This is a genomic window from Pseudomonas sp. NPDC096925 (assembly GCF_044762545.1).
Taxonomy (GTDB): domain Bacteria; phylum Pseudomonadota; class Gammaproteobacteria; order Pseudomonadales; family Pseudomonadaceae; genus Aquipseudomonas.
On record NZ_JBIWEM010000003.1, the window covers coordinates 370,448 to 428,118 of the forward strand.

At 63.5% G+C, this 57,671-nt stretch carries 46 protein-coding genes and 1 pseudogene (1 of these 47 cut by a window edge); 27 read left to right on the forward strand and 20 right to left on the reverse strand.

The genetic code is table 11. From position 1 onward, the window contains the following. Positions 1-145: 145 nt before the first annotated feature. Together ACIQYU_RS12185 and ACIQYU_RS12190 are read right to left on the reverse strand one after the other, a co-directional pair. On the reverse strand, positions 146-802 hold the full coding sequence (locus tag ACIQYU_RS12185; RefSeq protein WP_025339254.1) for a CoA transferase subunit B: 657 nt from the start codon (positions 800-802) through the stop codon (positions 146-148). 35 nt (positions 803-837) lie between these two features. Then, positions 838-1,536 carry a CoA transferase subunit A gene (locus tag ACIQYU_RS12190; RefSeq protein WP_233688375.1) on the reverse strand — a complete coding sequence of 233 codons (699 nt, stop codon included), beginning with the start codon at positions 1,534-1,536 and terminating at the stop codon, positions 838-840. Between the two features lie 140 nt (positions 1,537-1,676). Between ACIQYU_RS12190 and ACIQYU_RS12195 the strand changes: the two genes are divergently transcribed. Both ACIQYU_RS12195 and ACIQYU_RS12200 read left to right on the forward strand, forming a co-directional pair. Further along, positions 1,677-2,582, forward strand: coding sequence for a LysR family transcriptional regulator (locus ACIQYU_RS12195; protein WP_063914154.1), 906 nt, complete (start codon positions 1,677-1,679; stop codon positions 2,580-2,582). After that, a complete protein-coding gene (locus tag ACIQYU_RS12200; protein ID WP_233688374.1) occupies positions 2,570-3,391 on the forward strand; it encodes an aldo/keto reductase in 822 nt (273 codons plus the stop codon). Before ACIQYU_RS12195 ends, ACIQYU_RS12200 begins: the two co-directional genes overlap by 13 nt. Positions 3,392-3,520: 129 nt before the next feature. Here the strand turns inward: ACIQYU_RS12200 and ACIQYU_RS12205 are convergent, their stop codons facing one another. Genes ACIQYU_RS12205 through lexA form a run of 4 tightly spaced genes read right to left on the reverse strand, consistent with a single transcriptional unit; the run spans position 3,521 to position 9,260 of the window. After that, complete coding sequence (locus tag ACIQYU_RS12205) at positions 3,521-6,601, reverse strand: error-prone DNA polymerase (RefSeq protein ID WP_402800046.1); 3,081 nt, start codon at positions 6,599-6,601, stop codon at positions 3,521-3,523. Next, positions 6,598-8,016, reverse strand: a complete 1,419-nt coding sequence (locus tag ACIQYU_RS12210) for a DNA polymerase Y family protein (RefSeq protein WP_207832693.1) — start codon at positions 8,014-8,016, stop codon at positions 6,598-6,600. The genes ACIQYU_RS12205 and ACIQYU_RS12210 overlap by 4 nt, the downstream gene beginning before the upstream one ends. 6 nt (positions 8,017-8,022) lie before the next feature. Then, positions 8,023-8,643, reverse strand: a complete 621-nt coding sequence (gene imuA / locus ACIQYU_RS12215) for a translesion DNA synthesis-associated protein ImuA (protein WP_063914158.1) — start codon at positions 8,641-8,643, stop codon at positions 8,023-8,025. Continuing rightward, on the reverse strand, positions 8,643-9,260 hold the full coding sequence (lexA, locus tag ACIQYU_RS12220) for a transcriptional repressor LexA (RefSeq protein WP_025339260.1): 618 nt from the start codon (positions 9,258-9,260) through the stop codon (positions 8,643-8,645). Before lexA ends, imuA begins: the two co-directional genes overlap by 1 nt. 187 nt (positions 9,261-9,447) lie before the next feature. On the opposite strand from lexA, the gene ACIQYU_RS12225 reads away from it, so the two are divergent. The 3 genes from ACIQYU_RS12225 (at position 9,448) to ACIQYU_RS12235 (ending at position 11,623) form a co-directional block, all read left to right on the forward strand. Then, on the forward strand, positions 9,448-9,693 hold the full coding sequence (locus ACIQYU_RS12225) for a DUF2790 domain-containing protein (RefSeq protein WP_207832691.1): 246 nt from the start codon (positions 9,448-9,450) through the stop codon (positions 9,691-9,693). A gap of 225 nt (positions 9,694-9,918) precedes the next feature. Next, complete coding sequence (locus tag ACIQYU_RS12230; RefSeq protein ID WP_233688372.1) at positions 9,919-10,575, forward strand: HAD family phosphatase; 657 nt, start codon at positions 9,919-9,921, stop codon at positions 10,573-10,575. A gap of 136 nt (positions 10,576-10,711) precedes the next feature. After that, positions 10,712-11,623: a LysR family transcriptional regulator gene (locus tag ACIQYU_RS12235; protein ID WP_207832687.1), complete on the forward strand. Its 912-nt coding sequence runs from the start codon at positions 10,712-10,714 to the stop codon at positions 11,621-11,623. Positions 11,624-11,770: 147 nt separating this feature from the next. Here ACIQYU_RS12235 and ACIQYU_RS12240 read toward each other — a convergent pair whose 3' ends face one another. The 11 genes and pseudogenes from ACIQYU_RS12240 to tssI form a co-directional block, all read right to left on the reverse strand. Beyond that, a complete protein-coding gene (locus tag ACIQYU_RS12240) occupies positions 11,771-12,544 on the reverse strand; it encodes an IclR family transcriptional regulator (RefSeq protein WP_207832685.1) in 774 nt (257 codons plus the stop codon). Positions 12,545-12,609: 65 nt separating this feature from the next. Next, complete coding sequence (locus tag ACIQYU_RS12245; protein ID WP_207832683.1) at positions 12,610-14,064, reverse strand: amidase; 1,455 nt, start codon at positions 14,062-14,064, stop codon at positions 12,610-12,612. Further along, positions 14,064-15,374 carry a citrate-proton symporter gene (locus ACIQYU_RS12250; protein WP_207832681.1) on the reverse strand — a complete coding sequence of 437 codons (1,311 nt, stop codon included), beginning with the start codon at positions 15,372-15,374 and terminating at the stop codon, positions 14,064-14,066. Before ACIQYU_RS12250 ends, ACIQYU_RS12245 begins: the two co-directional genes overlap by 1 nt. 82 nt (positions 15,375-15,456) lie before the next feature. Further along, positions 15,457-16,632, reverse strand: coding sequence for a M20 aminoacylase family protein (locus ACIQYU_RS12255; protein ID WP_207832679.1), 1,176 nt, complete (start codon positions 16,630-16,632; stop codon positions 15,457-15,459). A gap of 477 nt (positions 16,633-17,109) precedes the next feature. Further along, positions 17,110-17,928, reverse strand: a complete 819-nt coding sequence (locus tag ACIQYU_RS12260; protein WP_207832677.1) for an RHS repeat-associated core domain-containing protein — start codon at positions 17,926-17,928, stop codon at positions 17,110-17,112. Between the two features lie 103 nt (positions 17,929-18,031). Next, positions 18,032-19,552 (reverse strand): annotated as a pseudogene (locus tag ACIQYU_RS12265) (type IV secretion protein Rhs); the annotation flags it as partial. Between the two features lie 221 nt (positions 19,553-19,773). Next, positions 19,774-20,184, reverse strand: a complete 411-nt coding sequence (locus ACIQYU_RS12270; protein WP_402800060.1) for an immunity 22 family protein — start codon at positions 20,182-20,184, stop codon at positions 19,774-19,776. Then, positions 20,185-24,402, reverse strand: a complete 4,218-nt coding sequence (locus ACIQYU_RS12275) for an RHS repeat-associated core domain-containing protein (protein WP_402800063.1) — start codon at positions 24,400-24,402, stop codon at positions 20,185-20,187. 6 nt (positions 24,403-24,408) lie between these two features. After that, on the reverse strand, positions 24,409-24,876 hold the full coding sequence (locus ACIQYU_RS12280) for a DcrB-related protein (protein ID WP_207832675.1): 468 nt from the start codon (positions 24,874-24,876) through the stop codon (positions 24,409-24,411). Between the two features lie 35 nt (positions 24,877-24,911). Next, a complete protein-coding gene (locus tag ACIQYU_RS12285) occupies positions 24,912-25,496 on the reverse strand; it encodes a hypothetical protein (protein ID WP_207832673.1) in 585 nt (194 codons plus the stop codon). 10 nt (positions 25,497-25,506) lie between these two features. Beyond that, positions 25,507-27,360, reverse strand: a complete 1,854-nt coding sequence (gene tssI, locus ACIQYU_RS12290) for a type VI secretion system tip protein TssI/VgrG (protein ID WP_207832671.1) — start codon at positions 27,358-27,360, stop codon at positions 25,507-25,509. A 270-nt stretch (positions 27,361-27,630) separates the two neighbouring features. Here tssI and ACIQYU_RS12295 point away from each other — a divergent pair, with 270 nt between their 5' ends. The 4 genes from ACIQYU_RS12295 to ACIQYU_RS12310 all read left to right on the forward strand — a co-directional run bounded on the left by ACIQYU_RS12295 (position 27,631) and on the right by ACIQYU_RS12310 (position 29,981). Beyond that, positions 27,631-28,647 carry a hypothetical protein gene (locus ACIQYU_RS12295; protein WP_087501629.1) on the forward strand — a complete coding sequence of 339 codons (1,017 nt, stop codon included), beginning with the start codon at positions 27,631-27,633 and terminating at the stop codon, positions 28,645-28,647. Between the two features lie 2 nt (positions 28,648-28,649). Beyond that, complete coding sequence (locus tag ACIQYU_RS12300; RefSeq protein ID WP_087501630.1) at positions 28,650-29,207, forward strand: hypothetical protein; 558 nt, start codon at positions 28,650-28,652, stop codon at positions 29,205-29,207. A 97-nt stretch (positions 29,208-29,304) separates the two neighbouring features. Beyond that, the gene (locus ACIQYU_RS12305) at positions 29,305-29,727 is read left to right on the forward strand and encodes a hypothetical protein (protein ID WP_233694840.1); all 423 of its coding nucleotides are present in this window, start codon (positions 29,305-29,307) and stop codon (positions 29,725-29,727) included. After that, complete coding sequence (locus ACIQYU_RS12310) at positions 29,724-29,981, forward strand: hypothetical protein (protein WP_061552521.1); 258 nt, start codon at positions 29,724-29,726, stop codon at positions 29,979-29,981. Before ACIQYU_RS12305 ends, ACIQYU_RS12310 begins: the two co-directional genes overlap by 4 nt. Here ACIQYU_RS12310 and ACIQYU_RS12315 read toward each other — a convergent pair. Beyond that, on the reverse strand, positions 29,975-30,283 hold the full coding sequence (locus tag ACIQYU_RS12315; RefSeq protein ID WP_177342437.1) for a hypothetical protein: 309 nt from the start codon (positions 30,281-30,283) through the stop codon (positions 29,975-29,977). The two genes, ACIQYU_RS12310 and ACIQYU_RS12315, sit on opposite strands and share 7 nt — an antisense overlap. Before the next feature lie 284 nt (positions 30,284-30,567). Between ACIQYU_RS12315 and ACIQYU_RS12320 the strand changes: the two genes are divergently transcribed. The 17 genes from ACIQYU_RS12320 (at position 30,568) to ACIQYU_RS12400 (ending at position 54,753) form a co-directional block, all read left to right on the forward strand. Next, complete coding sequence (locus ACIQYU_RS12320; protein WP_024087178.1) at positions 30,568-31,317, forward strand: hypothetical protein; 750 nt, start codon at positions 30,568-30,570, stop codon at positions 31,315-31,317. Positions 31,318-31,381: 64 nt separating this feature from the next. Beyond that, positions 31,382-31,921, forward strand: coding sequence for a type VI secretion system contractile sheath small subunit (gene tssB, locus ACIQYU_RS12325; RefSeq protein ID WP_207832667.1), 540 nt, complete (start codon positions 31,382-31,384; stop codon positions 31,919-31,921). A 14-nt stretch (positions 31,922-31,935) separates the two neighbouring features. Beyond that, positions 31,936-33,438, forward strand: coding sequence for a type VI secretion system contractile sheath large subunit (tssC, locus tag ACIQYU_RS12330; protein ID WP_207832665.1), 1,503 nt, complete (start codon positions 31,936-31,938; stop codon positions 33,436-33,438). A gap of 26 nt (positions 33,439-33,464) precedes the next feature. Next, positions 33,465-33,947 (forward strand): type VI secretion system baseplate subunit TssE, encoded by a 483-nt coding sequence (tssE, locus tag ACIQYU_RS12335; RefSeq protein WP_087501634.1) that lies wholly within the window; start codon positions 33,465-33,467, stop codon positions 33,945-33,947. After that, positions 33,947-35,767 carry a type VI secretion system baseplate subunit TssF gene (tssF, locus tag ACIQYU_RS12340; RefSeq protein ID WP_207832663.1) on the forward strand — a complete coding sequence of 607 codons (1,821 nt, stop codon included), beginning with the start codon at positions 33,947-33,949 and terminating at the stop codon, positions 35,765-35,767. Before tssE ends, tssF begins: the two co-directional genes overlap by 1 nt. Next, positions 35,731-36,801 carry a type VI secretion system baseplate subunit TssG gene (gene tssG / locus ACIQYU_RS12345; protein ID WP_207832661.1) on the forward strand — a complete coding sequence of 357 codons (1,071 nt, stop codon included), beginning with the start codon at positions 35,731-35,733 and terminating at the stop codon, positions 36,799-36,801. The genes tssF and tssG overlap by 37 nt, the downstream gene beginning before the upstream one ends. Beyond that, entirely contained in the window at positions 36,798-39,395 is a 2,598-nt protein-coding gene (gene tssH, locus ACIQYU_RS12350) for a type VI secretion system ATPase TssH (RefSeq protein ID WP_207832658.1), read from the forward strand. The genes tssG and tssH overlap by 4 nt, the downstream gene beginning before the upstream one ends. A 24-nt stretch (positions 39,396-39,419) precedes the next feature. Continuing rightward, positions 39,420-40,142: a type VI secretion system lipoprotein TssJ gene (gene tssJ, locus ACIQYU_RS12355; protein WP_207832656.1), complete on the forward strand. Its 723-nt coding sequence runs from the start codon at positions 39,420-39,422 to the stop codon at positions 40,140-40,142. After that, positions 40,139-41,482, forward strand: coding sequence for a type VI secretion system baseplate subunit TssK (gene tssK / locus ACIQYU_RS12360; protein WP_207832654.1), 1,344 nt, complete (start codon positions 40,139-40,141; stop codon positions 41,480-41,482). Before tssJ ends, tssK begins: the two co-directional genes overlap by 4 nt. Beyond that, entirely contained in the window at positions 41,479-42,195 is a 717-nt protein-coding gene (icmH, locus tag ACIQYU_RS12365; protein WP_207832653.1) for a type IVB secretion system protein IcmH/DotU, read from the forward strand. The genes tssK and icmH overlap by 4 nt, the downstream gene beginning before the upstream one ends. A gap of 30 nt (positions 42,196-42,225) precedes the next feature. After that, positions 42,226-46,029 carry a type VI secretion protein IcmF/TssM N-terminal domain-containing protein gene (locus ACIQYU_RS12370; RefSeq protein ID WP_207832651.1) on the forward strand — a complete coding sequence of 1,268 codons (3,804 nt, stop codon included), beginning with the start codon at positions 42,226-42,228 and terminating at the stop codon, positions 46,027-46,029. After that, positions 46,026-46,934, forward strand: a complete 909-nt coding sequence (gene tagF / locus ACIQYU_RS12375) for a type VI secretion system-associated protein TagF (RefSeq protein WP_207832648.1) — start codon at positions 46,026-46,028, stop codon at positions 46,932-46,934. Before ACIQYU_RS12370 ends, tagF begins: the two co-directional genes overlap by 4 nt. Beyond that, the gene (tssM, locus tag ACIQYU_RS12380; protein WP_207832647.1) at positions 46,931-49,426 is read left to right on the forward strand and encodes a type VI secretion system membrane subunit TssM; all 2,496 of its coding nucleotides are present in this window, start codon (positions 46,931-46,933) and stop codon (positions 49,424-49,426) included. The genes tagF and tssM overlap by 4 nt, the downstream gene beginning before the upstream one ends. A gap of 143 nt (positions 49,427-49,569) precedes the next feature. After that, positions 49,570-50,088, forward strand: coding sequence for a type VI secretion system tube protein Hcp (locus tag ACIQYU_RS12385; protein ID WP_070091480.1), 519 nt, complete (start codon positions 49,570-49,572; stop codon positions 50,086-50,088). A gap of 94 nt (positions 50,089-50,182) precedes the next feature. Further along, positions 50,183-51,280: a type VI secretion system protein TssA gene (gene tssA / locus ACIQYU_RS12390; protein WP_207832645.1), complete on the forward strand. Its 1,098-nt coding sequence runs from the start codon at positions 50,183-50,185 to the stop codon at positions 51,278-51,280. Positions 51,281-51,450: 170 nt separating this feature from the next. Continuing rightward, positions 51,451-53,967, forward strand: a complete 2,517-nt coding sequence (gene uvrA / locus ACIQYU_RS12395; protein WP_233687685.1) for an excinuclease ABC subunit UvrA — start codon at positions 51,451-51,453, stop codon at positions 53,965-53,967. Between the two features lie 192 nt (positions 53,968-54,159). Beyond that, positions 54,160-54,753: a hypothetical protein gene (locus ACIQYU_RS12400; protein ID WP_063914166.1), complete on the forward strand. Its 594-nt coding sequence runs from the start codon at positions 54,160-54,162 to the stop codon at positions 54,751-54,753. Positions 54,754-54,870: 117 nt separating this feature from the next. Here ACIQYU_RS12400 and ACIQYU_RS12405 read toward each other — a convergent pair whose 3' ends face one another. Next, positions 54,871-55,746: an AEC family transporter gene (locus ACIQYU_RS12405; RefSeq protein WP_233687684.1), complete on the reverse strand. Its 876-nt coding sequence runs from the start codon at positions 55,744-55,746 to the stop codon at positions 54,871-54,873. A gap of 260 nt (positions 55,747-56,006) precedes the next feature. Between ACIQYU_RS12405 and ACIQYU_RS12410 the strand changes: the two genes are divergently transcribed. After that, a complete protein-coding gene (locus ACIQYU_RS12410; RefSeq protein ID WP_402800092.1) occupies positions 56,007-57,311 on the forward strand; it encodes an MFS transporter in 1,305 nt (434 codons plus the stop codon). A gap of 197 nt (positions 57,312-57,508) precedes the next feature. Here ACIQYU_RS12410 and ACIQYU_RS12415 read toward each other — a convergent pair whose 3' ends face one another. Then, a protein-coding gene (locus ACIQYU_RS12415; RefSeq protein WP_207832637.1) for a D-glycerate dehydrogenase crosses the window boundary here: on the reverse strand, positions 57,509-57,671 show its 3' end. The gene runs 800 nt beyond the window's last position; only the last 163 of its 963 coding nucleotides appear in the window; its start codon lies beyond the right edge, outside the window; it ends in the stop codon at positions 57,509-57,511.

Consider the following 57,671-nt stretch of genomic DNA (forward strand, 5'->3'; position numbering starts at 1 on the left):
CGCTCAGGGCGCGCCCCGCGGGGGGCGCGGGTGGCGGGCGGGGGGGCGGGGCGCGGGGGGGGGGCCCCCCCCCCCCCGGCCCCCCCCCCCCCCCCCCCCCCCCCCCCCCCCCCCCCGCCCCCACAGGGTAGGATCGCATGATGCGTTAGAAGGTCATTTCCTTCACATCATCCGGCACGATCAGCTTGCCGGCGGTCTTCTCGATGATTTCTTCAACGCTCACCCCCGGCGCGGTCTCGCGCAGGATGAAGGCGCCGTCTTCGATTTCCAGGTAGGCCAGGTCGGTCAGCACCTTGCGGATGCAGCCGGCGCCGGTCAGCGGCAGGCTGCACTGCGGCAGCAGCTTGGACTCGCCGTCCTTGGAGGCATGGGTCATGGTGACGATGATGTTCTCGGCGCCGGCCACCAGGTCCATGGCGCCGCCCATCCCCTTCACCAGCTTGCCCGGGATCATCCACGAGGCGATGTTGCCCTGCACATCCACTTCGAAAGCGCCGAGCACGGTCAGGTCGACGTGGCCGCCACGGATCATGGCGAACGACTGTGCCGAATCGAAGATCGAGGCGCCGCGGCGGGCGGTGACGGTCTGCTTGCCGGCGTTGATCATGTCGGCATCGATGGTGCCTTCGGTGGGGAATTCGCCCATGCCGAGCAGGCCGTTTTCCGATTGCAGCATCACATCCATGTCGGCGGGTACGTAGTTGGCCACCAGGGTCGGAATGCCGATGCCCAGGTTGACGTAGTAGCCGTCCTTCAGTTCACGGGCGACGCGTTGCGCCATCTGTTCGCGGGTCAGTGCCATGGTCAGGATCTCTTTGTTGTTCTGGTGGATGGCGCTCAGGCCTTGACGGTGCGCTTTTCGATACGCTTTTCGAAGGTGCCGACGATGACGCGGTCCACGTAGATGCCCGGGGTGTGGATCTCGCTGGGCAACAGCACGCCGGGTTCGACGATCTCTTCCACTTCGACCACGGTGATCTTGCCGGCGGTGGCCGCCAGCGGGTTGAAGTTTTGCGCAGTGTTGCGGTACACCACGTTGCCGTAGTGGTCGGCCTTCCAGCCCTTGACGATGGCGAAGTCGCCGGTGATGGATTCTTCGAGGATGTACTTGCGGCCGTTGAACTCGCGCACTTCCTTGCCATCGGCAACCGGGGTGCCGTAGCCGGTGGCGGTGTAGAAGGCCGGGATACCGGCGCCACCAGCGCGCATTTTTTCGGCCAGGGTGCCCTGCGGGGTCAGTTCCACTTCCAGCTCACCGCTCAGCAGCTGGCGTTCGAACTCGGCGTTCTCACCCACGTAGGAGGCGACCATCTTGCGGATCTGCCGGTCTTCCAGCAGCACGCCCAGGCCAAAGCCATCGACACCGCAGTTGTTGGAGACCACAGTCAGGCCCCTGACGCCACGGCGCCTGATTTCGCTGATAAGGTTTTCCGGGATGCCGCACAGGCCGAAACCACCAGCCAGTACCGTCATGTTGTCGGTCAGGCCTTCGAGGGCCTGTTCATAGGTTGCAACGCGCTTGTCCAGTCCGGCCATGCTGATCCGCCTTTTGTAGTTGTTGAACCGACGAGGCTGTCGGTGAGCGTGTGGGGACATCTTCACCGCAAGCGACTGATTTGTTAATTTTGTTTTCATCATCGATTGATAAACTTTGCAAAACAACCAACAGGCCTGTCATGAACGTCAAGCAACTGCGCGCCTTTGTCACCGTGGCCAAGTACCAGAGCTTTGCCCAGGCCGGTGAACACCTGCATGTTTCGCAACCCGCCCTGAGCCTGACCATCAAGGCCCTGGAAGAGAACCTTGGCGGCGCCCTGCTCAGCCGCACCACGCGCAGCGTCAGCCTGACTGCCGAGGGCGAGGTGCTGCTGCCGCTGGCGCGGCGCCTGCTGGCCGACTGGGACGACACCGAAGAGATGCTGCGCCAGCGTTTCACCCTGCAACTGGGCCGGGTTTCGGTGGCGGCCATGCCGGCCTTTGCCGGCAACCTGCTGCCCCACTCGCTCAAGGTATTTCGCCAGCGCTACCCGAAGGTCAACGTCACCGTGCACGATGTGATCAACGAACAGGTGCTGGAACTGGTGCGCCATCGCCGCGTCGAACTGGGCATCGGCTTCGAACCGGACAACATCGATGGCCTGGATTTCCACCCGTTGTACATGGACCGGTTTGTCGCCGTGGTGCCCGCCGATTCGCCCTTGGCGCAGCTGCCCCAGGTCAGCTGGGCACAATTGCTGGCCGAAGACTTCGTGGCCCTGCAACGCCCTTCGGCGGTGCGCCTGCTGATGGAGCAGAACGTGGCCGCCCACCACGGCAAGCTGGCGGTGGCTTTCGAGAGCCACCAGCTGTCGACCATCGGCCGCATGGTCGCCAGTGGCCTGGGGGTCAGTGCCGTACCGGCGCTGTGCATCAACCAGATGCAGGAGCTTGGTGCCCGCTGCGTAACCCTGGTCGAGCCCACGGTCGAGCGCCGCATCGGCGTGATTGCCCTCAGCGAACACAAGCTTTCCACGGCGGCGCAAGCGCTGCTCGAGGTACTGCTTTCCAATACCCGGATCCCGGAGGTGACATGCGTTACGTGAAACTGGCAGGTTCGAGCGTTCCGGCCATCGGCCAGGGCACCTGGTACATGGGTGAAGACCCGGCCCGCAAGGCTGCCGAGGTGGCGGCCCTGCAACAGGGCATCGAACTTGGCCTGAGCTTGATCGATACCGCCGAGATGTATGCCGAAGGTGGCGCAGAAGAGGTCGTTGGCCAGGCCATTGCCGGGCGCCGCGACCAGGTGTTCCTGGTCAGCAAGGTGTACCCGCACAATGCCAGCCGGCACGGCATGGCGGCCGCCTGCGAGCGCAGCCTGACGCGCCTGGGCACCGACTGCATCGACCTGTACCTGCTGCACTGGCGTGGTCAGCACCCGCTGGAGGAAACCGTCGACGCCTTCGAGCGCTTGCGCGAGCAAGGCAAGATCAAGCGCTGGGGTGTTTCCAATTTCGACGTCGACGACCTGCGCGAGCTGCACAACCCCGATTGCGCCACCAACCAGGTGCTGTACAACCCGACCCAGCGTGGCATCGAGTTCGACCTGTTGCCGTGGTGCGAAAAGCGCGCCCTGCCAATCATGGCCTACTGCCCGCTGGCCCAGGCCGGGCGCCTGTTGCAGCACCCGGTGCTGGCGGAAATCGCCGAGCGCCATGGGGCCACAGCGGCCCAGGTCAGCCTGGCCTGGGTGACCCGGGATGACGGGGTGATAGCCATCCCCAAGGCCGTGGCGCCCGAGCATGTGCGGCTGAATGCGGCTGCGGGTACGTTGACCCTGACCAGCGAAGACCTGCGGGCGATCGACCGGGCGTTCCCGGCACCGACACGCAAGCAGCGGTTGGCGATGGTGTAACAGAACTGAACTCGCAAGCAATTCTGGCACCCTGTGGGAGCGGCTTTAGCCGCGAAGAATCCAACGCGGTGCATGGCACCGGCTGCGCCGGTGTTCGCGGCTAAAGCCGCTCCCACAGGGTGCCGGGGATTAATGGAAATCCCGGCTGCGCACATCCAGCCCTTGCAACAGCGGGCTCACATCCTCCAGCCGCCGCGCGATCAGGTGGCGCACGCCATTCTCCTGCTCCAGCCGCCCGCTGACCTTGAGCAACTGCGACCCCACCAGCGCCCGCCGCTGCCGCTCGGCCAGATCCCGCCACACCACCACATTGACCATGCCGTGCTCGTCCTCCAGGGTGACAAAGGTCACGCCACTGGCGGTCTGGGGCCGCTGGCGGCCCACCACCAGCCCGGCCACGGCAATGTGGTCGCCATGCCCGACACCTTGCAGTTCGCATGAGCTGCGGCAGCCCAGCGCCCGCAGACGTGAGCGTAACAAGGCCAACGGATGCGGCCCAAGCGTGGTGCCAAGGGCCTGGTAATCGGCCATCAGGTCCTCCGCCACGCTGGGGACAGGCAGCTCAACGGTGCTTTCCGGCAAGGCTGCCACGTCGGCAAACAAAGGCAGTTGCGGCTGCACCGCCGCCACCTGCCAGCGCGCCTGGTGCCGGTCGCTGGCCAAGGCGCGCAGCGCGCCGGCATCGGCCAGCTGAGCGCGGGTACGCGAATCGAGCCCGGCACGCAGGCACAGGTCTTCGACATCGCGCCATGGCCGCTGCGCCCTGGCCTGCGCCAGGCGCCTGGCATCGGCCTCGGCAAGACCGCGCACCAGGCGCAAGCCCATGCGGATGGCCAGGGCCCCTCCAGGCTCAGGCTCCAGGGTGCAGTCCCAGTCACTGTGGCACACATCCACCGGCCTTACCTCGATGCCCTGGCGCCGGGCCTCTTGCAACAACTGGTCGGGGCTGTAGAAGCCCATGGGCCAGCTGTTGACCAGCGCGCAGGTGAAAATCGCCGGTTCATGGCATTTGAGCCAGCTGCTGGCATAGCACAACAAGGCAAAGCTGGCCGCGTGCGACTCCGGGAAACCATAGCTGCCAAAGCCCTTGATCTGCTCGAAGATGCGCTCGGCAAACGCCAACTCGTAACCATTGCGCAACATACCCTGCACCAGCCGCTCGCGGTGCGGCTCCAGGCCACCGTGGCGCTTCCAGGCAGCCATGCTGCGGCGTAACTGGTCGGCCTCGCCCGGGGTGTAGTCGGCCGCGACCATCGCCAGCTCCATCACCTGTTCCTGGAACAGCGGCACGCCCAGGGTGCGCTCGAACACTGCCTTCAGTTGCGGTGAAGGATACGTCACCGGCTCCTGCTTCAGGCGCCGACGCAGGTAAGGGTGGACCATGTCGCCCTGGATCGGCCCGGGGCGGACGATGGCTACCTCGATGACCAGGTCGTAGAACTTTGCGGGCCGCAGCCGCGGCAGCATGGCCATTTGCGCGCGTGACTCGATCTGGAACACGCCCATGGTCTCGGCACGGCTGATCATGGCGTAGGTGGCCGGGTCTTCGCCGGGAATGGTCGCCAGGGTCAGGTGCCGGCCACGGTGGTGTTGCAGCAGGTCGAAGCAACGGCGCAGGGCACTGAGCATACCCAGCGCCAGCACGTCGACCTTGAGCAGGCCGACCATGTCCAGGTCGTCCTTGTCCCACTGGATCACCGTGCGCTCCGGCATCGCGGCATTCTCCACCGGCACCAGCTCGTCCAGGGGTTGCTGCGAGATAACGAAGCCGCCCGGGTGCTGTGACAGGTGCCGGGGGAAGCCGATCAATTCGCCGGCCAGCACCAGCACCCGCCGCAGCGAAGGGCTGCCCGCCTCGAAACCGGCCTCGGCCAGGCGCTGGTCATCAGGTATGCGATCGCTCCAGCGGCCACAGCATTTGGCCAGGGCGTCCACCTGGTCGGCGGGCAGCCCCAGCACCCGCGCCACATCCCGCACCGCACCGGCGGCATGGTAGGTGTTGACCACCGCAGTGAGCGCCGCCCGGTGCCGGCCATAGCGGCGGAACACATACTGGATCACCTCCTCGCGCCGGTCGTGCTCGAAGTCCACGTCGATGTCCGGCGGCTCGTTGCGCTCGCGCGACAGGAAGCGCTCGAACAACAGGTGATGTTTCATGGGGTCGAGCTCGGTGATGCCCAGCACGAAGCACACCACCGAGTTGGCAGCCGAACCCCGGCCCTGGCACAGAATGCGCTGGCTGCGGGCGAAGGCGACGATGTCGTGCACCGTCAGGAAGTAGCTTTCGTAGCCCAGCGCCTCAATCAGCGCCAGCTCCTTTGCCAGCACCTCCCGCACCTTGCTGCTCGGCCCTTCTGGCCAACGCAACGGCAAACCCTGCTGGCATAACTCACGCAACCAGCTCGCCGGGGTATGCCCCTGAGGCACCAGCTCGCGTGGGTACTGGTATTTCAACTCGCTCAGTTCGAACTGGCAGCGCGCAGCGATGGCCAGGGTCTCGGCCAGCAGGTCGGCGGGATAGAGTTCGCCCAGTTGCGCCTGGCTGCGCAGGTGCCGCTCGCCATTGGCAAACAGGAAGCGCCCGGCCTCGGCCACCAGGCAATGCTGGCGAATGGCGGTCATGCAATCCTGCAAGGCGCGGCGACCGCGCACGTGCATGTGCACGTCGCCACAGGCCACGGCGCGGATGCCGACCCTTGCCGCCAGGCCGCGCAAGCGTTCAAGGCGCAAGGTATCGTCACTGCCGCGGTGCAGGTGCACGGCCAGCCACAGGCGCTCACCGAACACGCCGTGCAGCCACTGCCCGGGGCTGGCATCGCCGCTGTCATCGGCCACCCACAATGCCAGCAGGCCCTGATGGTGCTGCTGCAGGTCATCGCGAAACAGTTGGTACTCGCCCTTCTGCGCCCGTCGCCGGCCCCGGGTGATCAGGGCGCACAGGTTCTGGTAGCCGGCCAGGTCCTGCACCAGCAGCACCAGCCTGGGGCCGTCCTGCAACTGCACTTCACTGCCCACGATCAGCCGCAGCTGATGTTCCTTCGCCGCCTGCCAGGCACGGACGATGCCGGCCAAGGTGCATTCGTCAGTGATCGCCAGCGCCTGGTAGCCCTGCTCACGCGCGCGCCGGAACAGCTCGTCGGCGCTCGACGCGCCGCGCTGGAAACTGAAGTTGGACAGGCAATGCAGCTCGGCATAACCCGGGGTGTTCATGCGAACCAGCCCTGCAGCCACAACGGGCCGGCCTTGCCCAGGTCACGGTAGGCCCAGCCGCGCAGGCCATCACGGGTTTCGATGCGGTAATAGTCGCGACGCACATCGCCGCCATCCCACCAGCCCGACTCGATACGCTCGGCATGGCCTTGCACGCGGTAGCCGGCTTCGTCCAGCGCCACGGGGGCCGACAGCAGCCAGCCAGGGCGGCTGCCAGGAGCCACCGGCATGTTGCCCTGGGCACCCTGCTCTACCGCTTGCCAGGCACATTCGGGGCGATGATCGGCTGCCGCGCTCAGGCCCTTGACCGCCTCATCGCCCAGGCGCGCACGTAGCCGTTCGCGCAATTGTTCCCAGGGTTGCGCCTGTTGCGCACGCGGGTCGAACAATGCCTGGTGTTGCGGCACAAAGGGTGGCAGGTCCTCGGCGACCAGCCGCAGGTTGCGCACCGGTGCGGGAATGCGCAGCGGTTCCAGGCGCCCGCGCGCCAGTTCGAACAGCATCGCGGCATCGCGTTCGGCGGCCAGCAGGCCCACCTTCAGCAAGGTATCCGGCCCTTCGGCGTGCTCCAGGTGCAGGCAGAAACGCTGCACGCCACAGTCACGCCCGGCGAGGAACGCGGCAAGGTCGTTGAGCATGCGCCGCAGCGGGAACAGCAGGGCCTGGTGTGATTCGACGTCGAAGTTCAGCTCCAGCCGGGTCTCGAAACGGTCCGGAGGCTGGTAGAAGTCCAACCCCAGGTTGCGCAGGCCGAGCAGTTGGTCAAGGTGCAATTGCACCTGGGCCGGAAAGCGCCTGGCCAGGCTGTCGCGGGGCAAGGCCAGCACCTGGCTCAACTGACGCAGCCCCATGCGGGCAAAGGCTTCGGCAGCCTGCCCAGGCAAGCCGATACGCTCGATGGGCATACCCTGCAGCGCCGCGCGGGTGGCGTCGGCATCGCTCACGGCCAGGCCATCGTGGCCGTTGGCGAGCATGCGCGCCGCCACCGGGTTGCTGGCCAGGACGATGCGTTGGCGCAAGCCCAGTTCCGCCAGCTCCTGGCGCAGGCGTGCCTCGAACAGCGGCCAGGGGCCGAACAGCTGCAGGCTGGAGCCCACCTCCAGCAACAGCGCCCGTGGGTAGTGCAGGCTGACCTGGGCGCTGAAGCGGTAGGCCCAGGCTGCCAGCAACTGCTGCACCTGGTCGATGCGCCTGGGGTCGGCTTCGACGCAGCTGAAGCCATCGGCCAGTGCACGTGCCGCCGTCAGGGTTTGCCCGGCCCGCAGGCCCAGCGCGGCCGCCGCCGGGTTGACCGCCTGCAGTACGCGTCGCTGGGCCGGCCCGCCAAGCAGCACCAGAGGTGTATCGGGGTCGTCACGCTCACGCAGGACCGTGTCCAGCGCCAGCTGAGGGAACAGGATGCAGGCCCAGAGCATGCTGCATCAGCCCCGCCCCGGGCAGGCGATGGGCAGCGCCGGTGGCATGCCGCCACGGCTTTTCAGCACGCGCCATTGTGCCGGACGGGTGTCGATGGCAATGCGCAGCGCTGCAGGTGAAGGGTTATGCGCCGCCTGTTGCGGCCTGCAGGCGAAGGCCAGCGCCTGGCCGGTTTCGGCAGCCACCTGCAAGCGCCGCAGGGCGCGGTCATCGGCACGCTCCGGCCAGCACAGCACCGCTGCGCAACTGCCGGAACGCAGGCACTGCTCGGCAGCCCACAGGGCATCTGCAGGTTCGGCGGCCACCTGTACCAGCCAGCGCAGGTCCACCCCCGCGGCCTGCCAGGCCGGGGCGTAAGGAATGAATGGCGGTGCCACCAGTACGATTCGGCTGGCCTCGGCACTCAAACGGGCCAGGGTTGGCCACAGCAGCTGCAATTCGCCACAGCCGGGGCTGGCCAGCAACAGTTCGCTGAGCGCAGACGCCGGCCAACCGCCTTCCGGCAGGCACTGGTCAAGGGCAACATGGCCCGTGGGCTGCAGGCCGAGTGGCCGCGCCTGGGCCTGCCGGCCGCGCCATACCCGGCGCTGGTCGAGCAGCCTGTCGAGGTCGACCACCGCGCCCATCAGTCACGCCTCAGCAAGCCGCAGAACACGCCTTCGATGAAGAACTCCTGTTCAGGTCGCACATCGATGGGCGCATAGGCCGGGTTGCGTGGCAACAGCCGGTAATTGCCGCCCTGGCGTTGCAGGCGCTTGATGGTCACCTCGCCGTCCAGGCGCGCGACCACGATCTGGCCATCGCGGGCGTCGGCCTGCTGGAGGATGCCGACCAGGTCGCCGTCGAAAATGCCGTCGTCGATCATCGAGTCGCCACGCACCTTCAGCAGGTAGTCGGGGGTACGGCGGAACAGGCTGGGGTCGAGCAGCAACTGCTCGTGAATGTCGAGGTCCGGGCCGATGGGGGCGCCTGCCGCCACCTGGCCGAGCACCGGCACTTCGAGGATTTCCGGGCGGCGCAGCCGTTCGGCCAGGCGTATGCCCCGCGCCTGGTTCGGCGTGACGTCGATGTAGCCGGCCTGGCACAGGGCGGTGATGTGCTTGCGCGCGACACTGCGCGAGGCAAAACCGAAGCGCGTGGCGATATCGGCCAGGCTCGGCGGCTGGCCGTGATCGGCAATGCGCTCACGGATGAACTCGAAGATGGCGCGGCGTTTTGGGGTTAGATTGTCCATGGAGCACATTTGTACTCTTTTCGGAGCACGCTGAACAGCCCCCTTCGTCGTCGGCTTGGCGACTGCGATCAATATGTAGCGCGCCAATAGGCCAGATAGTGGAAATATATTTTGCGCGCTAAATATTATCGCGCAGTATTAACCCCAGGCAGCAAGCAGTCGCTGATCCCACTACCCAAGCTAACGGAGCATGATCATGACCATCATCAAAGCAATCACCATCGCCACCCTGACCTTTGGCAGCAGCGTCGGCGCCTTCGCCCAGACCGCCTCCCCTTACCAGTACGGCATGGACCTGGACATCGCCCAAGTGATCGCGGTAGAGGGCTCGAGCCAGGCCACCGGCCACGCCGACACCGCCACCCTCACCTACCGTGACAGCGACGGCAAGCTGCAGAAGATCAGCTACCTGCGCCCAGCCACCTACGCCAACCAGAACTGATGACCAAACGTCGAAAGCCGGAGCGTGCCAACGGCCGGTTACTTGGTTGGCTTTCCAGCTTTGGCAGTTGCTGACTCGATGCGCAGGCGCCAACCTCGAGTTCGAGCACAGCTCTGCCAAGGCTGCCGTACTCCAGTACACTCAGGAATTCGCGAAGTTCACGTAACGCCAAAGGCAAAGAATCTCCCTTCTGGCCCGCCCACGATTTCTGGACCTGAATACCCAATGCTGACTGCCCTGCTGTTCGACCTCGACGGAACCCTCACCGACACTGACACCTTGCACCTGCAGGCTTTCCGCCAACTGCTGCGCGAGCATGACGGCCGCGAGCTGAGCCAGGCGCAGTTCGATGCCCAGGTCAGCGGCCGTGCCAACGGCGAGCTGTTCGCCGAGCTGTTTGCCGGTGCCAGTGCCGAACAGTGCCGGGAGCTGGCTGACCGCAAGGAAGCGCTGTTCCGCGACATGTCACCGTCTCTGGAGCCGATGCCGGGCCTTGTGCGCCTGCTGGAACATGCCCAGGCTCGAGACATCGGCATGTGCGTGGTGACCAACGCGCCGCGGCTGAACGCCGAGCACATGTTGAACGCCATGGGCCTGGGCCAGCGCTTCGCGCATGTGCTGGTGGCCGAGGAACTGGCACGGGCCAAGCCGGACCCGTTGCCCTACCTGACCGGGTTGCAACGGCTGGGTGCCGAGGCCGGGCAGGCACTGGCCTTCGAGGATTCGCTGCCGGGGGTGGCGGCAGCGAGTGGCGCGGGGATCTTTACCGTGGGCGTGGCCACTACGCAGACACCGGAGCGGTTGCTGGCGGCGGGGGCCAGGTTGGTGATCGATGATTTCAACGACCCGGCGTTGTGGGCCTTGATCGGATCCATGCAATGAGCATGCGGGGCCGCATCGGCCTCAAGCCATGCGCCATCCCTGTGGGAGCTGGCTTGCCGGCAATGGGCTGCGAAGCGGCCCCAGAATTTCCAGGCAACATGCACGCCCCTGCCATTGTGCACACCCAGGTCAACCCATGCTGATCGACGAAGAACTGACCCTCAAGAAGCTGGAAACCTTCCTCGCCTTCATGCGCACCGGCAACCTCGGCCGCGCAGCCGCCGAGCTGGCCACCAGCGCCGTCAGCGTGCACCGCGCCATCCACTCGCTGGAAAGCGCACTGCGCTGCCCGCTGTTCAAGCATGAAGGTCGTCAGCTGATCCCGCTGGAAAGCGCCTACGTGCTGGAAAAGAAAGCCCGCCAGCTGATCCAGGACGCCGAGCAGATGGTCCGCCAGACCCGCGAAGCCGCCGGCTTCTACGCCGAGCGCTTCCGCCTGGGCGCGCTCTATTCGCTGACGGTGAAAACCGTGCCCAAGCTGGTCATGGGCCTCAAGCTGCGCCGCAGCGAACTCAACATCGACCTGACCCTGGGCTCCAACGTCGACCTGCTGCAGCGCCTGAGGAACCACGAGCTGGAGGCCATCCTCGTGTCGCTCGACGAAAGTGTCAGCGACCCGGCCTGCGAGCAGTTGCCGCTGTTCTCCGATGACATCTTCCTTGCCGTGCCCATCGATTCGCCCTTCGCCGAGCAGGCCGAGGTGGACCTGGCCGACCTGGCCGACTCCACCTTCATCACCCTGACCCAGGGCTTCGCCACCCACCGCGATGGCGCCCGGGTGTTCCAGCAGGCCGGCTTCGAACCCAAGGTAGCCATGCAGGTGAACGATATCTTCACCCTGCTGAGCATGGTCAGCTCGGGCGTGGGCTTTGCCCTGCTGCCCGGGCGTATCGCGGCGGTGTACGAGAACCGGGTCCGGTTGATAGCCCTGAAGCCGCAATATCGCTTGCAGCAGCATATCGGCGTGGTGTTCCTGAAAGCGCGGGAGCGGGAGCCGAACCTGCTGGCGTTGCTGGCGGAGTGCCGGATGTATAGCCTGGAGCGCTGAGGGGCCTCGGACACAGCTTCTTTTTGTTGTTTGCTGGACTGGCCTCTTCGCGGGTAAAACCGCTCCCACAGATACCGAGCGAGCCTCGGGCAATGCACTTCCCCTGTGGGAGCGGGTTTACCCGCGAAGAGGCCGGTACAGGCTGACTCAAACCACCAAGGCCCGCTGCACCTCGCCCACCGTTGTAGCCAGGCTGTTCAGGTGCAGGTTCAACACCCGCTCCACCGGCGCCTGGTCCAACGGCCAGTGCAAGGCAATGCTCCCGGCCAGGCGCCCTTCGGCATGCACCGGCAGGGCAATCGCGCGGATCAGGAACGGCAAGCGCACCGGGTACTCCCAGTGCCCTTCGGTTCGCTGGCCGAACCCCTTGTTCGCTTCCTCCTCGATGTCGCGCAGCACTGCCTCGTCGCCCACCTGCTCATGGGTCGCCAGGCGCTGCACTTCATCGACCGCCAACTCTCCCAGGCATGCCCGCCCCATCGCCGAGTGGAACAGGCTGGCATGGTGCCCGACGATCTGGCAGGTGTGCGGGTAGCGCTTGCGCAGTACCTGGGGGATGGCGCTTTCCATCACCTCCAGCCGCTCGCCGTCGAAACACGACAGGTCGGCCACCAGCCCGGTACGCTCGCTCAACTCCAGCAACATGGGCGCGGCGCTTTCCACCAGGCGCCGCTTGAAACGCAACTGGCGGTCACCGAACAGGCGCTGCGCGCACAGCCGGTAGCGCCGGTCGCTGAGGCCGCGGTAGACCCAGCCCTGTTCCTGCAAGGTGGCGAGCATGCGCGACACCGTGGCCTTGGGCAGCGCCGTCAGGTAATGCAGTTCTTCCAGGCCCAGCGCCTGGTGTTCGCCCAGCAGGTCGACGATGGCCAGCGCCCGTTCTACCGAGCGCACGCCGCCACTGTCTGCCGTGATGCCCATGTGTGTGACCTCCCTGTAGCTGGATGGTCAGGATAGCCAGCAAGATCCGCGCCTGCCCAGCGGTTTCATGGCGCTTGCAGGCTCCGGGGTGGGCGCCGCGCTACCCAACGGGTGAGCTGTTCATGGGCATGGGCCAGCTGCAATACCGCATGGTCGGCCTGGGCCGGGCCGATGATCTGCAGGCCCATGGGCAACCCGGCAGCATTGAAACCGACCGGTACGCTGATGCTCGGCAAACCGGCCAGGGTCGGTCCTGTCACCACTTCCATCCAGCGGTGATAGGTGTCCATCGTCCGCCCCCCGACCACCGTTGGCCAAGGTTGCCGTGCATCGAAAGGGAACACCTGGGCCGATGGCAACAGCAGGAAATCGTAACGCTCGAACAGCTTGCCCAGCGCACGGTACCAGTCGCTGCGGGCCACTGAAGCCTGGTACACCGCAGCCGCGCTCAGTTGCAGGCCACCCTCCACCTCCCACTGCGCCTCGGGCTTGAGCAGCGCGCGCTTGCGCGGGTCGGCATAGGCCGCACCGAGGTTGCCGTGCACCAGGAAGTGGCGATGGGTCAGCCAGCATTGCCACAAGCGCGCCAGGTCGAACGCCGGCTGGCAGGCCTCGACCCGGCAGCCCAGCTCGGCGAAGTCCGCCAGGGCCGCTTCGCACAGGCTCAGCACCCCGTCATCCATCGCCAGGTAGCCGTCGTAGTCGCCCAGCCAGCCAACCCGCACGCCGCGGAAATCGCGCTGCAACCCAGCGGTAAAATCGCGCCGGTCCTCCCCCAGCGACAACGGCGCCCGCGCATCGAAGCCCGCCTGGGTCGACAACAGCCGCGCCACATCCACCACGCTGCGCCCCATCGGCCCCTCGGTGGCCAGCTGCTGCATGAACAGTTCCGGCGCCGGCCCATGGGGCACCCGGCCCTGCGACGGGCGCAGGCCATACACATTGTTGAACGCCGCCGGGTTGCGCAGCGAACCCATCATGTCGCTGCCGTCGGCGACCGGCAGCAGGCGCATGGCCAGCGCCGCCGCCGCCCCACCGCTGCTGCCCCCGGCCACCTTGTCCGGGTCATAGGCATTGGTGGTGGTACCGAACAGGGTGTTGTAGGTCTGCGAACCAAGGCCGAATTCCGGCACATTGCTCTTACCCACGATCAGCGCCCCACTGGCCCGCACCCGCGCCACGCTGATCGCATCCTGCTCGGGCACCTGTTCGGCAAACAGCGGCGAGCCCAGGGTGGTGCGCAGCCCGGCAGTAGCGGCCAGGTCCTTGATCGCCTGGGGCATGCCATGCATCCAGCCCCGCGAATGGCCACGGGCCAGCTCGCGGTCACGCTCATCAGCCTCGGCCAGCAGCACTTCGGCCGGGCGCAACGACACCAGCGCATTGACCTGCGGGTTGAAACGCTCGATATGCGCCAGATAGGCCTGCATCACCTCACGGCACGATATCTGGCGGGCATGGATGGCCTGGGACAATGCCTCGGCATCGAGGGCAACGATGGGGTCGATGGCTAGCGACATCACGGTTCTACTCCCAGGTTGAACGCGGCAGCTTTGCCCGCGCGTGGGGCTTCTTTCAGGCAATAGGTGCCCAGCAGTGTCAGCAGGCAGGCGAACAGCACGTAGAACGACGGCGCCACCGGAGTGCCGAGCACCTTGCTCAGCCAGGTGACGATCAACGGGGCGAAGCCGCCGAACACCATCACCGCCACGTTATAGGCCACCGACACACCGGTAGAACGCACCTCGACCGGGAACTGCTCGGCCAAGGCCGTGGGCGCCGGCCCGAAGAAGCCGCCAATGGCAGTGCACAGCAGCAGTTGCATCACCAGCAGGCGCTCCAGCGACGGCGCGGCAGCCACCCACACATACAACGGGTAGACCATGACGAAGAACGCCAGGGTGAAGGCCATCAGTACCGGGCGCCGACCCAGCCGGTCAGACAATGCCCCGGACAGCGGGATCACCACGGTCATCAGCCCCACAGCCAGCATCTGCACCAGCAGCACCTGGTCCAGCTGCAGGCCAAGGTTCTTGTGGGCGAAGGTCGGCATGTTCACCAGTACCACGTAGAACGACACCGTCGCGCCACAGGCCAGGCCCATCGATACCAACAGGCTGCGCCGGTGCTCACGCAGCACCTGCCACAGGCTGGGCGACTGGCCCTTGGCCTGGCGGCGCGCCTCGATGAACTCCTCGGGTTCTTCCATGTGCTTGCGAATCCACAGCCCCACCGGGCCGATCAGCAGGCCGAGCACGAACGGGATACGCCAGCCCCAGCTGTCCAGTGCCGCAGGCGTGCACAGGTGGGTGACCAGCGCCACCATCGCCGCCCCGGAGAACACCGCCAGGCACTGCCCCACCAGTTGCCACGAGCCATACAGGCCCTTGCGGTGGGCCGGCGCGCTCTCCACCAGAAATGCCGTGGCGCTGGCGTACTCGCCGCCGGTGGCAAAACCCTGCAGCATGCGCGCCACCACGATCAGCATCGGCGCGGCCATGCCGATGGCCAGGTAGTCGGGGGCAAAGGCGATCATGGCAATGGACACGGTCATCAGCCGGATGATCATCTGCATCGCCGCCTTGCGGCCCTTGCGGTCGGAATACATGCCCAGCAGCACACCGCCCACCGGGCGCATGAAAAAGCCGACGCCAAAGGTGGCCAGGGCCATCAGCAGCGAGGCATATTCGTCGTCGGAGGGGAAGAATTGCCGGGCGATGATGCTGGCCAGAAAGCCGTAAACGATGAAGTCATACCACTCCAGGGCGTTGCCGATGACGGCGGCGACCACTTGCCGGGTACGCGACACGCCGGTGCTCGAAGTCTGCATAGGAAACACTCCACACAATGATTGGGTGATCGCCCAGGCGCGGTCGCGCCCGGGTTCCAGCGGCAGTCGTCAAAAGGAAAGGTCAGGCGGGCGCGAGCCAGCGCTCTGCCAGCGCGCCCCAGTAGGCGGCGCCGGTCAGCAGGATGTCGTCGTTGAAGTCGTAGGCCGGGTTGTGCACCATCGGCCGCGATACGCCATTGCCGATGAACAGGTAGGCGCCCGGGCAGCGTTGCAGCATCCAGGCGAAGTCTTCGCTGCCCATCAGCTTGCGGGTGTTGCCATCCACTGCCTCGGTACCCAGCAACTCCACTCCCACCTGCCGGGCAAAGGCGTTTTCCGCGGCGTGGTTGACCAGCACCGGGTAGGCCGGGCGGTGTTCGATAGTGGCGCGGCAGCCAAAGCTCTCGGCCTGGCTGACGATAATGGCGCGCACTCGCTCCAGGGTCTGCGCCCTCACCTCGGCGTTCAGCGCGCGCAGGCTCAGGCGCAGCAGCGCCTGCTGCGGGATCACGTTGGCCGCTTCGCCGGCCTGCAAGGCGCCGACGGTAACCACGGCCGCCTCCTGCGCATCGATATTGCGCGCCACCACGGTTTGCAGGGCCATCACCACACTGGCCGCCGCCACCAGCGGGTCGACGGTCAGGTGCGGCATCGAACCATGGCCGCCAACCCCGTCGAGGGTCACCGTGAGCAGGTCTTGCGAGGCCATCATCGGCCCCTCGCGAAAGCCCAGGTGCCCGGCCGGCAGCCCGGGCATGTTGTGCATGCCGAACAGTGCATCGCAAGGGAAGCGTTCCAGCAGACCGTCGGCCAGCATCGCCTCGGCGCCACCCTGGCCCTCCTCGGCCGGCTGGAAGATCAGCGTCAGCGTGCCGTCGAACTGCCGGGTCGCTGCCAGGTAGCGCGCGGCGCCCAGCAGCATGGTGGTATGCCCGTCATGGCCGCAGGCGTGCATGCAGCCCTGGTGCTGGCTGCTGTACGCGGCGCCGGTAGCCTCGTGGATGGGCAGCGCGTCCATGTCGGCGCGCAGGCCCAGGCGGCGTGGGCTGCTGCCATTGCGCAGTACGCCGACCACGCCGGTCTTGCCGATACCGGCATGTACCTCGTAGCCCCATTCTTCGAGCAGACGGGCGACCAGCGCTGAAGTGCGGCTTTCTTCAAAACCCAGCTCCGGGTGAGCGTGAATATCGTGACGGATTGCGTGCAGGTCGCTGGCCACATCGTTCAGCCAGGCCAGGATATGCTGATGTCGGGACATGTAGAGTCTCCTCGCGCGGGTGGTTTCCCGTTCTTGTTGTTCGCCTAGAGGTCACGACGGGTGAGGCAGGTCGTGCTTGGCTGACAGATAAGCGCGAGGAGCGATGAAGCACAATCGAATCTGGTTTCATGCTGTGGAACATAAAAGCAGGGCCTGGGCTAATGCCTGCCAGTTACGCGGTCACCGTGGGAGCTTGCCCAGCCCTTTGGGATGCGCTGTCGCGTAGATAACTGAATTTGCGAGCAATCCGCGTAATTTGTGGGAGCGGCTTTAGCCGCGAAGAATCCAACGCAGTGCATGGCACCGGCTGCGCCGGTGTTCGCGGCTTAAAGCCGCTCCCACAGAGTCCCTGCCAATTCAATGAGTTATGTACAGTTCTATGAGAGCTGGCTTGCCTGCGATGGGCAGCGTAGCAGCCGCGTTAACGCGATCTGACAGGCATTGGGGCCTTGGCTTACCTGGCCTGCCTGCTTCGGATCACACAGAGGTTTCTCTGAACCTCGCGCGCCCCTGCACGACCCGGTCCCTGGGTGCGATCAGCGGCGACTCTTTGCCTCTGAGCAGATACCACCCACTGGCCTCCATTAGCGACGCTCTCAACAACGTACCCAGCGGTAGCCTCAGTTCCCTGGCGGTTTTAATGGCTCTGGTACTGTCAAAGATCAACTGATCGAACTTGGCCGTGCCACCGACGCCTGCAGTTACGATACCAGCGGAGGTCAACACCTCAGCGCTCAGGGATGCAGCGGGAAAGCCAAATGCCGTTGCAACACCTGGTACCTTCAAGGCTGTGCTGACCAAGCCAGCATTGAAGACGATTGCGTTATTTCTGCGGCTGCGCGAATCGAACTCCTTGGGTACCGGCTGTTTGTTGATGTTTGCCTTTGACCGGCGAACAATGTTTTTAGCAGCCTTGACCAAGGATGAGAACATTCCCACAGTACCGGTTATACCCCCGAGAAACTGGCCGATTACACGCGTTATCGAATGGCCGTCGCGATCTACATTGTTGACAGGGTCTCCTTGGCAATAAGCATAGGCATTAAGCCCTCCCCGACCAAACGGGCTGAATATGTCCGGGCGATGAAAGCGCATCAACACGGTATCATACGCACGCTTACCATTGCCCAACAGGTAACAGCGCGGCAATGATGCTCCTGGTTCTCCGATAAAGGCCAATAAAGGGCCGGTTTGGACTAACCAATAGCCATAGGGTGTATATAGATGGACTGGGAAATTATTACCTGCATGAATTGATGATTGCGGATCAGTTGCGAGTAATGTCGAAGTTTTCATGACTGTAAGTTTCTGGTTGTTGTGTTTGCCAAACCACACTAACACGCATGAACATGCGTTAATAACTCCCAGACCTACTGAGCGGAAACATTATCCACGTATGGTTGATCTTGGCGACCAGCCGGCCAATGGCATCGCGCTCGAACAGCGTATGACGTTCCGGGCGTTCGGCGTTTTCACCGTAGCCAATCTCATCCAGTCGGGTCAGATGGCCACCGACGTTGTAGCTGAAACGCCGGGTCAGGTTATCCACCCGCACTTCTTCAGTCAGCCGGTCCGAGGCGTCGTAGGCAAAGCTGTAAGTAGCGTTGTTTTCGTTGACCAGCGCGGTCAGGCGCACGGCCTTGTCGTACTCGTAACGCACCCGCTGGCCCTTGGCATCCTGGCGGCTGCTCGGCAGGCCACGGGCCGTACGCATCAAACGGGTGGTCTGGCCCTTGCCGTCGGTGTGGCTGATTACCTGGCCGTAGACGTTGTAGGTGAAGGTTTCCGCGGTGCCGTCCGGGTGGCTGATCCGTACCACTTCACCGTCGGGCTTGCGCTCCAGCGTGGTCGTCTGGTTCAGCGCATCGGTCACCGCGACGAGGTGCTGACGCTCGTCGTAGCGGTACCAGGTGCTCTTGCCCGAGCAGTCCTGATAACGCTCGACCTGGGCCAGGGTATTCCACCACAGGTACTTGGACTTGTAAGTTGCATCGATGATGGTATGCGGCAGGCCGTCATCGCTGTTCAGGTACTCGGTCATCTGGCCCAGTGCATCGAATTCGGCGAGCAGGTTGCCCTTGTCGTCGTAGCGCGCTCGCCAGGTGCTGCCGTCCGGATAGCTGACCTGGGTCACCAGCGTGGTCAGGTGGTGATATTCGTAGGTGGTCTTGCGGCCCAGCGGGTCGGTTTCTTCCAGCAGGCGGGCGTATTCATCGTACTTGAAGGCGAGCCGGTTGCCGTCCGGCAAGTCCAGGCCAACCATGTTGCCCTGCTCGTCCAGCTCGATGGCGTAGCGTTCGCCACCGTAGTCACGGCTGGCGAGTACGCGGTGGTCCGCGTTGTACTGCACTTCCAGCTCGCGGCCGAGCACGTCGGTGGCCCAGCTGGTGCGGGCGTCTAGGTCATAGCGGAAGTGGTAGTGCTCGCCATCGCTGGTCCAGTGCTCGACCACGCGCGGCTTGTCGCCGAGGGTTTCCCAACGGTAGTGGCAGCCCAGGCCCAGCGCGTTGCTGTGGGTTACCATCAGGCCTTCGGCGTAGCTGAAGCTGCGCACGGTGTCGCCGTTGCGGTTGATCACCGCACTCAGCTGGCCGTGTTCGTCGTAGCGGTACTGGGTGAGCGTTTCCACCGCCTGGTTGTTCACCACGCGCTTGATGTCGGTCAGGCGACCCAGCGGGTTGTCGTAGTGCAGGTGCACGCGTGTGCCGCCGGTGGCGCTGATGTCGGTCAGCGTACCGTCAGGCGTGCGGGTGAAATGCAGGAAGTGGCCGAGGGCGTTTTCGATGCGTTGCAGCGGCACTTCGCTGTTGGTGTCCGGCACTTCGCCGAAGTAGAAGAACAGGTTGCCGAGGGTTTGCAGGATGTAGTGGCCGCCCTCGGTGCACACCAGGTACACCTGCTCGTGCGGGTTGTAGATGCGCCCGGCGGCACATGCAGTGAAAGAATATCGGCTCTACCTATACTTTGGCAGAGCCAAACAAACCATTCGTTATTAAAGATCGAATCCTTATTCCCCCAATGCTCACAACAAAAACTTTAAATTAAAAACAACACATAACCGCACATCGAAAATCAGATCCAAACACTAAAAAATGTTGACGCAGAGCGCCAATTCCAGGTTCCTCTGGACCTTCGTCGAGCTTATTCGCCCTCATATAACCCAACATACTTCAACCCATTATAATTCGACTTTAGCGGCTTGGAAATTACCGTGCCACCATCAGAGTACCAGAAAATTGCATTAGCCTTAGTAATTCCAAGTCTCAAACACTCCGCCTTTAGATCCTCAATGCAACTGGAATCAACCGCAGATTCAAGCAAGATCTCCTCTAAATTCACCTCCTCCGCTTTTCTTGGTATAATTCCTATGAAATCCTCGTCATACCATCTCACACCAATATCTTTGCAAAACCCACAAATCTTATATGCTGGATCATCCAAATCCACAGAATAGTCTAATTCAAAATACTTTAGATACTCATCCTCCGAAGAGAAATTTGTACCTACCCAAACATGAACTTTTTCATACCGATCAATATCATAAGAGTCCATCTAGCATGCTCCTAGCTTCATGTGTTTGCTGTGATGTGAATCGATCACGCTAAGCGCTTGAGCTTTGCTTTGCGCGCCATTCAGGTCTTTAATTAAATTATTATGGAACAGCCTTCCAGCCCTACTACCATGGTGCGGACCGTCCGGCACAGGATTACCATGTTTGTCTGTCACACCCACAAAAGTAATATCTTTGGTTGGCACTGTCATTTCTTTAAGCTCTTGAGCGGTAAAGCCAAGTTCTTTTGCCTTCGACGCTATAGAGACAGGGAACATCTCATGTTTACCTCCCGGATTTCTAAGGGCGGCTTCTACAGCTTTTTTATTATCAACAATATCTTGAACTGAGGCGCTATTAAACCAGCTATCAAACCCGTTTTTCTCCCAAGGCACCCAACCCAAAGGGTCAACCCAAGTAGTCGGCGCCGGCACATAAACATATAAATTAGCACCGCCTCTGACACCTATTGGATCCTGAGTGACAAATCGCCCAATTTCTGGATCGTAGAACCGAAAAGTATTGTAATTCAGGCTCGATTCGCAATCAAAATACTGACCTTGGAACCGCAGGTTTTGCTCGACATCCTTGACCGGCAGACTATCTATTGCACCCCAAGAACAATACGTCGCCTGCCAAACGATCTCGCCATCACTGTCCGTCAACTCAAGCGGCGTACCAATCTGGTCAGTATGGAAGTAATAGACCTTCTGCTCCTCCCCTTCCGCCTGATCAACCCGCGCCAGCGGCGCATAGCTACCCGGCTCATACAGGTACAGGATGCTCTGCCCCGGCGTCTCCTCCCGCAGCATCCGCAAGCCCTGCCAGAGGAAGCGCTTCTGCTCGACTTCGCCGTTGATTTCCGTCTGCTTGGCTATTCGCCGCCCCAGGCTGTCGTAACGGTAGTGCCCGGTACTCTCCAGCTTGCCATTGACCAACGTTTCCGCCCGCACCAGCCGGTTCTCGCAGTCATAGCTAAAGCTCTGCAGCTTGCTGTGCCCCGAGCGCTTCTCGATCAGGTTGCCCCACGGGTCGTAGCGGTACTCCTGATCCCGCCACTGTTTGATCCGGTTGTCCTTGACCTTGTCGAACTGTCGCGCATTGAAGTCCAGCCGGTTGGCTGCCGCGTCGTAGCGGAATTCCTCGCTGCCCACCAATGAGCCGGTATCGCGGCTGCGCAACTGCCCGTTGGCTTCGTACTCGTACTTGATCTCGCCCCGCAGCTTGTCCAGCGTGCGCACCAATTCACCTGCCGGGTCGTACTGATAGCGACGGTGGATCGGGTTGTACGCATGCTCCACCAGCAACGAGGTATTGATACCGGTGTTGTGCACCTGCGAGAGCTTGTCGGCCGGCAAGTTCGAGGCAAACTGCCAGGCCTTGCGCCCCATGGCGTCATAGCCAAAGCAGCTGGTGAGCTTGCCCTGGGTCCGGTACACCTCGCGGTGCAGGTCATCACGCTCCATATCGCTGATGACCTGGCCATCCAGGTTCAACTGGTGCAGGTGCCCACTGCCGTAGTACAGGTGGTTGACCTTGCGACCGTCCGGCAGGGTCAATGTGGTCAGGTTGCTGAGTGGATCATACTCGTAGCCGAGCGTGCCGTCGGGGGTAATTTCTTTGGTCAACCGGCCCAGCAGATCGTAGGCGTACTCCAGCTTTTCTTCGCCGATCCCAAGCTGCTTGCCGATCCCGGTCGGCTGCCGCTCGATGCTCAGCAACCGGTCGCCGTCGTCGTACGCGAAGGTCTGGCTCGCATCGCGGTTGATCTTGGCGACCAGCCGGCCAATGGCATCGCGCTCGAACAGCGTATGACGTTCCGGGCGTTCGGCGTTTTCACCGTAGCCAATCTCATCCAGTCGGGTCAGATGGCCACCGACGTTGTAGCTGAAACGCCGGGTCAGGTTATCCACCCGCACTTCTTCAGTCAGCCGGTCCGAGGCGTCGTAGGCAAAGCTGTAAGTAGCGTTGTTTTCGTTGACCAGCGCGGTCAGGCGCACGGCCTTGTCGTACTCGTAACGCACCCGCTGGCCCTTGGCATCCTGGCGGCTGCTCGGCAGGCCACGGGCCGTGCGCATCAGGCGTGTGGTCTGGCCCTTGCCGTCGGTGTGGCTGATTACCTGGCCGTAGACGTTGTAGGTGAAGGTTTCCGCAGTACCGTCCGGGTGGCTGATGCGCAGCACTTCACCGTCCGGCTTGCGCTCCAGCGTGGTGGTCTGGTTCAGCGCATCGGTCACCGCCACCAGGTGCTGACGCTCGTCGTAGCGGTACCAGGTGCTCTTGCCCGAGCAGTCCTGATAACGCTCGACCTGGGCCAGGGTGTTCCACCACAGGTACTTGGACTTGTAAGTTGCATCGATGATGGTATGCGGCAGGCCGTCATCGCTGTTCAGGTACTCGGTCATCTGGCCGAGGGCATCGATTTCGGCGAGCAGGTTGCCCTTGTCGTCGTAGCGCGCTCGCCAGGTGCTGCCATCCGGATAGCTGACCTGGGTCACCAGCGTGGTCAGGTGGTGATATTCGTAGGTGGTCTTGCGGCCCAGCGGGTCGGTTTCTTCCAGCAGGCGGGCGTATTCATCGTACTTGAAGGCGAGCCGGTTGCCGTCCGGCAAATCCAGGCCAACCATGTTGCCCTGCTCGTCCAGCTCGATGGCGTAGCGTTCGCCACCGTAGTCACGGCTGGCGACCACGCGGTGATCGGCGTTGTACTGCACTTCCAGCTCGCGGCCGAGCACGTCGGTGGCCCAGCTGGTGCGGGCGTCGAGGTCGTAGCGGAAGTGGTAGTGCTCGCCATCGCTGGTCCAGTGCTCGACCACGCGCGGCTTGTCGCCGAGGGTTTCCCAACGGTAGTGGCAGCCCAGGCCCAGCGCGTTGCTGTGGGTTACCATCAGGCCTTCGGCGTAGCTGAAGCTGCGCACCGTGTCGCCGTTGCGGTTGATCACCGCGCTCAGCTGGCCGTGTTCGTCGTAGCGGTACTGGGTGAGCGTTTCCACCGCCTGGTTGTTCACCACGCGCTTGATGTCGGTCAGGCGACCGAGCGGGTTGTCGTAGTGCAGGTGCACGCGGGTGCCGCCGGTGGCGCTGATGTCGGTCAGCGTACCGTCAGGCGTGCGGGTGAAATGCAGGAAGTGACCGAGGGCGTTTTCGATGCGTTGCAGCGGCACTTCGCTGTTGGTGTCCGGCACTTCGCCGAAGTAGAAGAACAGGTTGTCGAGGGTTTGCAGGATGTAGTGGCCGCCCTCGGTGCACACCAGGTACACCTGTTCGTGCGGGTTGTAGATGCGCTGGCCCGGCTGCAGGGTCACGAACGGCACTTCGCGGCCCTGGTTGTCGATAAGGTAGATGAACGAGCCCTGCCGGCGCAGGCTCTGCTCCCAGGGCAGTACCCAGCCGCGGCCGAGCACGCTGTCGACAGTCAGGTCGCTGGCGTAGAAGCGCGACCACTCGATCGGCATCAGGCCAGGCAGGCTGAAGTCGATTTCATCGGGGATCAGTTTGCGGCCGGTGGTGAGGTCGACCGGGTTGCCGACCAGGCCGCCGATGGCCCTGCGGGCGACGGGTTCGACCACGTAGCGGCTGGCCACCTCGCCGGCGACGAAGCCGGCGGTGAACTTCAGGGCGCAAGGCATGACGGCTTTCATGCCGGCCTGGGTACCCGCCTTGATCAGCTGGGCGATACCGCCTGCGGCACCGGCGATGGCCATCAGCACATCCACGGTGGTGCGCAGCCACTCCGGGATCTCGTCATCCACTGGCAGGTAGCGATAGGTGCCACCGCCGATGATGACGTTGTCCGACCCACCGGAAATGGTCGCGCCGCAGGTCAGCTTGTCGCCCTTGCGTGCAGCCGCGACGCTGTTGATGAAGACGTTGGTCGAGCCTTCGGCAATCTGCACCGGCCCTGGGTGCTTGTCGCAGGCACCGATGCTTTTTTCGACGCGGGCAGCCTTGCGGCTGTTGATGAAAACGTTGGGTGAGGCAGTGGTTATCGTCCCTGAAGGGGACGAGAACATACTGCCTATCGCCTCTCCGGCGGCGGTCAGCAAGCTGCCCCCGATGCCGGCTGCGAGGCCGGCCAGCAAGGCCACGCCGAACCCGCAGGTGAAGGTGGCGATGGCCACCGTAGCCACCAGTGCGATCCCCAGGGCGGCCCCGATCAGGAAGCCCCCCAGCGCGCTTGTGTGCGATATCTCGTCGCCGAACCTGGCCGCTTCGAACATGAGGGGTTACTCCTGTTCGCCGTACTCGGCGCTGGTTACGGACGGGGCTCGCGGGGTGAAGCTGGCCAGCAAGTTGTCCCAGTCCTGGTTCTGCTGGGCACTGAAGTCAGCCTGTGCGGTGGTCGAGAAGATCAGGGCACGCCCGGGGCTGATGATGAAGGCGGCCTGGCGCTGATACAGCGGGCGGCCCTGGTTCATGTAGTAGGCGTCGATCTGGATGCCGGCAATGGGTGCGGTAGCCGAGAGCGAGACGGCCTTGTTGCCCATGCGGGTGTAACCACGCAGCTTGGAGGTGAGCATCTTCACCTGGCGATCGACATAGGCCTGCAGCGCTTCGTCCGGCAGCAAGGTGTCACGCGAGATGGTGATGCTCAACGGTGCTGGAACACTGGCACCCAAGACGAACATGTTGACCGTGCGGTCCTCGAAACCTGCCGGCAGCGCGATGCCGCCTTCCTGCAACTCGTAATCCATGCGATGAAAATTCCTGATAGCGAAAAAATCGGGGTTCAGCCCTGCGCGAAGCCATCGAGCATGCGGTCGAACTCGGCCAGCCACTGGCTCAGGCCCGGCTTGCTCGGGTCGATCACGCTGGAAATATCCAGCCATTGCAGCGACTCGCTGCCGGCGATGGGCACCAGCGCGCCGACCAGGCGACCGTGCCGGGGCTCGTGGCCAGCATTGAAGTGGAAATCCAGGACCTTGGCCGGGTTACCAGCCAGGTGGGAATCACGTTGACGAATCACGCGCAGTTGCGGGTTCAATTCGCGCAAGGCCTGGATCGCGCCCTCGAACAATTGCTCCAGCGGCTGCCTGGCGCGTACATCACGGCGGCGGATGCTGAGGCTGATCGGCTCGCCTTCATGCTCGATGGTGGTCTGGATGTCGCGAAAGCGAAAGCCGATCGGAAACTGCAGAGTGAAGCCTGCGAAGGTGAAACCGCTGCCCACATCCTGCAACGCGGCTGGCACCGGTTCCGGCTCGGGCACAGGCTCAGGCACATGAGCGGCTTCCGCCAACCTGGCCAGCCGCGCAGCCTCCTCTTGCGCTTCGCGCCTGGCAGAGATGCGGTCGTAGATCGAGGGCTTGTACATGAACCTTGCCTCAGTCGTTGATCCGCACTGCAGCGCCAGTGATCTGGGTGGTGTCGGTGCTGGTGGTCACGATGACCTTGCCTTTGATCTCGATGCCTTCCGGGGTCAGCGTGATGCTGCTGTCGCCCACCTGCAGGATGATGTGCTGCTTGGCAGCCACCTGTATGAACTGGTTGTCGACCTGCAGGGTGTAGGAACCTTCGGTCACTTGCACCATGGTGTCTTTCTTGACCGTTTCGGTGTGCGTGCCGCCCACCGTAATCGTCCGGTTGTTCCCCACATCATGGGTTTCATCCAGCTCGATCTCGGTATCCATGTTGCGCTCGGCATGCATGATGATCTGCTCGGCGCCAGCCTTGTCCTCGAAGCGGAAGAAGTTGGCGGTACCGCCGTCGCCCTTCATCGACCGGGTCAGGAAACCACTCTGGGTCTTGTTCGCCGGCAGCGACCATGGCGGGGTGTTGGTGCTGTTGTACAGGCTGCCCATGATCAGCGGGCGGTCGGGGTTGCCATCGAGGAACACCACCACCACTTCGTCGCCCACGCGTGGGATCTGGATGCTGCCGAAGCCACCGCTGGCACCAGATTGGGCGACGCGTACCCAGCAGGAGCTCTGGTCGTTGAACTCGCCGTTGCGGTCCCAGTGGAACTGTAACTTCACCCGGCCCAGTTCATCGGTGTAGATCTCTTCGCCGGGGGGGCCGACGATGATGGCAGTCTGCGGCCCGCTGATGCCCGCCCTAGGCGTGTTCAATGCAGGGCGGAACGGAATTTTCCGGCGAATGCAGCTGAAGCTGTTGCGGTAGCCCGCCTCACCGTCGTTGGTGTAGTTGTTCTGCCCCCAGTGGGTAACCGAAAGCAGCAGAAACTGTCGGTCATCCGGGGCGTCATTGTCGTGATCGTAATGCTGACTCAATTCAAAGTAGTAGCCAGGCTCCATGACGCGACAGTTGCTCTCGCCATGGAAGGTCTTGCCGTCCACTTCCATCGCCTCCAGCCGACGCCGCGCCTTGCGCACGCCTTCATCGGCATCGGCGTAGCCGTAGAGACCTTCGTATTCGAAGACTTCATACTGGCCGACCTCGCCCTGCTGGTTGACGGAATTCAACTGCACCAGGTGTGGGTTGCCCGGTTGCTTGTAGTCGAAGGATTTCAAGGCCAGGCGCGTTGGTTGCATCCGCCGCGCCGAAGACCATTTGGTGATCGAGTCTGCGGTTTCGGTGACTGAAGCACTGTGGTAACGAATCAGCGGTTGGCGCTCCAGCTGCGGAAGCATGCTGCTGTCATCGCTGATGATCATGCGATGGCCTTCCTGGGAGTGCTCGAAGGTGAAAAACAGCCCTTCTTGCTCGAGCAGGCGCAACACGAAGTTCAGGTCCGACTCCTGGTACTGGGTGCAGTAGCTGATCGGTTTGAGCGGTTGGCTCAGACGAAACTCGTAATCGGCCAGGGTCAGGTAGTACGCAAAGACGTCCTTGACGATCTGCTCGGTGGTCTTGTCCTGGAATATCCGCGAATCGCGGCGACGGCTGAGGATCCATATCCACGGCACGAGTTCGGCAGTGTAATTGGCAATGCCGCCGTCGGCACCAGCATGGACGAAGTCCGACACGTGCGCGCTGATGTAGCGTGTGCTGCCATCAGCCAGGGCGATCCCTACCGTCACTTTCTTGCCGATGAGCTTCTTGAGCTCGATGCGCGCATCCTGGGAGATAAGCTGCACCTGGAAACTGAACAGCTCCGAAATCCCCTCGCGGCCGCTGAAGCTCAGCAGTTGCAGTTCTTGTTCGGGCGGCAGCGGCGAGTCGAAGGTAAACAGACGTTGATGCTGCGTGAGGATCGATTCGAGGGCGTCCGTAATCATGTCAATGCATCCTGCATCAAGCTGGAAATCTTGCAATGAAAACGCGCTTAAAAGAGGCTGTCAAATGATGGCGATACGCCAGATTCCATCAAGCTGACGTCAAAATGCTTCTACGGGAAGCAGTATCGCGGACTGTAGAGCAGCAGGCGGTTTTTTGGTTAATTGCATCGTATTGTGTCCATCGGTTTGATCAGTCGGTCATCGGGGGTGTACGCTCCTTGCGCTCAGCCGAGAGGCAATACACTGCGAATTTCAGGGAGAAGAATCGCCATGAGCGTGAGTGAAAACCAACTCAGCCAACTGGACCGGGAGATGGACCAGAATCACCGGGAGATGGTGATCATGTCGATCGAGGACTTTCAGGCACAAGCCCAGTTCGCCCAGAGAACTCACGGTGCAACGCAGGCTCCACAAGTGTGCACACGCACCCAGGGCGACATGCTGACCGGCACCTGGCAGAGCGTGAAATCCACCTACAACGGCCTGCCCCACACCTTCGTCAATACGACCTGGGGCGTGCCCACGGCCATGGCCGCATGGGACATGAAAAATACTGCCGGTTTCATTCGCGACATGAACGGGCTGGGCACAAAGGTGCGCTACACCATACGCAACGGCAAGCAGTACGTGATCCTCACCGGCTACCCAGGCCTGCGCAAGACGCTAAATGCTCCCCGTTATGGCATCCAGAACGCCAAGCTGGTCAGCATGGGCATCGGCAAATACGGTGTGCGCGGTTCGTCGATCAAAGGCTTCAAGCTTTCGTGTTATGTGGCGGTAGCCATCGAAGTCGCAGAATGGGTATTTGCCGACGAGCATGTGATGAGCGACCTGTTTGGCGGTATTGGCGTTGAGCTGATCAAAGCCGGTATAGCTTCGGCGATCGGGTATGCTTTCGGGCTGGCCATTGGCTCAATGGCCACTTTCGCCGCCGCACCCGTCATCCTGGGGGCTGCCGTTGTATTCGCAGTTGGCGTTGGGCTTAACGAGCTTGATGTCCGCTATGGAATAAAAAACTCGGTTAAAGCGGGCCTTCGGTATGCCGTGGACCAAATTGAATATTTGGGCCAGCAGGCCATGCAGATTAGTACCAAGGACTTGCAAAAATACGCAGAGAAACAAATCACCAATATTGCTAGCGAGGTGGCAGACACTCTCTATAACGAGGCCAAGCGCTGGGCACTGCAAAAACTTCAGCCAGGAGACCTCAATCTGCCTGGATGGCCTACTGTGCCTGAACTTCCCTCTATGCCCTCACTCCCGACGTTCAACTTTCCAAAGTTTTAACCATGACTATTCAACCTCATGAGCTCCACGAGCGCTCTCCCCACCTGTTTCGTCTCATGGCCCTCGCGACTGGCCTAGCAACTTCGATATTGGGCATTCTGTCAGCTTATTGGCTTGGGAGCAATCTACTCTCCTTGTTCGGAAGGCTCTTAACGAATGCCCCAATCGTGGTGACGCCCTATCTGGTGTTTATGCTCATCGCCATGTGTACGGTCACCCCAATCATAGTTGTTACATCACTGCATGCCTGCTGGCGCGCGAAAAAATTCGACCCGCCCCCCCATTCCCGGATGTTCCGCTTTCAACATAACTCATACAAATTGACACTTTGGTCAATGATCTATATTGCGCCGGCGCTGGCATTACTCGTGACTTTTGGCCTGTGGTCGAAGGGGTACACCCCGTGCCAGAAACTCCTGATTTCAGGGTCGGCCTGGAAGGTGTACTGGGTCAATGATGTGCGATATTGCTTCAAACCTGATTTTTACAACAGCGACGAGCAACCCTGCAAGCGTGTTGGCAATCGAGCTATTTGCACGCAAGCTGATGGACAGCAGTGAGAAACACTAGTACAGCAGGGCTCTATAGATGAAAATTCGATACTCATAAACTTCATCTGTATCATCGCCCCTTAATATCAGACTGCTGGCTGTCGGCATGATCATCGCCATGCTGTTGGTCGCGGCCTTCTCGGTCTACGCCTACATCAACTACCTGTTCCCGCTGTACGGCAGATTACTGCGTGGCGCGCCTGTCGTGGAAACACCTTACCTCGCGTTCGGCCTGCTCATGGCACCGCCGGCGGTGGCAATTCTGCTGGTTGGTTGTGCGATATGTGCCTGGACCGGGAAAAAATTCGACCCGCCCGCAGGCACACGACTGCACCGCTTCCAGGCGCTGATGTTCGGGCTTTCCCTGAAGACGCTGCTCTACGTCGTCCCTGCCGTTATGGTTCTGACGACCCTTGCGCTGCTTGGCAGAGGCTACTCGCCCTGTCCTAAGCTGGTGATATCGGGCTCTGCCTGGCAATTGTTCTGGGTCAACGATGAGCGCATTTCACGCACCAGCAGAACGTCATGACTGTCGCCACTGCCATGGGCACGAAGACAATTTTTGGCGCCACCCCCAGCATGAACACTGAAATCATCAGCAGCAAAAACCAGAACGCCCAAATGCCCCCAAAAAAACGTTCAGTAGTGATCATGGAACTCGACTCTACCCGTCACTTTTCATTAGCCGACGTAGCGTGGCCATCAATGGCTGTCGCAAGCCAGCTCGTCGAGTTCATCCACCTGGCGCGAGGTGGAAAGGCCCACCGCAGACCATGTCACTGACCTGCCCCTGCGCGACCGGAGCAGGCGGCCATCCACCGCGTCGCCTGCTTCGCGGGCGTGCCCGCTCCCATAGTGATCATGCTCGTTTTCAAGGTTATTGACCAGACCGTTGCCTCTGCAGGTACGGCATAGGCCATCCAAACGGATGGACCACGCTTGATAACACCCTTGCGCGCGGCGCATTCCGTCGCGCTGCCATCATCCAGACGTGCTTTGGCAACACCTCCGGAGAATACGATCCGCGCAAAAAATGAGACCGGATTCACTTTTTGCAAAAAACTTTTGCAAAGAAATTTTCTCACGCTCATACCCCTCGCACACCCAAATTTTAGGGCTTGAACTCCCATTTCCCGCGCCCGAAACCCCAGTCAATATCACGACGCCATCATTGCGTCACATCACAAAGCGGGGAAAAAATTGCCTTCCTCGCCGGAACTTCTTCCGCAGCGAGGTGCCCTACTCGGCATTGCTGGCAACACGATATTCATGTGCCAGCACTCAAGTTTGCCGCCGTCGAGAGGCGCAATTTCAGGTCCACGCCATTGGCGTTTCAGGACGATCAAGCAGGCACATGGACGATGCACCGATGACACAGACATTCGATGTCGAAGCACTGATCAAGCTGCGTAGCCAGACGCGGGCGATCTCCGATGCGCTGAAGGCGCAGGCGGCGGATTACCTCGCCACCGTGGCACCGCTGATCCGTCCGCAAACCCTGTTTGGCGAATACCTGCAAGGCGCCCAGCGCAGCAGCGGGCGCGAAACCCAGGGCCATTTCCAGGCCCTGGTCGAACTCTACGAACGTATCGGCTCGGCTGCGCCGTTCCAGTTGGTCACCGAACTGGAAGTACCGCTCAACCTGATCAGCACCACCCCCGAACTGTTCCCGCTGGAATACGACAAGGCCCTGGAACACAGCGGCCAGGTCATCCGCATCACCAGCCCGACCCGCTGGGTGGTGGGCTTCCACGCCTTCGACCTGGCGCGGTTTCGCAACGTCATCAAAGACCCCAACCGCAGCAGCGCCGAGCTGTACCGCTTCGTGGTGCACTACCTGGTGCTGTTCTACTGCCTGAGCAAGTCGCCTGGCCTTGGCCGGCTGTTCGAGGGCCTGCGCTACAGCCTCAGCTTCGAACGCCTCAAGGGCTTTGGCGACCTGCCGTTCTGCGTCATCAGCTCGCCGGTGCGCTCTGAACTGCCTGACGACTCGGTCATCCGCAGCAGCACGCAGATTGCCGGCAACACCAGCTTCGAAGAGCTGGTGGGCCGCGACAACATCCTGGAAATGAACGACGAAATCCGTCAGCGCCTGCTGCTGACGATCGAAGGACTGTAACGCGCAGCGCCCGGCAACGGGCCGCGCAATGATTCGCAGCGAATTGCTCGCACTGGAGAACACGATGGCGAAGAAGGAAAGCACTCAGCACAAACTCGACCGCGTTCGCGCGCCTCGGGTCCATATCACCTACGACGTGGACATCGGCGATGCCATCGAGAAAAAGGAGCTGCCCTTCGTCGTCGGCGTAATGGGCGACTTTTCCGGCAACCCGCTGGAGCCGCTGCCCAAGCTCAAGGACCGCAAGTTTGTCTACATCGACCGTGACAACTTCAACGGCGTGCTCAAGGGCATCAAGCCGCGTCTGACCTACCGTGTCGACAACACCCTGGCCAAGAACGGCACCCAGCTGGGCGTGGAGCTGAACTTCAACAGCCTCGAAGACTTCGAGCCACAGAACGTGGTCAAGCAGGTCGAGCCGCTGCGCAAGCTGCTGGAGGTACGCAACAAGCTGGCCGACCTGCGCAACAAGATGGGCGGCAACGACAAGCTCGAGGAGCTGCTGATGGACGTGCTGCAGAACACCGAGAAGCTCAAGACCCTGGGCAAGGAATTCGGCCGTGAAGCCGAAGTGAAAGACCCATCCAGCAGCGATCACGCCTGAGCAGGAGCCCGAACATGACCGACAAGCAAACCGCACCGCAACAGGCCGGCGACCTGGTCGAAGTGGAAAACTTCGCGCCACAGCCCTCGCTGCTCGACAGCATCATTTCGCAAAGCCGCGTGGCCCGCTCCGACACCGAGCGCAACCGCACCCGCGACCTGATTGGCGAACTGGTGAACCAGGTACTCGAGGGCGAGATGACCCCGAGCAAGGACCTGATCGCCGTGCTCGATTCGCGTATCGCCGAGATCGACGCGATGCTCTCGGAGCAGATGAACGAGATCATGCACGCCAGCGAATTCCAGCAGCTGGAAGCTTCCTGGCGCGGCCTGAAGTACCAGGTAGACCAGACCGAGACCAGCACTACGCTGAAGATCCACCTGCTCAATGCCTCGAAGAAAGACCTGGTACGCGACCTGAAGGCCGCCAGCGAATTCGACCAGAGCGCGCTGTTCAAGAAGGTCTACGAAGAAGAGTACGGCACCTTCGGTGGCGCGCCTTTCGGCATGCTGATCGGTGACTACGAATTCAACCGCAACCCCGAAGACATGTACCTGCTGGAGGAGATCTCGCACGTCGCCGCAGCAGCCCATGCCCCGTTCATATCGGCCGCCTCCCCCGAGCTGTTCGGCTGGGACTCGTTCACCGAGATGTCCGGCCCGCGTGACCTGGCAAAGATCTTCGACACCGTGGAATACGCCAAGTGGAAGTCGTTCCGCGCCTCGGAAGACTCGCGCTACGTCGGCCTTACCCTGCCGCACGTGCTCGGTCGCCTGCCGTATGGCCCGGACACCACCCCGGTGGAAGAATTCAACTTCGTCGAAAGCGTCGATGGCCGTGACCACAACAAGTACCTGTGGATGAACGCCGCCTACGCCCTCGGCACCCGCGTTACCGATGCCTTCGCCCGCTACGGCTGGTGCGTGGCCATCCGCGGCGTGGAAGGTGGCGGCCTGGTCGAAGGCCTGCCAACCCACACCTTCAAGACCGACGACGGCGAAATCGCCCTCAAGTGCCCGACCGAAATCGCCATCACCGACCGCCGCGAAAAAGAGCTGTCGGACCTGGGCTTCATCCCCCTGGTGCACTGCAAGGGCACCGACTATGCCGCGTTCTTCGGCACCCAGTCGGCGCAGAAGCAGAAGCAGTACAACACCGACATCGCCAACGCCAACGCGCGCCTGTCGGCCCAGCTGCAGTACATCTTCGCCACTTCGCGCATTGCCCACTACATGAAGGCGATCATGCGCGACAAGATCGGCAGCTTCGCCTCGCGCATGGATGTGGAGCGCTTCCTCAACCAGTGGCTGGCCAGCTACGTGCTGCTCGACGACACCGCCAGCCAGGAGGCCAAGGCCAAGTTCCCGCTGCGCGAAGCCCGCGCCGAGGTGTTCGAAGTGCCAGGCAAACCAGGTGTGTACAAGGCCGTGACCTACCTGCGCCCGCACTACCAGCTGGATGAGCTGACTGCTTCGCTGCGCCTGGTTGCCGAGCTGCCACAGGGCGCGCGCGGCTGACAGGCCGGTGTGTACAGGGATGACACATGAGTAACCAGGCCCGCCTGCTGCCCTCGCTGCTCGACCGACTGCTGGACGACCGTCCGTACCAGTCGGCCGAGCCAGCCGCGCAACGCACCTGCTCGCTGAGCGAGTACAAGGCCAGCATCGTCCGTGACCTCGAGGTACTGGTGAACACCCGCCAGTGCCTGGTCGCCGAAGAGCTGGAGGGCTTCAGCCAGCTCGGTGGCTCCATCCTCGAATACGGCATGCCCGACTTCATCAGCCGCAGCGTGCTCGACCCGCATGATCGCCACCTGATCCAGCAGCAACTGGAGCGGGCGATCAGCACAGGGGACCGGCGCTTTCGCCGTGTCCGCGTACAGCTGCTGGCCCAGCAGAACGGCCACCGCATGTTGACCTTCCGCGTGGACGCCGTGTTGCGTCTGCAGGACATCAGCCGCCAGGTGTCATTCGACGCCGTGCTGCAGGTCAACACCCAGGAATACAAAGTGCAGAACCTCAACTGATGCTCGACGAACTGCTGCCCTACTACGAAAAGGAACTGTCGCACCTGCGCTTCCTCGGCCAGGAGTTTGCTGCGCAGTACCCGAAAATCGCTTCGCGGCTGTTGATCGAAGGCGACAACTGCGAAGACCCGCACACCGAGCGCCTGATCGAAGCGTTCTCGTTCCTGTCTGCGCGGGTGCACAAGAAGCTCGATGACGAGTTTCCGGAAATCGTCGAATCCTTCCTCGAGGTACTGTACCCGCACTACCTGCGCCCTACCCCGTCGATGTCGATTGCCGAGCTGAGCCTGGGCAAGCACGAGAAAGTCACCGAAGCCTACCGGGTGGCACGCCATACCGAGATGCATGCCAATGCCGTGGAAGGTGTGGTGTGCAAGTTCCGCACCTGCTACCCGGTAGAGCTGTGGCCTATTGCCGTGCAGCAGGCTTCGTTCGCCGAACTGGAGCGTTCGGCATTCAACGGTCACAGCGCCGACCTGGTCGCACGCCTGCGCATCCGCCTGGCAGCCACCGGCGATGCCCTGTTCGGGCAGATGGAACTGGACCGCCTGCGGTTCTTCCTCGACGGCGAAGCGACCCTGATGCTGCAGCTGTACGAGCTGCTGTTCAACAACCTGGCCAAGGCCACCCTGAGTTTCCAGGACCAGGGCCGCAGCCGCGAAGTGGCCTTGCCGACCAATGCCCTAAAAGCCGTGGGCTACGCCCGTGACGAAGGCCTGGTGGACTACTCCGAGCGCTCGTTCCTGGGCTACCGCCTGCTGCACGAGTACTTCACCTTCCCCGACAAGTTCATGTTCTTCGACCTGAGCGGCTTTGCCCGCATCCTGCAGGGCAAGGCCATCGAGCAGGTCGAGATCAACTTCTATTTCTCCGACTACGACCTCAGCGAGCGCCTGGCGCGGCTGACCCAGAACATCGGGCGCAACAACTTCAAGCTCAACTGCACACCAATCATCAACCTGTTCCGCCAGCAAGCCGAGCCGATCAAGCTGACCCACACCCAGCACGAATACCCGGTCACTCCCGATACACGGCTGCACAACGCTGCCGAAGTGATCTCGATCGACCGCGTACGGCGGGTGCGCAAACTCGGCGGCATCGACCAGGTCGCCACCTGCCACCCGTTTTTCGAACCCCGTGGCGAGCAGGACCCGCACAGCAGCTTCTGGGTGGCGCGCCGGCGCAACCAGGGCGACGCCACTGCCATGAGCATCCGCGTGGTCGACCGCGACCTGGAGCTGATCGACGCCAGCAGCGACACCCTCAGCATCGGCCTTACCTGCAGCAACCGCGATGTACCGCTGATGCTGCCGTTCGGCGGCGAACGTGGTGACTTCAACATTCCCGCCAACTCGGTGATCAAGGATATCCGCTGCCTGCGCAAGCCCACCGCCACGGTGCGTGTGCCCCTGGGCAAGGGCCTGATCTGGCGGTTGATTGCCCACCTGTCGCTGAACCATATGTCGCTGGTCAGCCAGGGCCGCGAAGTACTGCTGGAGCTGTTGTCGCTGTACAACTACCGCAATGTTTCCGCCATTCGCAAACAGATCAACGGCATCAAGGCGATCAGCAGCGAGCCGGTGGTCGCACGCATCGGCCACCCACGGCCGAACTTCGTGCGTGGCGTCGGCATCACCCTGACCCTGGACGAAAGCCAGTTCACCGGCAGCGGCGTGTTCCTGTTCGGCATGGTGCTGGACCACTTCTTCGGCCAGTACTGCTCGATGAACAGCTTCACCCAACTGACCCTGCGCACCCAACAACGAGAAAAGAGAGTCGTCCAATGGCCAGCACGTACCGGCGATCAGCCCCTGGTCTGATCGATCAGGCCCGAGCCGAGCCGCACCGATTCGAATTCTTTCAATTGGTGCGCCTGCTCCGCCTGCACTACAGCCGCACCGGGCGCATGGACCTGGCAACCCGGCCGCACGAAGACCCGCTGCGTTTTCGTACCCAGCTGTCGCTGGCGTTCCCGGCCAGCGAGGTCAGCGACCTGCACTTCGAGCGCGAAGGCAAGGTGTCGCCGGCCGGCCTGCCGCTGTCGGAAGTGCAGGTCACCTTCATGGGCCTGGTCGGGCCGTCGGGCGTGCTGCCGCGCCCGTACACAGAGCTGCTGCTGGAACGCCACGTGCAGTATCGCGACGATGCCGCCCATGCGTTTCTCGACATCTTCTCGCACCGCATGACCACGCTGTTCTACGAGGCCTGGCAGAAGTACAAATTCCATATCGAGCACGAGCGCAATGGCACTTCGGGCTTCGATGGCTACCTGCTCAACCTGGTCGGCCTCGGCCCGCGCGCGCAGCAACTCAAGTTCGAGCAGCAACCGATGGCGCTGCGCCGCGAGCTGTTCAGCTATTTTGCCGGCCTGCTCAGCCAGAAGCCGCGCAATGCGCTGAACCTCGAACGCATGCTCGGCTTCTATTTCTCGCTGCCGATCAAGGTCCGCCAGTTCGCCGGGCGCTGGCTGCACCTGCAGCCCGAACAATGCACCCAGCTCGGCCGCCGCAATGCCCAGCTCGGCCACAGCGCCGTAGCCGGCAACCGGGTGTGGGACTACCAGTCGTGCATCCGCATCGAGCTGGGCCCGCTCGGCCTGGCCGATTACCAGCGCTTCCAGCCGGGCACCGCGTGCTACCGCAAGCTGGTCGAACTGGTGCGCTTCTATATAGGCGCCGAACTGGATTTCGAAATTGCCCCGCGCCTCAAGCGCGAGGCGGTGCCACGCGCCCAGCTGGGCCGCAGCGGCAATGTCGCCCTGGGCTGGCTGGGCTGGCTCAAACGCCCTGGTCGTGACGCGGAGCCTTCGCGTTGCGCCGTCTTCCACATTCCTTACGATGGGGTCGCCTTGTGAACCTGAAGTCTCTGTTCGCCAAGCTCAACGAAACCAGCCGCACGGCCACGGAAAGCGCGGCGGCCCTGTGCCTGTCGGAGCACCATTACGACGTGGAGGTGGAGCACCTGCTGCTGCAGTTGCTCGACAACAGCGACAGCGACCTGGCGCCGATCCTGCGCCACTACGAGGTAGTCGCCGAACGCCTGCAGGCGCAACTGGTCACAGCCCTGGGCACCTTCAAGAAAGGTAATACCCGCACCCCGGCGCTGTCGCCGCACATCACCCGCATGATCGAACAAGCCTGGTTGCTGGCATCGATCGAATACGGCGTCGGCCAGGTGCGCAGCGCTCACCTGCTGCAGGCCCTGCTCGATGATGCCGAACTGCGTCGCGTGGTGATCGCCTCGGCGCCGGAGCTGGAGAAAATCAACGCCGATGACCTGCGCCTGAACCTTACCGCGCTGGTGGAAGGCAGCGCCGAGTCCAGGCAGGCCAGCCCGCTGGCCAGCCCTGCAGCGCCAGTGAACAGTACGAGCAAGGCCGGCGGCAAGACCCCGGCGCTGGACCAGTACACGGTCAACCTCACCCAGAGCGCCCGCGAAGGCCGCATCGACCCGGTACTGGGCCGCGAGTTCGAAGTACGGCAGATGGTCGATATCCTTACCCGCCGCCGGCAGAACAACCCGATCCTTACCGGCGAAGCCGGGGTCGGCAAAACCGCCGTGGTCGAAGGCCTGGCCCTGCGCATCGCCCAGGGTGACGTACCGGCGGTGCTCAAGGATGTAGCCCTGCACACCCTCGACCTGGGCCTGCTGCAGGCCGGTGCCGGGGTCAAGGGCGAGTTCGAGAACCGTCTCAAGGCAGTGATCGAAGAGGTAAAACGCAGCCTGCACCCGATCATCCTGTTCATCGACGAAGCCCACACCTTGATCGGTTCCGGTGGCCAGGCCGGGCAGAACGATGCCGCCAACCTGCTCAAGCCGGCCTTGGCCCGTGGCGAGCTGCGCACCATCGCCGCCACTACCTGGGCCGAATACAAGAAGTACTTCGAGAAAGATGCCGCCCTCGCCCGCCGCTTCCAGGTGGTCAAGGTGGAAGAACCCGACGAAGACAAGGCCATCCACATGCTGCGCGGCCTGCTCGGCAAGATGCGCGAGCACCACAAGGTAGCGGTGATGGACGAAGCGCTGGTGCAGGCCGTGCGCCTGTCCAACCGCTACATTACCGGCCGCCAGCTGCCGGACAAGGCGGTCAGCGTGCTCGACACCGCCTGCGCGCGCATTGCCCTGGCGCAATCGTCGCAGCCTGGCGCCCTGGAAGACTGCCGCCGCCAGATCGACAACCTGCATGCCGAAATCGCCGTGCTCGGCCACGAAGCCGGCAAGGGCCACGACCACGCCCGCCGCCTGGGTGAGCTGCAGGCCGCGCTGCAGGCCGAACAGCAGCAGGAGCACCAGCTGAACACGCAGTGGCAGCGGGAACTGGAACTGGTCGAACAGCTCAAGGCGCTGGACGTCGCCAGCGACGCCGATGCCGGCCAGCTCAAGGCGCTGCGTGCCGAGCTGGCACGCGTGCAGGGCGACCAGCCACTGGTCCACGCCCTGGTCGACGGCGGCGCCATCGCCCAGGTCATCAGCGGCTGGACCGGCATCCCGCTGGGCAAGATGCTGCGGGACGAGATCGACACCGTGCAGCGCCTGCCGGCCCTGCTTGGTGAACGCGTGCTGGGCCAGGACCACGCCCTGCACGAAATCGGCAAGCGCATCAAGATTTCCCGGGCGCGCATGGAAGACCCGAACAAACCGATCGGCGTGTTCCTGCTGCTTGGCCCCAGCGGCGTCGGCAAGACCGAAACCGCCCTGGCCCTGGCCGATACCCTGTACGGCGGTGAACGCAACCTGATCACCATCAACATGTCCGAGTACCAGGAAGCCCACACCGTGTCGAGCCTCAAGGGCTCGCCACCCGGCTATGTCGGCTATGGCGAAGGCGGCGTGCTGACCGAGGCGGTGCGCCGCAAGCCATACAGCGTGGTGTTGCTCGACGAGGTGGAAAAAGCCCACCCCGACGTGCTCGAACTGTTCTTCCAGGTGTTCGACAAGGGCGTGCTGGACGATGGCGAAGGCCGCGAGATCAATTTCCGCAACACGGTGATCATCCTCACCTCCAATACCGGTACCGAGCGCATCATGCAGACCTGCCTGAACGCCACCGGGCTGCCGACGCCCGAAGCGATCGTCGAAGACCTGCGTGACCAGCTCAACCATGTGTTCAAGCCGGCCTTCCTCGGCCGCCTGAGCATCGTGCCGTTCTACCCGGTGCAGGACCAGATCCTCGAGCGCATCGTCGCCCTCAAGCTCCAACGCATCGCCAAGCGCTTCGCCCGCAACCACCAGGCCGAGCTCAGCTACGACGAGGCGCTGGTCAAGGCCATCGCTGCGCGCTGCACCGAGGTCGACAGCGGTGCGCGCAACATCGACAACATCCTGTCCCAGACCCTGATGCCCGAACTCGCCCAGCGCGTGCTCGAGCGCATGGCCCAGGACGCGCCGATCGAGCGCCTTGCGATCGAGCTGGGCAGCGATGGCGATTTCGCCTATCGCCTGGCCTGACCAGTACCCGGAGGTTTTGCCGTCATGCAACACAAGCACACCACCCTCAAACGCCTGACCGCAGCTGCCCTGTTAGTGGCGCTGGCCGGCTGCGGGGTCACCGACCGTATCGGCAAGCGCATGGAAGACAGCTGGGCGGCCGACATGCTGGCCGACAGCGAAAAGGTCATCCTGACCTCCGACGGCGGCAACCAGCTCAACCCCGATGCCGAGGGCAAGCCGCTGTCGGTGGTGATGCGCGTGTACCAGCTGACCGACCTCGAACGCTTCGCCGCGACCGATGCCGAGACCCTGTGGGACACCCCGGAAAAGGCCTTGGGCAACACCCTGGTGGAAGCCCGCGAAATCACCCTGCTGCCGGGCATCGGCCAGATCGACCAGTGGCCGCTGGCCAAGAGCGCGCGCTACGTCGGCGTGGCAGCGTTCTTCCGTGACGAACAGGACGCGCGCTGGAAAGTCGCCTTCGACGCCAACTCGCTGCGCAAGGACGGTATCTGGTTCTCCTCCGACGGCCTGCGGGTGCTGGTGGACAACACCGAAATCAGCGCCATGCGTGGCGTGGACGTACTGAACAAACCGCCGACCGCCGACCAGCTGGCAGCCGCGCAGAAGGCCGGGGACAACGCACCGACGCTCACCGACAAGGTGCAGGACGCCGTGCTCGACAAGGCCAGCGATGCCGCCGGCAAATCGGCGCAGAACGCCATGGATTCAACCTTCAACTCTTTAGTGGATAGCGTCAAATGAGCAAGCAGAGCCGGGTGATGTGGTCGGAAGGCATGTTCCTGCTGCCCCAGCACTTCCAGTACCAGGATGAGTTCCACCAGCACCAGCTGGCCGAGGCGACCCTGCGCACTACCCCGTTCCATTGGGGTGTGCAGGCACTGCAGGTGGATGAGGACGCCCTGGCCAGTGGTTCGCTGCAGCTCAAACGCCTGAAGCTGGTGTTCCCCGATGGCAGCCTGTACGACGCACCGCAGCACGACCCGCTGCCGGCTGCCCGCGATCTCAAGGACCTGCTCAAGGCCAACGACCTGAAGGTCTATGCCGCCTTGAAGCTGCCCGAGCCGTTTGGCCTGAACTACGTCGAGGACGGCCAGGAACACAAGGCCGCGCGGCGTTTCCGCAAGCAGTTCGATACCCTGCCCGACCTCAACGAGGGCGAGCTGGAAAACGAAATCACCAGCCTGCGTCTGAACGTGGTGCTGCTGGTGGACGGTGACAGCCTGGACGGCTACAGCCACTGCCCGCTGGCCAAGCTGACCCGCAACAGCATGGGTGGTTTCAATCTCGACCCGCATTTCGTCCACCCGACCCTGCACCTGGGCAGCCACGAGACCCTGGCCGGCATCGGCAAGCGCCTGCTCGGCGCCCTGCAGGCCAAGAGCAAGGCCCTGTCCGGCCGGCGCCGCGAGCGTGCCGACCAGATCGCCGAGTTCGGCTCCAGCGACGTTACCCTGTTCTGGCTGCTGAACACCGTCAACCGCGCACACCCGCAACTGGCCCATCTGCTGGCCCACCCGCGCCTGCACCCGGAACGCCTGTACCTGTTCCTTGCCGACCTGGCTGGTGGCCTGTTGACCTTCACCCTGGACACCCAGCTCAGCAACATCCCCGAGTACGACCACCACGACCCGGCCGCGTCGCTGGTCAAGCTCGACGAGATGATCCGGGTGATGCTCGACAACGTCGTGCCCAACCAGTGCATCGTCATCAACCTCACCCAGAACAAACCGTCGTACTGGCAGGGCCAGCTGCGCGACCCGCGCCTGACCGAGGCCGACTTCTATATCTCGGTACACGCCGACATGCCCGGCGCCAGCCTGCTGGAACTGGTGCCGCGGGCGTTCAAGGTCGGCTCGCCGGAAGACATCGAGGTGGTGGTCAACAGCGCCATGCCCGGCGTCACCCTCAACCATGCCGCACGGCTGCCCAATGCGATCCCGGTGCGCCTGGACAACCAGTATTTCGCCATCGAGCCGCACGGCCATGTCTACGAGCGAATGATGAATGCCCAGACCATCTGCTTCTACGCGCCCAGCGCCTTTACCAACCTCAAGCTTGAACTGATGGCGGTGCTCAAATGACCGAAGCCGTATTGCAACAGGGCGCCGTCGCGGCCGCCAACGACAAACCGACGCTCAAGGACCTGGTCCAGGACTTCATCAGCATGGCCCTGATCGTGCGTCGTGGCCGTCAGGTCACTTCGGTGCAGGCCTTCGAAGGGAGCGTGGAACGTTTCTTCGCCAACCTGGAGCGTGAAGCCCGCGCCGCCGACTACAGCGTCGAACAGGTCAAGGACACCCAGTACGCGCTGTGCGCCTTCCTCGACGAGAGCGTGCTGCGCGCTGGCGACAACCAACTGCGCCAGCACTTCGAACTGCAGCCACTGCAGTTCCGCTACTTCGGCGTGCACCTGGCTGGTGAAGGCTTCTTCGAGAAGGTCGATGCGCTGCGCGCCGACGTCAAGCAGAACATCGATGTGCTCGAGGTCTACCACCTGTGCCTGGCCCTGGGTTTCGAGGGCAAGTTCAGCCTCGGCCAGAAAGACCAGCTGCGCTACCTGGCCAATACCCTGGGTCAGGATATTGCCCGTTACCGCAAGGCGCCCAAAGCACTGTCACCGGACTGGGCGCTGCCCGATCAGGTGTCGCAGATGCTGCGCCATGAGGTGCCGCTGTGGGTGTACCTGGCGCTGATCGCGCTGGTCTGCGTCGCCGTGTACCTGACGCTGGACTGGTTGCTGGACAAGGACGTTGCCGCCCTTTCCGAACAAATCCGCCAGCTGTTCAGTGCCTGAGTGCACTTCAGGTAGCCGAGTCAGGAAGACATGAAAACATTACTGCGCCTTTTGAAGAACTTCTGGTTTCTCCTGCTGCTGCTGTGGCTGGCGAGCCTGTTGACCTGCTGGTTGGTCGCCCCGCTGCTGCCGTGGCTGCACCAGCACGTCCCCGAAGCGCTGGCGATCATAAGCGCCTGCTTCCTGCTGGTGATCGTGCTACGCCAGTACCAGCGCATTCGCGCCGAGCACAACCTGGAAAACCTGCTGCAGATCGAAGTGGATCGGTCGTGGAATGCCACCGGCGAGTTCCGTGACCAGCAGGTGCTGCGCGAGCGCCTCAAGCATGCCATCGCCATGCTGCGCACCGACCGCTCCGCCGGTGGCGGTGGCAAGGCGGCGCTGTCCGACCTGCCCTGGTACCTGGTGGTCGGCATGTCGGCGGCCGGCAAGACCTCGCTGCTGACCCATTCCGGCCTGTCGGCCAGCATTGCCACGGCCAACGACAGCGAGAGCGGCACCCAGCACTGCGACTGGTACTTCAGCCCCGACGCGGTGATGATCGACACCGCCGGCCGCTATCTGCGCGATGACCAGTCGGCCAGTGAGTTCTCGGCCTTCCTGCGCATGCTGCGCAAGCAGCGCGGCAAGGCGGCGATCAATGGCCTGGTAATGGTGGTCAGCCTGCCCGAGCTATTGGCGGCCAACGGCGATGAGCGCAATGCCCTAGCGGCCCAGTTGGTGGCGCGGGTAGAAGAGTACGCCGAGTGCCTCGATGCCAACCCGCCGGTCTACCTGATGCTGAGCAAGACCGACCAGTTGCCGGGCTTCAGCCAGGCCTTCGACGGCCTCGACCTGCACGAGCGCCAGCAGCCGCTGGGCATGACCTTCGGTCTGTCGGAAGTCCGCAACAACGGCCTGCACGCCGTGCTCCAGACCCGCCTGGGCAATCTGCAAAGCCACATTCGCCAGCATGTCGACGCGCAGGTGATCGCCCTCGGTGCCGAAGCCGACAGCACCCTGCTGAACTTCCCGCAGTACTTCGCCGCCCTCAGCGGTGTCCTCGAGCAGTTCCTCGAACACTTCACCCGCGGCCATCGCGGCGGTGCCCCGCTGCTGCTGCGCGGCCTGTACTTCACCAGTGCGCTGCAGACCGGACAGCAGCTGGGGCAGGTCTATGAGGACGTCATCGCCGACGAATTCGCCCTGCAAGCCGCGTACGATGAGCACGCCGAGAACGTCGGCAAGGCCGTGGGCAACCGCAGCTTCTTCATAACCGACACCTTCCGCCAAGTGATCTTCCCCGATCGCGACCTGACCCTGTACCAGTCGCGCCTGGGCCGCCAGGCCACTTTCAGCCCGCTGCTGCTTGGCCTTGCTGCCGCCACCGGGTTGCTGTTCATCGGTTGGCAGGCGCTGTCGTTCGCCAATAACCGCCAATGGCTGGACAGCCTGCGCGGGCAGTTGGCGCAAATCGAGCAGGCAGAAGACCGCGAGCAGCAACTGGCCGCAGGCAAGGGCCTGGAAGTACTGCGTGAACAGATGGCCAACGTCGAGGCCCATCGCCTGCAGGGTGTGCCACTGCAACTGGGTGGCGGCCTGTACCATGGCGAGGCAATCCACCAGGTGACTCGCAATGCCTATCTGGCGCAACTGCGCAGCCAGGCGCTGGAACCGATCGCCCGCAGCCTGCAGGTGCAGATGCGGGCGTTCAACACCTTCGCCAGCGGTATCAACCAGGAGTTGGAATTCACCCCAGCGCCGCTGCCGAAAAAACGCAATGGCAAGCCATTGGCCCCGGCCGTTGCGGCCAAGGCCCAAGCCGCGCTGGGCAACACCCGCGCCGGCGCCTATGCCGCCAAGGTCAACCTGGCCACCGCCAGTGATGCCGCCGAGCTGTCCGCCACCACCGGTGGCCTGTCACTGTCCGAAGAAATGCTCGGGCGCCTCGACGAGCAGCAGGTGGCCTCGATCATCGATGCCTACAACACCCTCAAGCTGTACCTGTTGCTGACCGAGCCCCAGGGCCATCCCGACCCGGCCTTCGTCGCTGCCAGCCTGCCCCAGGCCTGGGCCAGCGCCGCCGCCGAAGGCACCCCGGCCGACGCAGCCGTGATCGCGGAAAATGCCCCGCTGTACGTGCAGCTGCTGGAACAGGGCCAGGCGCCGTCGTTGCCGCGCAACGAACAGCTGATCAACGAAACCCGGCAGAACCTCAAGTCGTTCATGATCTCCAGCTCGCTGGTCGATCGCGAGTACCTGCGCCTGCAACTCGAATCGAGCCGCCAGTTCCCGGCGCTGAGCCTCAACGACCTGGTCCCACTACCTGGCCGCGCACTGCTGTACAGCTCCGCCGGCGTGCCGGCAATCTATACCCGCCAGGGCTGGGACACCTTCGTCAAACCCGAACTGATCAAGCTGGTGTCGGGCAACCTGCGCAACGAGTCGGACTGGGTGCTGGACGGCGAAGGCGGCGATGCCATCGTGCAGAAGGCCAACTTCGTGCGCGAGTTCATGACCCGCTACAAGCGCGACTACACCCAGGCCTGGTACAAGATGGTCAGCAGCGTGGGTGTGCGCCACTTCGCCGACCTGGCCTCGGCCACCCAGCAGCTGGGGCTGCTCAGCGACGTGCAGAATTCGCCGGTGAAGAACCTGCTGGCGGCAGTCAATGACAACACCCAGTGGGACCTGCCGGTCAAGCACGCCATCCCGGCCCCCGGTAGCACCCGCGATGACGGCTTCTGGAGCAAGGTCAGCGGCCTGCTCGACACCAAGGACGCCCTGCCCGCCAACGTCGCACCGGCCCTGCCGGCGGTGGACGACGGCAGCCTGGCCAAGCGCTTCGAGCCGGTGGCGCGGGTATTTGCCGAAAACAACGCCGAAGGCGCCGACAGCACCATCATGGACCGCTACCTGGCCGCCTTGCGCAAGCTCAAGGTGCGCATGAACAACATCCAGCGTTCGCAGGATGTGGGCAAGAGCAGCAAGCAGCTGATCAGCGAGACCCTGGAAGGCCAGCCGAGCGAAGTCACCACCGTGCGCAACTACGTGGAAAGCAGCGTCGACACCAGCCAGGACAGCCTGTCGCGCGCGTTGCAGGGGCTGTTCAGCCTGCCTATCCAGTATGCCTGGGCAACCCTGCGCGACCCGGCTGGCCAGCAGATAGCCAAGGCCTGGGCGCAGCAGATCGCCAAGCCTTGGGAACAGGTCATGGCACACCGTTACCCGATTGCCGGCAGCAGCCGCAACGAGGCGTCGGTGAAAGACCTGCAGCGCTTCGTCGACCCTGACAGCGGCTTGCTCCCTGCCTTCAAGCGCAACGAAATCGGCAACCTGGCCGGTGGTGAAGGCCTGGGTGTGGGCGATGGCAAGGGGCCGGCGCTGGTCAACCCCGGCATGCTCAACAGCATCGACAAGGCCAGCTCCGTGGGCCAGGTGATCGCCAGCCTGTCGGACCGTGACAACGGCTTCGAAATCATGCTGGAGCCTTCAGCCAACTTCACCGACATCGTGTTCACCCTCGATGGCCAGGAGCAGCACTACCGCAACGGCCGCAGCAGCTGGAACCGCTTCGCCTGGCCGGGCACCAGCAACGCCCCCGGCGCCCGCCTGGACGTGGTCACCCTGAGTGGCGCGCGGGTCACGGTGTTCGACTTCCCGGGGCGCTGGGGCCTGCTGCGCATGAACGAAAGTGCCCGCGTCGACGACCTGGACGGCATTCAGCAGCGCTTCAGCTGGAATACCGCCAATGGCCGGGTGAGCCTCGTAGTGCGCAACTTCGGTGGGGTGAAACTGACCGACCTGGGTGACGTCAAGGCCCTGAGTGCCCTCAACGACAGGGGCGCCCAATGATCGGTTGCTTCGGCAAGCTGCCGTCGAGCGCAGACTTCGTCAGCCTGCATGGCGCGGCGGAGGAAGTTTGCGAGTTCGACGCCTGGCTGCAGTCCGCGCTGGCGGCGATGCGCCACCGCGAGGACTGGCAGGCGTTGTTCGACTCACTGCCGATGTGCTTCTTCAATTACCGCGCACGCAATGGCAACTGGCTGCTGGGCGGCCTGTTGAGCTCGCGCGATGCCAGCCAGCGGCGCTACCCGTTTTTCATCTTCCAGCTGCTCAAGGGCGAGGAAGGTGCGGCGCTGGCGAACCCGTTCACCCTCGCCGAGCTGTTCAGCACGCAGATCAAGCCGTTGCTGCACCAGGCTGTGCAAGGGGCCGACTGCGCCAACCTGTTCGAACGGATCAAGGCGCTGCGCCCATTACAGCCCCAGGACCTGGACCTGTTCCGCAGGGTACATGCCAAGTTCCTACATGACTTCAGCTTCAGCGATATCGCCCGTGCCCTGCACGGTTCCTGGCCCGGCTTCGACAGTGCCACTGCGCTGGCAGGGCTGCAGGCAAGCCGGGCCGTGCTGCACGGCGACTTCGAGGGTGGTATCGAGTTGCCGTTGCCGGCCGAACGCGGCCTGAAAAACCCCACGGCCGACCTCTGGCTGACCTGGCTGGCCCGCATGAGCCGACACCCCGGCGTGCCGGCGGTGAGCCTGCTGGCCGACGACTTCATGCTCCCCCGGCTGTACTGCTTCCCGTCGCGCCACGCCAACTGTGCCTACCGCCTGCTCAGTGGCTGCGCCGACGCACGCCAGCACCTGGAGTTGCTCAGCCCGCTGGCCGTGGCGCCATGGCAGCACGATTACGACCGCCCTCTTGAACACGTCATCGACCAGTTCGTCGATGCGCTGGATGCGACGCCTGTATGAACAAGATCAAGTACTACTGCCTGCGCTACCAACCCTACCTGCTGGGAGTGGCGTTCTTCCTGGCGATCTTCCTGGTCTGGGCCATCGGTTGCGCCCTGGGCTTTGCCTCGCTGCATAGCCTGCTGGCCGGCATCGGTGTGTTTTTGCTGCTGTCGGCGGGCTATGTACTGCTGCTGTACCGCGGCGCCGGCCAGCACCACAACCTCGAAGGCCTGCTGCGCGACGACGCCGACCAGGCGGTTCTCAACGCCACCCCGGCAGACCGTGAAGAAGTCAGCCTGCTGCGCGAGCGCCTGCTGCAGAGCATCGAGCGCCTGCACAGCAACAAGCCACGCGGCACCTCGGCCAAGGATGCGCTTTACGCCCTGCCCTGGTACCTGGTGATCGGCCAGCCGGCTGCAGGCAAGAGCACCATGATCCTGCAGTCGGGCCTGAACTTCCCCTATGCCGAGCGCGAAGGCGCACGGGTGGCGGGCCTTGGCGGCACACGCAACTGCGACTGGTTCTTCAGCTCCGAAGCGGTGCTGCTGGACACCGCCGGGCGCTACATGAACAGCCCCGAAGAAGCCGGCAAGTGGCGCGGCTTCCTGCAACTGCTTCGCCAGCATCGCCAACGCCGCCCGCTCAACGGCTTGATCGTCAGCGTCAGCATTGCCGACATCCTGCATGGTTCGGCCGAGGACCAGGAGCGCGTGGCCAAGCGCCTGCGCGAACGCATCCAGGAAAGCTGCGCGCTGCTGGAAGTGCGTCTGCCGATCTACCTGGTGTTCACCAAGTGTGACCTGATCCCCGGTTTCACCCCGTTCTATCGCCAGCTGGACGACGCCGCGCGTGGTGAAGTGTTGGGCAAGACCTTCTCGCACAAGGGTTACGAGCAGGCCGACTGGGGCCAGCGCTTCGGCAAGGCAATGGACGAGCTGACCGGTTACTGGCAGCACGTGGCGAGCCAGCAACTGGTGCAGCAGGACATTCAGGTCACCCGACAAAACAATGCTGCCTACCGTTTCCCGCTGGAGCTGGCCGCGCTCAAGCCGCGCCTGCAACAGTTCGTCGACAGCCTGTTGCGTGCCAACCCCTACCAGAATGCCGAAATGCTGCGCGGGTTCTATTTCACCGCCGCGCTGCAGGCTGACGAAGCCCAGTGGGGCAGCCATGGCCAGCATGTGGCCGAACGCTTCGCCCTAGAGCACGCCGAAGGAACTGCCACGGCCGGCAGCCAGCCGGCACCGCTGTTCATCAACAGCCTGTTCCGCAAGGTGATCATCCCCGACCAGCACCTGGTGGCGCTGTACACCAGCAACCAGCGGGAGCGCCGACGCAAGGCTGGCTGGATTGGCGCTGCAGGCCTCGCAGGGTTGGTGCTGTGCAGCCTGTGGGGCTGGTCGTACCTGAACAACCGCGCCACCCTGGCCAGCATTGCCGGCGAACTGGCCCAGGCCAAGGCCGACGACCAGGCTGCCAGCGGCCAGTACACTGCCTGGCGCAGCCTTGACCGGTTGCGCTTCTGGGCCGCGCACTACTATCAGCAACACCACGAGCAAGGCGTGCCGCTCGGCATGCGCCTGGGCCTGTACCAGGGCCATGAGGTCGAGCCGCTGCTGCGCAGCCGTTACTTCGCCACGCTGCAGAACGTGATGCTCAAGCCCACGGCCGACAACCTGACCCGCACCCTGTACCTGTTGACCACCCTCAAGGTCTACCAGCGCAACACCCGCGAGCTGCAACCGGTGAGCGGCGTCGATAGCGTCGAGGCCGAGGCACTGCCACATGACAACCGCGCGCAGTCGATCGCCGACTTCGGCAAGGCGGCCCTGGACACCTACGTGATGCTCTCGCCCGCCCGCCGCGAGAGCGCCGACCCGGCGTTGCTCAAGGCGCGCCTGCCGGACTACTGGTACCCGGCCATCGCCCGCCACACCGGCAAGAGCATGGCCGCCGCCGCCAGCGAGGCCGGCGGCAACCAGGACTACCTGTACGCCAGCCGCCAGATCACCTTCTATAGCGACCAGATCCGTGAACCGGATGTGCCACGTATTCTCGACAACGCCTTCCTGATGTCCAGTTCGCGCAATTACATCGACAGCCTGCGCGCCCAGTCGCTGCGTTCGATCGAGACGATCACGCTGGAGTCCGACACCCTGTTCGCCTTTGGCCGTGCAGACTTCCAAAGCCTGAAGAGCGAAGGCCAGAGCCAGCTGAGCGCGATCGCCAGCAAACTGCTGAACACCCCCAACATCGGCAAGATCATCATTTCCGGCCATGCCGACCAGCTCGGTGACAGCCAAGGCAACCTGCAAGTTTCGAAACAACGGGCACAGACCATTCGCACTTATCTGGTCGGCAAGGGCGTACCCGCCGAACTGGTGGTCGCCCAAGGCGAAGGCAGCCGCAAGCCGCTGGTCAACTGCGACCTGCAGCAGCCACGGGCGCAACTGATCAAGTGCCTGGAGCCCAACCGCCGGGTGGAAATCGAAGTCCGCGGGCTCAACTGAGGCCCGCTGCAAGAACCGGCCACCCAGGCCTCACAGGAGGAGGCCCGGGTGGCGGAAAGCTACCTCTGCCGAGGTATTCGGCGAGGTCAAAACCAAGGGGCGCATGAGCAACCCTTTAAATGTTGTTAATGGAGAGTTTCACAATGGCATTTGACGCGTATATCCAAATCGACGGCATCCCGGGCGAAGTACTGGATGCAAAGCACAAGGACTGGATCGAAGTGCTGGGCTACGAGTACGGCGCCACCCAGGCCACCTCGGCTACCGCCAGCTCCTCGGGCGGTGCGTCGTCCGAGCGTGTTGCCCTGAGCGACTTCAAGATCCGCAAGGCGGTCGACAAGGCTTCGGCCAAGCTGTTCGAACACTGCTGCACCGGCAAGCACATCGCCAAGCTGAAGCTGAACGTGAACCGCGCCGGTGGTGACAAGGTCACCTACCTGACCATCGACATGGAAGAAGTCGTGGTGTCCTCGGTGCGCTTCGTCGCCGGTGGCAACCAGGGTGGTGAAGACAAGGCTGTGAGCGACCTGCCGATCGAAGAAATCAGCTTCAACTTCGCCCGTATCAAGACCACCTACACCCAGCAGAACCGCACCGACGGCCAGGCTGGCGGCAACATCGTCGGTGGCTGGGACCGCACCGCGAACAAAGTGTTTGCCTGATAACCAGTGTGCCCGGGGGCCGCTACGGCGGCCCACATCCCACAGCGTGCCAGGTGATCTGGCACGCTGTTCATCCGCCTGACCAGAGTGTTTTATGCCTGAAATCCTCAATGACCTCTCGCAGGCCATGCTGGCCGCACCTATCGCGGGTGGCAGTGGCGAAGACTTGAGCTTCTCTGCCTTGTTCGACCAGATCAAGGAGGCGCGCCGGGCGGACCCTGACTACCTGACCCAGGGCGACTGGCAAACCGACTTGAAGACCGCCGACTGGGAGCAGGTGATCGACCTGTCGGCCCAGGGGCTGGCGCAGCAAAGCAAAGACTTGATGCTGGTAGCCTGGCTCAGCGAAGGGCTGGCCCAGCGAGAACATTTCGAAGGCATTACCTTTGGCCTCCAGCTGACCGAACAGATCCTGGAAGCATTCTGGGACACCCTGTATCCAACGCTCGAAGACGGCCTGGACGAACGCGCCGCCCGGCTTTCCTGGCTCAAGACCACGCTCACCGACATCGCCGGTGGCTTGCCCATTACCCAAGGGCAGAATTTTGGCGTGTTGCGCTATGACGAATCACGCCACGTAGAAAACCTCGCCTTGCAGAACCCCAAGGCGATGCAGGCCGCGCTGAACGAAGGCAAGATCAACGCCGAGATCTTCCAGCGTTCGGTGGCGCTTAGCGACACCGAACACCTGCGCGCCAAGGCCCTGCAGATCGGTGCCAGCCTGCAGGCCTGCAAACGCCTGCAAGCCAGTGCCGACCGCCTGTTCGGCCATGAGGCGCCCAGCTTTGCCAGCCTCGCCGACATTCTGTCGCGCGCCAGCCAGTTGGCGGAGAAGCTGCTCAAGGACCGCGGCGTCGAACTGCACCCTGCAGCCGTGGCGGTTGCAGAACCCGAAGCCACCGTTGCCCCCGCCAGCGAAGCAGGTGAACCGATGAACACGCCCGTCCAGGCCACCGCGCCTGCGCCCATGCGCACTACCCCACTGACCCGCGACGAGGCGTTCACCATGCTTGCGGGCATCGCCCAGTTCTTCAAGCAGAGCGAACCGCAAAGCCCGGTGCCTTACCTGATCGAACGCGCCATCAAGTGGGGCAACATGCCGCTGGAAGGCTGGCTGAGCGATGTGATCAAGGACAGCAACGTGGTGGACAACATTCGCGATGTACTGGGTACCCGCGAGCCAAGGTCCTGATGCTGTATCGGCCACACCGGCCTCTTCGCGGGCACGCCCGCTCCCACAGGGACCGCCTACAACCTGGACACTGCGCATGCCTGTGGGAGCAGGCATGCCCACGAAGAGGCCAGTACAGCCACCGCAAATACTGCTAACGTGAGTGCTCTCAACCGCCAAGGACCGCTCAGATGCCGCCACGTTCACCCGCCCCCACCGGCTTCATCCGCGTCCGTGGCGCCCGCGAGCACAACCTGAAGAACATCGATGTCGATATCCCCCGTGACGCACTTGTGGTGTTCACCGGCGTGTCCGGCTCGGGCAAGTCCTCGCTGGCCTTCTCGACGCTGTATGCCGAAGCCCAGCGCCGTTACTTCGAATCGGTCGCGCCCTATGCCCGGCGCCTGATCGACCAGGTCGGCGTGCCGGATGTCGACGCCATCGAAGGCCTGCCACCGGCCGTGGCCCTGCAGCAGCAACGCGGCACACCGAGTGCACGTTCCTCGGTGGGCAGCGTGACCACCCTGTCCAGTTCGATCCGCATGCTCTATTCCCGCGCCGGCCACTACCCGGCCGGCCAGGCGATGCTGTATGCCGAGGACTTCTCGCCCAACACGCCGCAGGGCGCCTGCCCGGAATGCCATGGCATGGGCCGGGTCTACGAAGTGAGCGAAGCGACCATGGTCCCCGACCCGTCGCTGACCATCCGCGAGCGCGCCGTGGCCGCGTGGCCCATGGCCTGGCAGGGGCAGAACCTGCGCGACATCCTGGTGACCCTAGGCTATGACGTCGATATCCCCTGGCGCGACCTGCCACAGGCGCAGCGCGACTGGATCCTGTTCACCGAAGAAACACCCACTGCACCGGTGTATGCCGGGCTGACCCCGGCGCAGACCCGCGCCGCCCTCAAGCGCAAGCAGGAGCCCAGCTACCAGGGCACGTTCATGGGTGCCCGGCGTTACGTCCTGCACACCTTCATGCACTCGCAGAGCGCGCAGATGCGCAAGCGCGTGGCCCGGTTCATGCGCCCCAGCCCCTGCCCGCTGTGCCAGGGCAAGCGCCTGAAGCGCGAAGCGCTGGGGGTGACCTTCGCCGGCCTGGATATCGCCGAGCTGTCGCACCTGTCGCTGCAGGCGCTGGCCGAGGTGTTCCGCAAAGTGGCGGCAGCAGACTACCTGGCACAACAGCAGGACGACCTGACCCTGGAAAAGCGCCTGGCGGCGCAACGCATCGCCAACGAACTGCTCGAACGCATCGACACCCTGCTCGACCTGGGCCTGGGCTACCTGGCCCTGGAGCGCAGCACCCCGACCCTGTCCTCTGGCGAACTACAGCGCCTGCGCCTGGCCACTCAGCTGAACTCGCAACTGTTCGGCGTGATCTACGTGCTCGACGAGCCGTCTGCCGGTTTGCACCCGGCCGACAGCGAAGCCCTGTTCGACGCGCTGCAGCGCCTGAAGCAGGCTGGCAACTCGGTGTATGTGGTGGAACACGACCTGGACACCATGCGGCGCGCCGACTGGCTGGTGGATGTAGGGCCTGCTGCTGGCGAACATGGCGGCACCATCCTCTACAGCGGGCCACCTAAGGGCCTGGCCCAGGTCGAGCAGTCATGCACCCGGGCCTACCTGTTCAATACGGCGGCACAGGCCACACGCACGCCACGCCAGGCCCACGACTGGCTGAAGCTCGAAGGCATCTGCCGCAACAACCTGGACAACCTCAGCGCCGAGTTCCCGCTGGGCTGCTTCACCGCCGTGACCGGTGTTTCCGGCTCGGGCAAGTCGAGCCTGGTCAGCCAGGCCCTGCTGGAGCTGGTGGGTGCGCACCTGGGCCATGCCGAGGAGCGCAACGAGCCCGAAGAGCAGAGCCTGGAAGATGAACCCGAACAGGCCAGCAGCGGGCATGTAAGCGCGGGCCTTGGCAGCATCAGGCGCCTGGTGCAGGTCGACCAGAAGCCGATCGGCCGCACGCCCCGCTCCAACCTGGCCACCTACACCGGCCTGTTCGACCACGTGCGCAAGCTGTTCGCCGCCACCGAACAGGCCAAGGCACAAGGCTTCGATGCCGGGCGTTTTTCCTTCAACGTTGCCAAGGGCCGCTGTGAGAACTGCGAAGGCGAAGGCTTCGTCAGCGTCGAGTTGCTGTTCATGCCCAGCGTCTATGCGCCCTGCCCGACCTGCCATGGCGCCCGTTACAACCCGCAAACCCTGGCGGTGAGCTGGCAAGGCATGAACATTGCGCAGGTGCTGCAGCTTACGGTCGACCAGGCCCTGCAGGTGTTCGCCGAACAGCCAGCGGCGCGGCGTTGCCTGCAAGTGTTGCAGGACATCGGCCTGGGCTATCTGCGCCTGGGCCAGCCGGCCACCGAACTGTCCGGCGGCGAGGCGCAGCGCATCAAGCTGGCCACCGAGCTGCAACGCATGGCCCGTGGGGCGACGTTGTATGTACTGGACGAACCTACCAACGGCTTGCACCCGCAGGACATCGACCGGCTGCTGGTGCAGCTCAACCGCCTGGTCGATGGCGGGCACAGCGTGGTGGTGGTCGAGCATGACATGCGGGTGGTGGCGCAGAGCGACTGGGTGATCGACATCGGGCCGGGGGCCGGGGATGCCGGGGGGCAGGTGGTGGTCAGCGGCACGCCGCAAGTGGTGGCCGGATGTGCTGAAAGCCGCACTGCGGCGTTTCTGACCAAGGCCTTGTAGCGCCTGCACCGTCCTCTTCGCGGGTACTCACAGCTTGCAAGGTCTGTGGTGAACCTGTGGGAGCGGGTTTACCCGCGAAGAGGCCACCGCAGCACATACCGAGATGCCGTCTTGCCACGATTGCGCCGCTCTAGTCCGTAGGTTCTAATCGCGCACGACCCGTTTGCCTTTGTCACTCAAGGAAGTGTCACCATGTACAGGAAGATCCTGCCGCTGGCGCTGTTGGCCCCCCTGGCCGGTTGCTCGAACAGCGAGGACACCAGCGAGGCCAGTTTCCACAAGGCTGCCCAGGCCTACCTCGATACCCAATACCCGCACTGCTTCGTCATCAGCTCATTCCCCACCAAAACCCAGGACTTCGACCTCCATGGCACCAACAAGGCGTTGCATGCCCTGGCCCAGGTAGGCGTGGTCAGCGAAAAGGAGATCTCGCGCACCGAGGTGCCCGCCCGCCTGTGGCAAGCGGCACGCACGGACATCTACTACGCCTACGACCTCACCGACGAAGGCCGCAAGTATTACAAGGCGGATAACGGGCTGTGCTTCGGCAAGGCACAAGTCACGGCCATCGAGCATTTCAGTGAGCCGAGCGAAGCGACCGGGCAGAAGATGTCGCGTGTGACCTATGCCTACAAGATCACCGGGCTGCCGGCTTGGGCTGCCAATGAAGAAGTGAAGGCCAGCGTTGAAGAACTGGGCAAGGCGGTGGCCAGCAATGAAATGCCGCTCAAGGACACCCGGGAAATGGTGCTGACCAGCCAGGGTTGGCGGTTACACGACAAATAGCCGTTTGCTGTACCGGCCTTTTCGCGGGCTTGCCCGCTCCCACAGGTGCACCACTGGCCTTGAGACCTGCGCTGTACCTGTGGGAGCGGGTTTACCCGCGAAAGGGCCGGTACAGCCTTACATCCACCAGGCCAGCACCACCGGCAACCAGGCAAACGACAGCACCGTGGAACACATCACCAGGTTCGCCACCTGCTCCGGTTCGCGGTTGGCGCGCACTGCCATCAGGTAGTTGAACACCGCCACCGGCATCGCCGACTGCACCACCAGCACCGCGCGCTCCAGGCTGGCCATGCCCAACGCGGCGCCGACTGCCCAGCCCACGGCAGCCCCCAGGCCAATGCGCAAACCGCCCAGCAGCATGCCGCTGCCCACATGGCGCAGGCGAATGCTGGCCAGCGAAACGCCCAGTGTCAGCAACATCAGCGGGATGGTCATGCCGCCCAGCAGGCCTACCGTATTGGCCAGCCAGCGCGGTAATTCGAAATCGAGAAAGATGATCGGCATGGCGCCGGCCAGGCTGATCACGATGGGGTTGCGCAACAGTGCCTTGAGTGAAGCCGCAGTACCGGAGATGGCCATGCCGAGGGTGAACTGCACGATCGACAGGGTCAGGAAGAACGCCACGGCCAGGGCCAGGCCGTGTTCTCCAAAGGCATACAGGCTGATCGGCAGGCCCATGTTGCCGGTATTGGGGAACATGAACGCCGGCAACAGCACCCGCCAGTGCCGGCCTGAAGCGCGACACACCAGCAAGCCGGCCAGGGCCATGCCCAGGGTGCACAGCAGGCAGGCCATGGCCATGCTGGTGAAGGCGTTCGGGTCCAGTTCGGTGCGGCTGAGCGTGGACAGCACCAACGACGGGGTGCCAACGGTCATCACCACCCGGGCGATGAATTCGGTGGGGTATTCCAGGCCCTTGCGGGCCCAGGCATAGCCGATGCCAGCGACGATGAAAACCGGGGCCAGGACGGCGAACAGTGACGCGAACATAGGGGCCTTCCTTGGGGGTGGGCCCAGCATTATGCCGCAGACTGCGGCGTCTCGTCGCACACCCAGGGCTCTTGGGCAAAACCGCTGAAGCCCGTAGAATCGCGCTTCCTTTTCGCCTGTCGCCTTGAACGGTGGCAACCGGCAGCAATGATAGTCGCATCCAGCCCAGGCACTCCGTGCAGCCCCTCGGCCCCGTTCGGGTCGAGCCGGTGTGCGCGTCCGAAAAGGCGCTCATTCCGCTCATCCAACTAGAGGTACATATGTCTCCGCGTTTGCTGGCCATGGCGCTGGCGCCCCTGCTCGGGCTGTTCATCATTGCCCTGGGCAACGGCTTCATGTCTTCCCTTACCACCTTGCGCCTGGGCGCTGCCGGTGAGTCAGCCACTACCATCGGTGTCGTTTCCTCGACCTACTTCATTGGCCTGACCCTGGGTGCCATCTTCAACGACCGGCTTATCCTGCGCATCGGCCATATCCGCGCCTACACCAGTTTCGCCTCGCTGATTGGCGTGACCATCCTGCTGCAAGGCCTGTTCTACGACGTCACCTGGTGGTCTGTGCTGCGCCTGATCAACGGCTGGGCGGCGGTGGGCGTGTTCCTGGTGATCGAAAGCTGGCTGCTGCTGGCCGGTGACGCCAAGATCCGCGGCCGCCTGCTGGCGCTGTACATGATCGCCTTCTACGGCGCCGGGGTAATCGCCCAGGCCGGCCTTGGCGAAATCACCCACATGGGTGACACCGCACCGTTCATGCTGGCCGGCGTACTCGCCGCCCTGTCGGTGCTGCCCATCGTGATCCTGCCGCGGGTGTCACCGCTGCTGGACCAGGTCGAACCGCTCAAGCCGCGCCAATTGCTGGGCGTGGCACCGTCGGGGCTGGTCGGCTGCTTCGGTTCGGGTGTGGCCATTGCCGGGATCTATGCCCTGCTGCCGCTGTACCTGCAGCGCATTGGCCTGGATGTGGGTGAAGTCGGCAACATGATGGCCTGGGTCATTCTGGGTGCCATGCTGCTGCAGTACCCGGTCGGGCGCTGGTCCGACCGCAAGGACCGCCAGGATGTGCTGATCGCCCTGGCCGCGCTGTGCGTGCTGCTGTCGCTGGTCACGGTATTCCTGCCGTCGGACTCGATCCTGCTGCCGGCCATGCTGTTCCTGCTCAGCGGTGGTGTGTTCACCCTGTACCCGGTGGCGGTCAGCCATGCGGCCGACCGGGCGCCGTCCGATGCGCTGGTGCCGATGATCCAGGGCCTGCTGCTGATCAACTCGCTGGGTTCGGCCATGGCGCCGGTGGCGATTTCGCCGATGATGACCGAGTTTGGCGAGGCCGGGTTGTTCTGGGCCTTTGCCGTGGTCAACCTGGCCATGGTGTGCTTCTTCATGTGGCGCCGAGGCAAGCGCCCGGCGGCAGAGCACCCGGCCCCGTTCACCGCTTCGACCACCTTCTCGCCGACCGGTGCCGAGCTGCGGGTGACCGAAGACCTGATGCATGCGGCGCAGGAGCATCCGCCGCTGGAGCCGGTGGAGAGCGCAGCGCCAGCGCAGGCGCAGCGTTCAGAATCGCATTGACTTCGGGGGCTGCCTTGCAGCCCTTTCGCGACACAAGGCCGCTCCCACAGAACTGCACATGACTCAATGAGTTAGCAGGGACCCTGTGGGAGCGGGCGCGCCCGCGAACACCGGCGTAGCCGGTGCCATCCACCGCGTCGCCTGCTTCGCGGGCATGCCCGCTCCCACAGGGGCCGCGCCGGCTTTTGGATCTGGCGCTAGCCATTCACCAGGTTCGCCGGGCGCTCGCCGGCCAACGCAGTGAGCAGGTTGTCCACTGCGCAGCGCGCCATGGCCTGGCGGGTTTCCTCGGTCGCCGAGCCGATATGCGGGGTCGCCACCACGTTGTCGAGTTGCAACAACGGCGACTGCGCCGGCAAC

Bases quoted from the DNA above. Each gene is read 5' to 3' on its own strand.
- ACIQYU_RS12185 (WP_025339254.1), bottom strand. From the start codon at position 802: ATGGCACTGACCCGCGAACAGATGGCGCAACGCGTCGCCCGTGAACTG.
- ACIQYU_RS12190 (WP_233688375.1), bottom strand. From the start codon at position 1,536: ATGGCCGGACTGGACAAGCGCGTTGCAACCTATGAACAGGCCCTCGAA.
- ACIQYU_RS12195 (WP_063914154.1), top strand. From the start codon at position 1,677: ATGAACGTCAAGCAACTGCGCGCCTTTGTCACCGTGGCCAAGTACCAG.
- ACIQYU_RS12200 (WP_233688374.1), top strand. From the start codon at position 2,570: ATGCGTTACGTGAAACTGGCAGGTTCGAGCGTTCCGGCCATCGGCCAG.
- ACIQYU_RS12205 (WP_402800046.1), bottom strand. From the start codon at position 6,601: ATGAACACCCCGGGTTATGCCGAGCTGCATTGCCTGTCCAACTTCAGT.
- ACIQYU_RS12210 (WP_207832693.1), bottom strand. From the start codon at position 8,016: ATGCTCTGGGCCTGCATCCTGTTCCCTCAGCTGGCGCTGGACACGGTC.
- imuA (WP_063914158.1), bottom strand. From the start codon at position 8,643: ATGGGCGCGGTGGTCGACCTCGACAGGCTGCTCGACCAGCGCCGGGTA.
- lexA (WP_025339260.1), bottom strand. From the start codon at position 9,260: ATGTGCTCCATGGACAATCTAACCCCAAAACGCCGCGCCATCTTCGAG.
- ACIQYU_RS12225 (WP_207832691.1), top strand. From the start codon at position 9,448: ATGACCATCATCAAAGCAATCACCATCGCCACCCTGACCTTTGGCAGC.
- ACIQYU_RS12230 (WP_233688372.1), top strand. From the start codon at position 9,919: ATGCTGACTGCCCTGCTGTTCGACCTCGACGGAACCCTCACCGACACT.
- ACIQYU_RS12235 (WP_207832687.1), top strand. From the start codon at position 10,712: ATGCTGATCGACGAAGAACTGACCCTCAAGAAGCTGGAAACCTTCCTC.
- ACIQYU_RS12240 (WP_207832685.1), bottom strand. From the start codon at position 12,544: ATGGGCATCACGGCAGACAGTGGCGGCGTGCGCTCGGTAGAACGGGCG.
- ACIQYU_RS12245 (WP_207832683.1), bottom strand. From the start codon at position 14,064: ATGTCGCTAGCCATCGACCCCATCGTTGCCCTCGATGCCGAGGCATTG.
- ACIQYU_RS12250 (WP_207832681.1), bottom strand. From the start codon at position 15,374: ATGCAGACTTCGAGCACCGGCGTGTCGCGTACCCGGCAAGTGGTCGCC.
- ACIQYU_RS12255 (WP_207832679.1), bottom strand. From the start codon at position 16,632: ATGTCCCGACATCAGCATATCCTGGCCTGGCTGAACGATGTGGCCAGC.
- ACIQYU_RS12260 (WP_207832677.1), bottom strand. From the start codon at position 17,928: ATGAAAACTTCGACATTACTCGCAACTGATCCGCAATCATCAATTCAT.
- ACIQYU_RS12270 (WP_402800060.1), bottom strand. From the start codon at position 20,184: ATGGACTCTTATGATATTGATCGGTATGAAAAAGTTCATGTTTGGGTA.
- ACIQYU_RS12275 (WP_402800063.1), bottom strand. From the start codon at position 24,402: ATGTTCGAAGCGGCCAGGTTCGGCGACGAGATATCGCACACAAGCGCG.
- ACIQYU_RS12280 (WP_207832675.1), bottom strand. From the start codon at position 24,876: ATGGATTACGAGTTGCAGGAAGGCGGCATCGCGCTGCCGGCAGGTTTC.
- ACIQYU_RS12285 (WP_207832673.1), bottom strand. From the start codon at position 25,496: ATGTACAAGCCCTCGATCTACGACCGCATCTCTGCCAGGCGCGAAGCG.
- tssI (WP_207832671.1), bottom strand. From the start codon at position 27,360: ATGATTACGGACGCCCTCGAATCGATCCTCACGCAGCATCAACGTCTG.
- ACIQYU_RS12295 (WP_087501629.1), top strand. From the start codon at position 27,631: ATGAGCGTGAGTGAAAACCAACTCAGCCAACTGGACCGGGAGATGGAC.
- ACIQYU_RS12300 (WP_087501630.1), top strand. From the start codon at position 28,650: ATGACTATTCAACCTCATGAGCTCCACGAGCGCTCTCCCCACCTGTTT.
- ACIQYU_RS12305 (WP_233694840.1), top strand. From the start codon at position 29,305: ATGATCATCGCCATGCTGTTGGTCGCGGCCTTCTCGGTCTACGCCTAC.
- ACIQYU_RS12310 (WP_061552521.1), top strand. From the start codon at position 29,724: ATGACTGTCGCCACTGCCATGGGCACGAAGACAATTTTTGGCGCCACC.
- ACIQYU_RS12320 (WP_024087178.1), top strand. From the start codon at position 30,568: ATGACACAGACATTCGATGTCGAAGCACTGATCAAGCTGCGTAGCCAG.
- tssB (WP_207832667.1), top strand. From the start codon at position 31,382: ATGGCGAAGAAGGAAAGCACTCAGCACAAACTCGACCGCGTTCGCGCG.
- tssC (WP_207832665.1), top strand. From the start codon at position 31,936: ATGACCGACAAGCAAACCGCACCGCAACAGGCCGGCGACCTGGTCGAA.
- tssE (WP_087501634.1), top strand. From the start codon at position 33,465: ATGAGTAACCAGGCCCGCCTGCTGCCCTCGCTGCTCGACCGACTGCTG.
- tssF (WP_207832663.1), top strand. From the start codon at position 33,947: ATGCTCGACGAACTGCTGCCCTACTACGAAAAGGAACTGTCGCACCTG.
- tssG (WP_207832661.1), top strand. From the start codon at position 35,731: ATGGCCAGCACGTACCGGCGATCAGCCCCTGGTCTGATCGATCAGGCC.
- tssJ (WP_207832656.1), top strand. From the start codon at position 39,420: ATGCAACACAAGCACACCACCCTCAAACGCCTGACCGCAGCTGCCCTG.
- tssK (WP_207832654.1), top strand. From the start codon at position 40,139: ATGAGCAAGCAGAGCCGGGTGATGTGGTCGGAAGGCATGTTCCTGCTG.
- icmH (WP_207832653.1), top strand. From the start codon at position 41,479: ATGACCGAAGCCGTATTGCAACAGGGCGCCGTCGCGGCCGCCAACGAC.
- ACIQYU_RS12370 (WP_207832651.1), top strand. From the start codon at position 42,226: ATGAAAACATTACTGCGCCTTTTGAAGAACTTCTGGTTTCTCCTGCTG.
- tagF (WP_207832648.1), top strand. From the start codon at position 46,026: ATGATCGGTTGCTTCGGCAAGCTGCCGTCGAGCGCAGACTTCGTCAGC.
- tssM (WP_207832647.1), top strand. From the start codon at position 46,931: ATGAACAAGATCAAGTACTACTGCCTGCGCTACCAACCCTACCTGCTG.
- ACIQYU_RS12385 (WP_070091480.1), top strand. From the start codon at position 49,570: ATGGCATTTGACGCGTATATCCAAATCGACGGCATCCCGGGCGAAGTA.
- tssA (WP_207832645.1), top strand. From the start codon at position 50,183: ATGCCTGAAATCCTCAATGACCTCTCGCAGGCCATGCTGGCCGCACCT.
- uvrA (WP_233687685.1), top strand. From the start codon at position 51,451: ATGCCGCCACGTTCACCCGCCCCCACCGGCTTCATCCGCGTCCGTGGC.
- ACIQYU_RS12400 (WP_063914166.1), top strand. From the start codon at position 54,160: ATGTACAGGAAGATCCTGCCGCTGGCGCTGTTGGCCCCCCTGGCCGGT.
- ACIQYU_RS12405 (WP_233687684.1), bottom strand. From the start codon at position 55,746: ATGTTCGCGTCACTGTTCGCCGTCCTGGCCCCGGTTTTCATCGTCGCT.
- ACIQYU_RS12410 (WP_402800092.1), top strand. From the start codon at position 56,007: ATGTCTCCGCGTTTGCTGGCCATGGCGCTGGCGCCCCTGCTCGGGCTG.